Raw genomic sequence first — 55,267 nt, forward strand, 5'->3', positions numbered from 1 at the left:
GCCTCCGGCCCGTCGCGCATTACCACGCCCAACTTCGGCTCGATGCACGGCATCGGGCCGGGAGCGCAAAGCGCGACCGCGCCCAGACCGTCAGCCGCGCACAACGCAACACTGCAGGGCGCGCAAGCCAAGCGCACGCACGTGCGCGCCGGCGCTTGAGGTCAAAAAAGACTCCTACTGATACCCCTGCATCATCGCCCGCACCCGCGGGTAGATCTCGTTCTGCCAGCGCTTGCCGGCGAAGACGCCGTAGTGCCCGACGCCGGTCTGCAGATGGTGGCTGCGCATCGTGGTCGGCAGGCCCGAACACAGATCGAGCGCCGCCATGGTCTGGCCGATGCCGCAGATGTCGTCCTTCTCGCCTTCCACCGTCATCAGTCCCATCCGCCGGATTGCGCGCGGCTGCACCGGGCGGCCGCGCCAAGTCAGCGCGCCGGTCGGCAGGTCGTGGGTCTGGAACACGCGCTCCACCGTCTCGAGGTAGAATTCCGCCGGCAGGTCCATCACCGCGAAATACTCGTCGTAGAAGCGGCGATGCGCCTCGGCGGCATCGAAGTCGCCGGTGGCGAGGTTGCGCCAATAGGCCTCATGGGCGGCGATGTGGCGCGCGATGTTGAGCGACATGAACGCCGTCAGCTGCGTGACGCCAGGATAGACGCGCCGCCCGGCACCGCGGCTGCCCATCGGCACGGTCGAGATCATGTGCCGCTCGAACCAGGCGATCGGCTTGCCTGCGGCAAGGCGGTTCACCCGCGTCGGGTTCTGCCGCGTGTCGATCGGCCCGGCCATCAGCGTCAGGGAACGCGGGCGGAGCGGGTCGCGGTCCTCATGCATCAGCGCCGCGGCCGCCAGCACCGCGACCGAGGGCTGGCAGACGGCGAGGACATGCACGCCCTGGCCCATGGCGCGGATGAAGGTCATCACATGCTCGACGAAGTCGTCGAAGCCGAAGTTTCCGGCCGAACGCGGCACGTCGCGGCCATTGTGCCAGTCGGTCACGTGCAGGTCGAAATCGGGCAGCAGCGTCTCGGCGGTGTTGCGCAGCAACGTCGCGAAATGGCCGGACATCGGCGCGACCAGCAGCAACGGCGGCTGGCGGACGGGCGTGTCCTTGCGGAAGCGCAGCAGCGTGCCGAAGGGGGTGGTCAGCACCGCCTCCTCCTCTACCGCCACCTCCCGGTTGCCCATGATCGTGCGGTCGAACCCGAATGCCGGGCGCGCATGCGTCGTCCGCACGCTGGAGAACAGGTCGAGGCTGGCCATCATGCGCCGCAGTGTCGGCGATCCATCGCCACCCACGCCGCGCATCATGCCCGCGAACCATTCCGCCTGGCCGCGGAACGGTGCGAGCGCCCGCGCGTGGCTGTCGTAGAACGCGTAGATCATTGTTCGAAGCCGCCCTGATGCCGAATGGCTGGCCCGCCCTTCGTGCATGGTATTAATGTTGCACCGCGAATTCGCATCGCAGCAACACCCGGTGCACGGAGCGCGGCATGGCCCAGGCGACCCTTCTGATCACCAGCCGCAACTATTCCTCCTGGTCGTTGCGCGGCTTCCTGCTGGCGCGCCTGTCGGGGTTGGATTTCGTGGCGGAGACCATCTCGCCCGATGATCCCGTGGCGCGGGAGGAGCTGCTGCTGCGTTCCTCCTCCATCCGATACCCGTGTTTGGTGCATGACGGGGTGCGGATCTGGGACGTGCTGGCGATCGCCGAGTACCTGAACGAGATTCGCCCCGGTGCTGGCATGCTGCCGGCGGAGCGTCACGCCCGCGCGCTGTGCCGCTCGATCTCGGGGGAGATGCATTCGGGCTTCGCCGCGCTGCGGTCCTCCTTGCCGATGAACCTCAAGGCGCAGCGGCCGGGCTTCGCCATCTGGTCCGGGCCGCGCGCGGACATCGAGGCGATCGAAGCCATCTGGGACGATTGCCTCGCCCGCAGTGGCGGCCCCTGGCTGTTCGGCGCGGCGCCGACCATCGCGGATGCGATGTACGCGCCGGTTGCGACGCGCTTCCGCACCTATGACGTCACGCTCGGCGCGCGGGCGGCGGCCTATGCGCGCCATGTGCTGGCCTGGCCGGACCTCGTCGAATGGACGCGCGAGGCGCTGGCCGAGCCGGAGGAGATCGCCGAACTCGAGGTCGAGTTCTGAGCAGCCACGCCCGGTCTGCCGCCGGCCCACCGCGCGCGTTCAGCCCGGCTTCGTGCCCGGTGGCCAGGGAACCGGGGAGGGGACCGCGCAGGGGCCCTCGGCGTCCTGCGTGCCGAAGTCGGCCGGTCCGACGACCTCCAGGTACTCCATGTCGGGCGAGTAGTCGTAGAGGTAGTGCACGATGCCCGGGCGCTGATGCACGCAGTCGCCCGCTTCCACCAGCGTGACCTTGTCCTCGTACATGAACTTCGCCCAGCCCTTGAGCATGAGCACGATGTGGAACTCGGCCTGGTGGGTGTGCCAGCCGGTGCCGGCTTCCGGCGCTTCGTTGGCGCGCACCAGATGGGCGATCACCCGCCCGCCTGTCGCGGCGGCGATGCCAAGGTCGCGATAGGCGAAGAAGGCCCGCAACCCATCGGTCCGCCAGGGCGTGTCGCCTTCCTTGACGTGAGAGAACAGATTCACCTGCGGTGCATCGAGCATGCCGTGGCCCTCCTGCTGGGCGCCGGGCCGGTGTGGCCTGGCGCGGTGGTGGATGCCGCCGATTGGCTCTTCCTCGATGCCGCAGTGTCGCGCCGCGTGGCTGCGGCCCGCAAGCATTTTGCGGCGTTGCACAACAAGATGGCAGGCGGCCCCGGTGCGTGACCTGCCGCACGGAAGGCAGGCCGCCGAGGGGCCATCGTCCATGGCACCGAGGCCCGCTTGGACGGACAGCCGCCATGACCGAGTTCCTGCTGATGCTTGCAACCCTGGCGGCGATCCTGCTGCGCGCGACGCACCGCCCGGCCGAGGCCCGCGCAGCGGATCCGGCCGCACCGTCGCGCCGCCGGCGGCGCTGAGCCCCCCGGCTTCTCCCAGCCCTCGGGAGACCCCATAGTCCGCTCCTGAATCCACGGGAGCGTCCGGACATGAATGTGCAGGGAAAAGCCGAGCGGTCGCCGACGCCGGACGCGGCGCGCCGCGTCGAGATCCTGCACGCCATCGAACGCAAGCTGCTGTGGCTTTCGGCCTGGATGATCCACCACGCCAACCACATCCGCCCGAACCGGGATGGGCTGAAGGTCGGCGGGCACCAGGCATCCTGCGCGTCGTCGGTGTCGATCCTCGCCGCGCTGTATTTCTCGATCCTGCGCCCGGCCGACCGTGTCGCGGTGAAGCCCCATGCCGGGCCGGTCTTCCATGCCATCAACTACCTGTTCGGCCGGCAGGAGCGGGAGAAGCTGGCCACGCTGCGCCAGTTCCACGGCATCCAGCCCTATCCGTCGCGGGTGAAGGATGGCGGGGAGGTGGATTTCTCCACCGGCTCGGTCGGGTTGGGCGTGGCGCTCGCCTCCTTCGGCTCATTGGTGCAGGACTACGTCCACCTGCACAACCTGGCGCCGGAGGGCGTCCCGCCGGGGCGCCATGTCGCCGTGGTGGGCGATGCCGAACTGGATGAGGGCAATATCTACGAGGCCCTGCTCGAAGGCTGGAAGCACGACATCCGCAATGTCTGGTGGGTGGTGGACTACAACCGCCAGTCGCTCGATTCCGTGGTGCCGGACCGGCTGTTCGGCCGCATCGAGGGCCTGTTCCGCGACATGGGCTGGAACGTCGTCACCATCAAATACGGCCGCAAGCTGGAAGCCGCCTTCGCGCGGCCGGATGGCGAGCATCTGCGCCGCTGGATCGATGATTGCCCAAACAGCCTCTACGCCGCGCTGACCTTCCAGGGCGGTGCCGCCTGGCGCTCCGCGCTGCTCGCCGAACTCGGCCGTGTCGAAGGCATCCGCGCCATCATCGACCCGCTGACCGATGATGAGCTCGCCGCGCTGATGAACAACCTCGGCGGCCACGACATCGAGACGCTGACCGAGGCCTTCCGCACCCAGGATGCCGAGGGCGACCAGCCGACCTGCTTCATCGCCTATACCGTCAAGGGCATGGGCCTGCCCTTTGCCGGTCACAAGGACAACCATTCCGGCCTGATGACCAAGGAGCAGATGGGCAGCTTCCGGGAATCGATGGCGATCCGCCCCGGCCATGAGTGGGACCTGTTCGAGGGCCTTGGGATTCCCGAAGCGGAATTGCGCGCCTTCCTCGCCTCGGTGCCCTTCGCGGAACCGTTGACGCCGACCGGCCGCAGCCTGACCTCGCCGGCGATCCATGTTCCCGCCGTCTTCGCGCCGCCGCGCGTGGGGGAGGGGCGCAAGCAATCCACCCAGGCCGCCTTCGGCGATATCCTCGCCGAGATCGGGCGTGGGCAGGGCGAATTCGCCGATCTCGCGAAGCGCATCGTCACCACCAGCCCGGATGTGACGGTGTCCACCAATCTCGGCCCCTGGGTGAACCGGCGCGGTATCTTCGACCGGCACAAGAAGAACGACGTGTTTCGCGACGCGAAGCTCGCCTCCGCGCAACGTTGGGGCATGTCGCCGGAGGGCCAGCATGTCGAACTCGGTATCGCCGAGCAGAACCTGTTCCTGGTGCTGGCGGGGCTGGGGTTGGCGGATCGGCTCTATGGCGCGCGGTTGCTGCCGATCGGCACGGTCTATGACCCCTTCGTCAATCGCGGCCTCGATGCGCTGATCTACGCCTGCTACCAGGATGCGCGGTTTCTGCTGGTTTCCACGCCATCGGGCCTGACGCTGGCGCCGGAAGGCGGGCAGCACCAATCGGTCAACACGCCGTTGATCGGCATGGCCGCCGACCGGCTCGCGAGCTTCGAGCCGGCGCATGCCGATGAACTCGCCATCCTGCTGCGCCATGCATTCGACCACATGCAGAAGCCGGATGGGTCCGCCGTGTGGTTGCGGCTGTCCACGCGCGGGCTGGAACAGCCGGCGCGCGCGCTGGACCCGGCGGCGGTGATCGCCGGGGCGCATTGGGTGGTGCCGCCGGCGGAGGGCGCGCGCATCGCCATCGCCTATCAGGGTTCGATCGCGCCCGAGGCGGCGGCCGCATTCGAGGAATTGCGGTCCGAGGAACCCGGCGCCGGGCTGCTCGCGATCACCAGCCCGGACCGGCTGCATGCGGAATGGCTCGCGGCGCGGCGCGGGGTGCGCGGCGGCGTTCGGCAGGTCTCGCATATTGAACGCATCCTGGCGCCGCTCGCGCCCGGGGCGGCGCTGGTCAGCGTGCTGGACGGGCATCCGGCCGCCCATGCCTGGATGGGCGCGGTGAAGGGCAACCGGGTGGTACCGCTCGGCGTGGACCGCTTCGGGCAGGCCGGCGACATCCCGGATCTCTACCGGGAATACGGGCTCGACAGCGACGCGATCCTTGATGCCTGCGCGGAGGCGCTGCTGGGCTGACGCCCGCCCTACCGCTCCTCTGGCGGCTTCATCCGGCCGAAGGCGCGCAGCAGGGCCAGGTCGTAAGCGATCTTCAGCACGCCGCAGAGGATGAACGGCGCCGTCGGATAGCCCATGGCAATGATGGCCCCGGCGATCGCCGGCCCGGCCGCGGAAGCGAGGCTGCGCGGCACCGCCGTGACACTGGCCGCCGCGGTGCGCTCGGCCGGGGTGACCACGGCCATGACGTAGGACGTCCGCGTCGGCACATCCATCTGCGACAGCCCCGCGCGCAGCAGCAACAGCCCCAGCGCCCACCACAGGTCCGGGGCCAGCATCGCGGCAATCAGGCAGAGGCTGGAGGGGATATGCGTGAACACCATGGTGTTCACGAGCCCGATGCGCCGCGAGAGCCAGGCCGCGACCGGGAAGGAGAAAGCGGAGAGCACGCCCGTCCAGAAGAAGAACAGCCCGGCCTGCGCCAGGGACAGGTCGAAGCGCTCGAACAGCCACAGCGCCAGCAGCGACTGCACGGCGAGCCCGCCGGCGAAGGCATCGACGCTGAACAGTGCCGCGAGGCGCAATACGATCCGGCGCGACGGCCCGAGTGGTGCGTGGGCCGCGCCAGCCACACTCGCTTCCTGCCGCGGCATGGCCCGATAGGCCGCCCAACAGGCGAGGCCGAGCGCGGCGTAGAGGAAGAAGGGCGAGCGCAGGGCCAGCGTCTCCGGCAGGCCCATCGCGCCCAGCACATCGGTCAGCCCTGCCGTCAGCGCGCCGGCAGCGGCGGCCAGTGCACCGACCAGGCTGTAGCGCGCGAAGATCGCGGTGCGGTCGGCGTCAGGTGTCGCATGGGTCAGCGCCGACTGCTCCAGCGGCGCGAAAACGCTCACGCTGCCGGCCGAGGGGTTGATCGTGCCGAACAGGGCCAGAGCGAGGATCGCCGCAAGGCCGGCCGCCATGGCGAAGCCCAGCCCCGTCGCGGCCATCAGCAGGGCGGCCGCCAGCAGCAGCCTTCGCACATCCACCCGCCCGCCCAGCATCCCGACACCGAGCGTCATCAGCGCCGAGCCGAGCAGCGCGACCGTCGCCACCGCGCCGATCTCCGCCGCACCGAAGCCGAGCGCCAGCAGAAAGGCCGGTAGCAGCACCGCGATCAGGCCGTCGCCGAAATCCCGCAGGCCGCGCGCGAGCATGATGCTGCGCATGGAACGCCGGGCGGCATTGGCGATGTCCGGCAGGGTGGCGGCCTGTCCGAAGGCTGGGGCGGATTGGTCGCTGGCGGAACTGGGCATGAGCGTCCCCCGACGGCGCGCGGCGCCGCTGCGTGACGCGATGCTCGGGCCGAAGCCTCACGGGGCGATCGCGAATGGCCCCTTGCAGACAAGGGTGGGCAGCCGGCCCGGCCAGGTCAAGCACGGCGCGCATGGCGGACGGGCATCCGGCCGCCGCAACTTTTTTCACCCACTCCTGTCGATTCAGCCCGCCCCCGTTCGTCGTAGGGTCAGGACGGCCGCTGGGGCGTCCCGCAAGCATGGAGACGGAACGATGCGCGTGATGGTGATGGTGAAGGCGACGGTGGACAGCGAGGCCGGGGCACCGCCGACGGTCGAGTTGTTCGAGGCGATGAGCAAGTTCAACGACGAGTTGGCCAAGGCCGGCGTGATGCTGGCGGGGGAGGGGCTGCAACCATCCTCCAAGGGCAAGCGCGTGGGCTTCGATGGACCGAACCGCAGCGTCATGGACGGCCCCTTCGCCGAGACGCGGGAACTCGTCGCCGGCTTCTGGCTGTGGGAGGTGCGCGACATGGCCGAGGCGGTCGAATGGGTGAAGCGCTGCCCCAACCCGATGCCCGGCCCGAGCGAGATCGAGATCCGTCCGGTCTATGAAGCCAGCGACTTCGAGGCGGCTATCGAGAAGGGCATGGCGGAGCAGTTGGATCGCCTTCGCCGCCAGACCGGCGGGAACTGACCCGTGCCGCCGCCGGGGCAGCGGGACGCCGCGGCGGCGGCGGCAGTCGAGGCGGTCTTCCGCATCGAGCGTGCGGCGCTGATCGGCGGCCTGCTGCGCCTGGTGCGGAACCTCGATGTCGCTGAGGACCTGGCGCAGGACGCGATGGCGGCGGCGCTGGCCGATTGGCCGCGCAGCGGCGTGCCGGAACGGCCTGGCGCCTGGCTGATGGAAGCGGCGAAGCGCCGCGCCATCGACCGCTTCCGCCGTGATCGCATGCTCGACCGCCGCCATGCGGAGATCGGGCGGGAGAGCGAGGCGGCGCAGGACGGGATTGTTGAGGCGCTCGACGCTGCACTGGACGACGGGATCGGCGATGAGGTGCTGACGTTGATCTTCACCGCCTGCCACCCGGTGCTGGCGCCGGATGCCCGCGCCGCGCTGACGCTGCGCCTGGTGGGCGGGCTGACAGTCGGAGAGATCGCCCGCGCCTTCCTGTCGAACGAGCCGGCGATCGCGCAGCGCATCACCCGCGCCAAGCGCAGCATCGCCGAGGCCGGTGTCACCTATGAGGTGCCGCGCGGGGCTGCGCGGACAGCGCGCCTCGCCTCGGTGCTCGAGGTGCTCTACCTGATCTTCAACGAGGGCTATGCCGCGACGGCCGGCGAGGCGCTGACGCGGCCGGACCTGTGCGCGGAAGCGTGCCGGCTCGGTCGCATCCTGGCCGCTGCGATGCCGGAGGAGCCGGAGGTCCACGGGCTTCTGGCGCTGATGGAATTGCAGGCCTCCCGCCTCGCGGCCCGGATCGGTGCCGATGGCGCGCTGGTGCCTCTGCCGGCGCAGGATCGCCGCCGTTGGGACCGCACGCGCATCCGCCACGGCCTGGTGGCAATGGCGCGGGCGGAGGCCCTGGGCGGTTCGGACGAACCCTATGCGTTACAGGCCGCGCTCGCCGCCTGCCATGCCCGCGCACCGACCGCGGAGGCGACCGACTGGCCGCGCATCGCTGGCCTGTATGACCGGCTGCTGGTGGCGATTCCGTCGCCGGTTGTGGCGCTGAACCGCGCCATTGCCTATGGCATGGCCTTCGGCGCCGCGATGGGCCTGCGGCTGCTGCGGGAGATCGAGGGGGAGGGCGCCCTGAACGGCTACGCGCCGCTGCCGGCGGCGATCGGCGATACCCTGTTCCGCCTTGGCCGCCGCGAGGAGGCGCGGGCGGCATTCATGGCGGCCGCCGGGCTGACGCGGAATGCGCGGGAACGGGATTTCCTGCGGCGCCGCGCTGCGGATTGCGGGAACCCGCCGTAGGGCCGCACGACCGGGATCATCGGCGGGCTTCGCTGCCAGACGCGCGAGCCGCTGCGTGCATCACGGAATTTCGCTCAACCAGGGCTGGCGAAGCTGTGCAACGCTTCCCGTCAGGCCGGGGGCAACCCGGCGTTCCACGCCATTGGAGGAAGTCCATGCCCACCCGCCGTATCCTGCTCGGCCTTGCCCTGGCCGGGCTGGTCGCCAGCCCGCTGGCTGCCCGCATGCCGGAAAACCGCACCGCCGCCGTGGACGCGGCCATGCGCCAATTGGTGGAAGGCAACTCCACCCCGGGGGTCCTCGCCCTCATCCTGCAGGATGGCCAGCCGATCTATCAGCGCGCGCATGGCGTGCGGGAGCCGGGCGGCAGCACGCCGATCGCCATGACGGACATGTTCCGCCTCGCCTCCATGAGCAAGGTCATCACCTCGACCGCGGCGTTGATCCTGGTCGAGGAAGGCCGGCTGAACCTCGACGATCCCGTCGCGCGGCACCTGCCTGCCTTTGCCGACCTCCGCGTCCGTCAGGCGGATGGCAGCCTCGCGGCGCCGGCGCGCGCGCCCACCATCCGCGACCTGATGACCCATACGGCGGGCTTCTCCTACAACTTCATGAACTCGCCGGGCCTGATCGCCGCCTATCGCGATGCGGGCGTGACCGACGGCCTTGGGACCACGCTGTCCTCGGAGGAGGCCGCGCGGCGGCTGGCCTCGGTGCCGCTGCGCCACCAGCCGGGCAGCGAGTTCCACTACTCCCTGGCGACGGACGTGCTGGGCTGGGTGATCGAGCGCGTCACCGGCGGCACCCTCGGCGCCTTCGTGGCCGAGCGCATCGCCCGCCCGCTCAACCTCGCCTCCTTCGGCTTCAGCGTGCCCGCGGCCCAGGCCGAGCGCTTCGTTCCGGTGACCCGGCCGGCCCAGGCGCAGCTCGCCCTGGCCCTGGGCGTGGCGCCCGTGCCGACGGCGATGGAAGTGGCTTTCCCGGCCACGGGCGGCACCGCGCTGCTTGATCCCGCGCGGGCCTGGGGCGCGTCCGGCTACCATTCCGGCGGCGGCGGCATGGTCGGCAACATCGGCGACTATGCCCGCTTCCTGACCATGCTCGCCCGTGGCGGCGAGATCGACGGCGTCCGGATCCTGCGGCCCGAGACGGCGCGCCTCGTTGGGGAGAACGCGACCGGCAACCTGGCGACGCTGCGCGGGCCGGGCTGGGGCCATGGCCTCGGTGCCGGCGTGCTGGTCGATCCGGCAGCGGCACGGTCGCGCCTGCCGGCGGGGTCGTGGGGCTGGGGCGGGATCTACGGCACCCAGTTCTGGGTGGATCCCACCAACCGGATCGTGGGCGTGGTCATGACGCAGACCGCGATCATCGGCTCCGGCCCCATCGCCAATCTGGTGCGCGAAGCCGCCTACGCCGATTGATCCGGCCTTCCGGGGCGGCTTCCGATCAAGCCGCCTTGGAAACCCGGCCGCCTTGCGCTAAACCCCGCGCCTCTCCGCTACGCGGCGCCTCCGTGGGCGGGCGTGGTGGAACTGGTAGACACGCTGGATTTAGGTTCCAGTGGCGCAAGCCGTGGGGGTTCGACTCCCTTCGCCCGCACCAAATGGCGCCGCTGGTTCTCTCTAGCCTTTTGGATGGACGTCCCTCGATGCAGGTCACCGAGCTCGCGAATGACGGGCTGAAGCGCGCCTATTCCGTCACCGTCACCGCCGCGGCCATTGCCGCCTCGCGCGACAAGCGGCTCGCCGAGATCGCCAAGACCGTCACCATGCCCGGCTTCCGGCCCGGCAAGGTGCCGATGTCGGTGGTCAAGCAGCGCTACGGCTCCGCCGTGCTGGGGGAGGTGCTGGAGCAGTCCGTCACCGACACCTCGCGCCAGGTGGTGACCGACCGCGGCCTGAAGCCGGCGATGCAGCCGAAGATCGAGCTGACGAACTTCGCCGAGGGCGCCGACCTCGAATACCGCATGGACCTCGAGGTGCTGCCCGAGGTGCCGATGCCCGATTTCAACGCCATCGAGCTGGAGCGCCTGAAGGCCGAGCCGGCGGATGAGGCGGTGGACAAGGCGCTCGCAAACATCGCCGAGCGCAACGGCGACCTCGCCGATGCCGAGCCCCGCGCGGCCGGCAAGGGCGACATCCTGGTCAGCGACTTCACTGGCCGGCTGCCCGCCGACCTGCTGAAGAACGGCCCGGGCCTCGGCGCCGTGCCGGGCAATCCGGGCAGCCTGCCGACCGGCTGGAACATCGAGAAGGTCGGGCCGCTCGATCACGAGGTCACGGCGATCGGCAGCGAGGCCGGCCGCCCCTATTTCGACCTGAAGATGACCGGCGCGCCGACCGAGAAGGCGATCCTGCGGCTGCAATTCGCCCCCGCCGATGAGCTGTCGGTGAAGGGCGGCGACACGCTGACGCTGCTGACCGCCGTGCGCGTCGCCGAAGGCGCCCTGCCGGCCGGCGCCGAGCCGAAGCTCGGCTTCAACGAGATGTATGGCGGCAACGACATCCACCAGCGCGTCGCCGCGACGATGGGCGCGGATGGCGACCGGATGACGCTGACGCTCGCCAGCGGCGACGCGCCGGTGCAGGCGCTGCCGACCTTCGTCGTCGTGTTCCCCGCCGGTGCGGTGGACGTCACGCTGCGCGTCGGCCCGGCCCGGGTCTTCGCCGGCAGCGAGGAGCCCGAGGCGCGCATCTTCGCCGGCGGCACCGCCTCGGACATGCCGATCGAGGTCGGCGGCCAGGGCTTCATCCCCGGCTTCACCGAGCAGATGGACGGCATGTCGCCGGGCGAATCGCGCGACATCGACGTGGTGTTCCCCGGCGACTACGGCTCAGCCCAGCTCGCCGGCCGGCATGCCCGCTTCACCATCACCGCCAAGGCGCTCAAGACCCGCGTCGCCAAGCCGGTGGATGACGAGCTGGCGAAGGCCGTCGGCATGGCCGACCTCGCCGCGCTGAAGGAAGCGATTCGCGGTTCCCTGCAGCGCGAATACGATGCGCTGTCGCGGCTGAAGCTGAAGCGCGCGCTGCTCGACAAGCTGGCCGACCAGGCGTCCTTCCAGGTGCCCGAGGGCATGGTCGAGGCCGAGTTCGCCCAGATCTGGCAGCGCGTCGAGGCCGACCTCAAGGCCGGGCGCCTGGATGAGGACGACAAGGGCAAGGACGAGGAGACGCTGAAGGCCGAGTATCGCGGCATCGCCGAACGGCGCATCCGCCTTGGCCTGATGCTGTCGGAGATCGGCCGGACCAACAACATCCAGGTCGGCCAGGACGAGATGGGCCGCGCCGTCCAGCAGGAGGCGATGCGCTATCCCGGCCAGGAGCAGCAGGTGCTCGACTTCTTCCGCAAGAACCCGCAGGCCGCCGAGAACCTCCGCGCCCCGCTGTTCGAGGAGAAGGTCGTGGACTTCATGCTGGAACTCGCCAAGGTCACCGAACGCCAGGTGAGCCCCGAGGACCTGAACGCCGCCGCCTGAGTAGGCGATCCCGGGGCCGCCACAGGCGCGCCCCGCCGGGAGATTCGACAGGGGGCAGCCAGCTTGGCTGCCCCTTTTTCATGCATTGCGTCGCCTATTCATCCTCCGCCGGGCGCCTTCCGAAGTAAAAGCATGGGTTTCATCAAGGCCGCCTTGCGCGGCCGGCCGGGCCTCGCCTACATCGGAAGACAGAACACGAGCGGCCGATCGGGCCGTCGATCAAGGGGAGAGTTTGACGGGTGTCTGATGCCATCCTGGAAACGGTGGGACTGACGAAGGAATTTCGCGGCTTCGTGGCCGTGAATGATGTGAGCCTGTCGATCCGCCGCGGCACCATCCACGGCCTGATCGGGCCGAACGGTGCCGGCAAGACCACCTGCTTCAACCTGCTGACCAAGTTCCTGCAGCCGACGCGCGGGACGATCCGCTATGACGGTCGTGACATCACCGGCATGAAGCCGGCCGAGGTGGCGCGGCTGGGCCTGGTGCGGTCGTTCCAGATCTCGGCCGTGTTCCCGCATCTCTCGGTGCTGGAGAATGTGCGCGTGGCGTTGCAGCGCTCGCGCGGCGGGTCCTTCGATTTCTGGCGTTCGGACTCGCTGCTGCGCAGCTACGACGACCGCGCGCGGGAACTGCTCGAGGATGTCGGGCTGTCCTCCTATGCGAACCTGACGGCGGGCGAGCTGCCCTATGGCCGCAAGCGGGCGCTGGAGATCGCGACGACGCTGGCGCTCGATCCGGTGATGATGCTGCTGGACGAGCCGACCGCGGGCATGACGCATGATGATGTCGGGCGCATCGTGCAACTGATCCGCCGCGTCTCGGCGGGACGGACGGTGCTGCTGGTGGAACACAACCTGACGGTCGTTTCCGGCCTGTGCGACTTCATCACCGTGCTGGCGCGCGGCCGTGTCCTGGCCGAGGGCGACTACGCGACGGTCGCGCGCAACCCCGACGTCATCGCTGCCTATCTCGGTACCGAAGCGCCCACGGAGGCCGCCCATGGCTGACACCCTCGCCACCCTGCCGATGGCGGCGCAGGACGGTGGCACCCCGCTGATGGCCGTGCGCGGGCTCGAGGCCTGGTACGGCGAAAGCCATGTCCTGCACGGGGTCAACATCGACATCCGCGAGGGTGAGGTGGTCACGCTGCTCGGGCGCAACGGCGCGGGCAAGACGACCACGCTGCGGTCCATCATGGGCGTGGTGCCGAAGCGTTCGGGTTCGATCCACTATGCGGGGCGGGAACTGGTCGGCGCGCGGTCGGACGTGATCGCCCGCGCGGGCATCGCCTATTGCCCCGAGGAGCGAGGCATCTTCGCCTCGCTCGACGTCACCGAGAACCTGATGTTGCCCCCGGTGGTGCGCCCCGGCGGCCTGCCGGTCGATGAGATCTACGAGCTGTTTCCGAACCTGAAGGAACGCGCGCGCAGCCAGGGCACCAAGCTGTCGGGCGGCGAGCAGCAGATGCTCGCCATCGCGCGCATCCTGCGCACCGGGGCGAAGCTGCTGCTGCTCGATGAACCGTCCGAAGGGCTTGCCCCGGTCATCGTGCAACAGATCGGCCACACCATCCGGGCGCTGAAGCAGCGCGGCTTCACCGTGCTGCTGGTCGAACAGAACTTCCGTTTCGCGCAGACCGTCGCCGACCGCCACTACGTCATGGAACACGGCAAGGTGGTGGACATGGTCCGCAACGAGGACCTCGCCGGGTCCATGTCCCGCCTGCAGGAATATCTCGGCGTCTGACGCCGGACAGGGAAGGGAATGATCACGATGGCGCTTGACCGTCGCACGCTGCTGACCGCCGCCGCCGTGCCGCTCGTCGGCGCCTTGCCTTGGCGGAGCGCCCATGGCCAGGCCGCGAACACCATCAGGATCGGCGTCCTGAACGACATGTCGGGCATGTATCGCGACATCTCGGGCCAGACCTCCGTCGCCTGCGCCCGCGCCGCGGTGCAGGAATTCGCGGGTCGTGGACTGAATGTCGAGGTGCTGTTCGCGGACCACCAGAACCGCCCGGATGTCGGGGTGAACATCGCCCGGCAATGGATCGACCGCGACGGCGTGGACGTCATCCTCGACGTCACGACGTCGTCCGTCGCGCTGGCCGTGAACGACATCTGCCGGGAGAAGAACAAGGTCCACATCAACAGCACGGCGGCGACAAGCGACCTGACCGGTGCGCGCTGCTCGCCCAACACGGTGCACTGGACCTACGACACCTGGATGCTGGCGAAGTCCACCGGCGGCGCGATGGTGCGCGCGGGCGGGGACAGCTGGTTCTTCATCACCGCGGACTACGCCTTCGGCCATGCGCTGGAACGCGACACCGGCAACTTCGTCCGCAATGCGGGCGGCCGGGTGCTGGGGCAGGTCCGCACGCCCTTCCCGGGCACCACGGATTTCTCGTCCTTCCTCGTGCAGGCGCAGGCGTCGCGCGTGAAGGTCATCGGACTGGCCAATGCCGGCACGGACACCACGAATTGCGTCAAGCAGGCGGCGGAATTCGGCATCACGCGGCGCGGCATCAAGCTCGCCTCCCTGCTGATGTTCATCAACGACGTGCATTCTCTCGGGCTGCAGACGGCGCAGGGGCTGGTGCTGACCGAGACCTTCTACTGGGACCTCAACGACGGCACGCGTCGCTTCACGGAAAAGGTGCGTTCCGCCATCGCGCCCAACATGCCGGCGATGACCCATGCCGGCTGCTATGCCGGCGTGGTGCATTATCTCAAGGCGGTTGCCGACATGGGCGTGGCCGCCGCGAAGGCGGATGGCGCCGCGGCGGTCGCCCGGATGAAGGCGATGCCGACGGAAGATGACTGCTTCGGCCGCGGCAGCATCCGCGCCGATGGCCGCAAGATCCACCCCTCCTATCTGTTCGAGGTGAAGGCTCCGGGGGAGAGCCGGGGGGCCTGGGACTACTACAAGTTGCTTGGCACCACGCCGGCCGACGAAGCCTTCCGGCCTGTCGCCGAGGGCGGCTGCACGATGGTGCGTTCCTGATGCCGTTCTACAAGGAGACTACGCCATGACCCCCACCCGTCGCAGCGTGCTTGCCGCCGGCGCCGCCGCCGCCTCCTGGGGCGCCTTGCCCGCCTCGCGCGCCCGCGCCCAGGCCGCGAACACCATCAAGATCGGCGTGCTGAACGACCAGTCCGGGCTGTATCGCGATCTCTCCGGCCCCGGCTCCACCGCCTGCGTGCGCCAGGCGGTACAGGAGCTCGGCGCGCTTGGCTTCAATGTCGAGGTGATCCAGGCCGACCACCAGAACCGGCCTGATGTCGGCTCCAACATCGCGCGCCAATGGGTGGACCGTGACGGTGTCGATCTCGTCATCGACGTGCCGACCTCCTCCGTCGCGCTCGCCGTCGCCGGCATCGTGCGGGAGAAGAACAAGGTCTACATCAACAGCACTGGCGCGTCGTCCGACCTGACGGGCGCGCAGTGCAGCCCGAACACGGTGCACTGGACCTACGACACCTGGATGCTGGCGAACAGCACGGGTGGCGCGATGGTGCGCGCGGGTGGCGACACCTGGTTCTTCATCACCGCCGACTACGCCTTCGGCCATGCGCTGGAACGCGACACTGCGGGCTTCGTGCGCGCGGCCGGCGGGCGGGTGCTGGGACAGGTGCGGACGCCCTTCCCGGGCACGACCGACTTCTCCTCCTTCCTCGTGCAGGCGCAGTCCTCGCGCGCCAAGGTGATCGGCTTGGCCAATGCGGGCGGCGACACCATCAACTGCGTGAAGCAGGCGGCGGAATTCGGCATCACGCGCCGCGGCGTGAAGCTCGCCGGGCTACTGATCTTCATCACCGATGTGCACTCGCTCGGGCTGCAGACGGCGCAGGGGCTGGTGCTGACGGAATCCTTCTACTGGGACCTGAACGACCGCACCCGCGCTTTCACGACGCGTGTGCGGCCATCCATGCCGAACACCGCGCCGCCGACGATGGCGCAGGCCGGCTGCTATGCCGGCGCGCTGCACTACCTCAAGGCGGTGAAGGAGATGGGCGTCGCGGCGGCCAAGGCCGATGGCGCGGCGACCGTCGCGCGCATGAAGGCGATGCCGACCGATGACGATGCCTTCGGCCAGGGCACCATCCGTGTCGATGGCCGCAAGGTGCACCCCGTCTATCTGTTCGAGGTGAAGAAGCCCGAGGAGAGCCGCGGCGCCTGGGACTACTACAAGGTCCTGCAGACCGTGCCTGCCGACCAGGCCTTCCGTCCGCTCGCGGATGGCGGCTGCTCGCTGGTCCGCAGCTGACCGAGACGACCGGGGCGGGCGGGGAACAACCCCGCCCGTTCCACCGATGATGACACCAGGGAGAGAAGAATGACCGAGTTGAACCGCCGCAGCCTTCTTGCCGCGGGCGCCGCCTTCGGCGCGCTGCCGCTGCACCGTGCCCGGGCCCAGGCCGCCAACACCATCAAGATCGGCGTGCTGAACGACCAGTCCGGCCTGTACCGGGATGTGAACGGCCCGGGTTCGGTGTCCTGCGTACGCCAGGCCATTGCCGATCTCGGCGCCGCCAATCGCGGCCTGAATGTCGAGGTGGTGGTGGGCGACCACCAGAACCGCCCCGATGTCGGCGTGAACATCACCCGCCAGTGGATCGACCGCGACGGCGTCGACATGATCATCGATGTGCCGACCTCCTCGGTCGCGCTGGCGGTGAACACCGTCGTGCGGGAGAAGAACAAGGTCTACATCAACTCCTCGGGCGCGACCTCGGACCTCACGGGCTCAGCCTGCTCGCCGAACACCATCCACTGGACCTACGACACCTACATGCTCGCCAAGAGCACGGGTGGCGCGATGGTGCGCGCGGGTGGCGACAGCTGGTTCTTCATCACCGCGGACTACGCCTTCGGCCATGCGCTGGAACGCGACACCTCGAACTTCGTGCGCGCCGCCGGCGGGCGCGTGGTCGGTGCGGTGCGCACGCCGTTTCCGGGCACGACCGACTTCTCGTCCTTCCTGGTGCAGGCGCAGGCGAGCCGCGCGAAGGTGATCGGCCTCGCCAATGCGGGTGGCGACACCATCAACTCGATCAAGCAGGCCGCCGAGTTCGGCCTGACGCGGCGCGGCGTGAAGCTCGCCGCATTGCTGATGTTCATCTCCGACGTGCATTCGCTCGGGCTGGAGACGGCGCAGGGTCTGGTCTGCACCGAGACCTTCTACTGGGACCTCAACGACCGCACCCGCGCCTTCACGCAGCGTGTGCTGCCGTCCATGCCGCAGGGCCTGCGGCCGGGCATGGCGCAGGCAGGCTGCTATTCGGGTGCGATGCATTACCTGAAGGCCGTGCTGGAACTCGGCGTCGCCGCGGCCAAGGCCGACGGCGCGGCGACGGTCGCGCGCATGAAGCAGATGCCGGTGGACGACGACGCCTTCGGCGCCACCTCGATCCGCGCGGACGGGCGCCGGATCATGCCGGCCTATCTGTTCGAGGTGAAAGCGCCGGGCGAAAGCCGTGGCGCGTGGGACTACTACAAGCTGCTGCAGACGACGCCGGCGGACGAGGCCTTCCGCCCGCTCGCCGAAGGCGGCTGCTCGCTCGTGCGCAGCTGATACCCCACTGACGATCCCCGGGCGGGGCAACGACCCCGCCCGGCAATAACGACAAAGACGCAACGTCCTACGGAGGTCTCGCCCGATGTTCCCAACCCGCCGCAGCCTGCTCGCCGCCGGTGCCGCCACGGCCGCCATCGCGCCCCTGTCGCGCGCTCGCGCCCAGGCGAACACCGTGCGCATCGGCGTGCTGACCGACATGTCCGGTACCTATCGCGACAATACCGGCCCGACCTCGGTCGCCGCGACGCGGGAAGCGGTGGCGGAATTCGGCACCAGCCACGGCTTCACGGTCGAGGTGCTGGAGGCCGACCACCAGAACCGCCCCGATGTCGGATCCAACATCGCGCGGCAATGGTACGACCAGGGCGTCGATCTCATCCTTGACGTGCCGACCTCCTCGGTCGGGCTCGCGGTCACGCAGATCGCGAAGGAGAAAAACAAGGCGTACATCAATGTCGGCTCGGCGACGGCCGACCTGACCGGGCCGGCCTGCGCAGCGACGACGCTGCATTGGGCCTACGACACCTACATGCTGGCGAAATCGACCGGCGGGGCGATGGTGCGCGCGGGCGGCGACAGCTGGTTCTTCATTACTGCCGACTACGCCTTCGGCCATGCGCTGGAACGCGACAACGCGAATTTCGTGCGCGCCGCGGGCGGGCGGGTGCTGGGGCAAGTGCGCACGCCCTTCCCGGGGACGACGGATTTCTCCTCCTTCCTGGTGCAGGCTGCGGCCGCGCGGCCGAAGGTGATCGGCCTCGCCAATGCCGGTGCGGACACCGCGAACTGCGTGAAGCAGGCAGCGGAATTCGGCATCTCCCGGCGCGGCATCAAGCTCGCGGCGCTGCTGCTGTTCGTCAACGACGTCAACGGCATCGGGCTGCAGACGGCGCAGGGGCTGGTCTGCACCGAGAGCTTCTACTGGGACACCAACGACAAGACGCGGGCCTGGACGCAGCGCGTGGTGCGCCGCACGCCGACCAACTATCCGAACATGATCCATGCCGGCTGCTATTCGGCGGCGCTGCATTTCCTCAAGACTGTCTCGGCGATGGGCGTGACGGCGGCCAAGGCCTCGGGCCTCGACCTCGTGAACCGCATGAAGGCGACGCCGTCCGAGGATGACTGCTTCGGCACCGGCACCATCCGGGTCGATGGGCGGCGGCTGATCCCCTCCTTCCTGTTCGAGGTGAAGGCGCCGTCCGAGAGCCGCGGCCCGTGGGACTTCTACAAGCTGCTGCAGACCACCCCGGCGGCGGAGGCATTCCGCCCGCTCGCCGATGGAGGCTGCCCGCTGGTCCGCACCTGACGACGGACCCGCCACCGTACATTGCGCGAAAAGACGCAACGGCAACCCAAGGGAGGAAGAACAGTATGACCGATATAAGTCGCCGGACCGTGCTTGCGGCCGGCGCGGGGCTTGGTGCCCTGCCATTGTCGCGGGCGCGTGCGCAGGCGGCGAACACCATCAAGATCGCCCTGCTGTGCGACTTCTCCGGCACCTATCGCGACGTGACCGGACCCAACGAGCTCGCCTGCGTCCGGCAGGCCGCCGCGGAATTCGCCAATCGCGGCTTCAACATCGAAGTCGTCTACGCCGACAACCAGAACCGCGCCGATGTCGGGTCCAACATCACGCGCACCTGGTTCGACCGCGATGGCGTCGATTGCATCGTGGATGGTGGCGCGTCCTCGGTCGCGCTCGCGGTCAACGACGTCGTGCGGGAGAAGAACAAGGTCTATGTCAATTCCTCCTCGGCGACGTCGGACCTGACGGGGCGGGCGTGTTCGCCGAACCTCGTGCACTGGACCTACGACACCTACATGTTGGCGAAGTCCACCGGCGGGGCGACCGTGCGGGCGGGCGGCGACAGCTGGTACTTCATCACCGCCGACTACGCCTTCGGCCATGCGCTGGAACGCGACACGGCGACCTTCGTCCGCGCCGCGGGCGGGCGCGTACTCGGGCAGGCGCGGACGCCCTTCCCGGGGACCTCGGATTTCTCATCCTTCCTGGTGCAGGCGCAGGCCTCCCGCGCCAAGGTGATCGGGCTGGCCAATGCCGGCAGCGACACGATCAACTGCATCAAGCAGGCCTCGGAGTTCGGCATCACGCGACGGGGCATGAAGCTCGCCTCGCTGCTGATGTTCATGCCCGACGTGCATTCCCTCGGCCTGGAGCAGACACAGGGGCTGATCTGCACCGAGACCTTCTACTGGGACCTCAACGACCGCACGCGCGCCTTCACCCGGCGCGTCGCGGCCAACCTGCAGCCGAACGTGCCGCTCTGCATGAACCATGCGGGGGGATATGCCTCGGTGCTGCATTACCTGAAGGCGGTTGCCGACATGGGCGTGGCGCGCGCCAAGGCCAATGGCGCGGAGGTCGTCGCGCGGATGAAGGCGATGCCCTGCGACGACGACTGCTTCGGCCCGGGCCGCATCCGCGAGGACGGGCGGAAACTGCACCCCGCCTATCTTTTCGAGGTGAAGGCGCCTTCGGAGAGCCGCGGCCAGTACGATTACTATAAACTGCTGCAGACGACCGCCGGGGACGAGGCCTTCCGCCCGATGGCCGAAGGCAATTGTTCGCTGGTGCGTGGCTGAACAGGACAGGGTGCCCGGCGGGCAGGGGGCGCAGAATCCCACCCGCCGGACGCCGGCAGGCAACAGGGAGAGAATAGGGTCATGGACATCAACCGTCGCAGCCTTCTCGCCGCGGGTTCCGCCGCCGCGGTGGCACCGGTCTCACGCGCCCGCGCCCAGGGGCAGACCATCCGCATTGGCGTGCTGACCGACATGTCGGGACCGTACCGCGACACCACCGGGCCGGGCAGCGTGGTGATGACGCAGGCCGCCGCCGCCGAGATGGCCAATCGCGGCTTCACCATCGAGGTAATCTCCGCCGACCACCAGAACCGTCCCGATGTCGGGGCGAACCTGGCGCGGCAATGGTACGACCAGGGCGTCGATGCCGTCGTCGATGTGCCGACATCCTCGGTCGCGCTGGCGATCAATCAGATCGCGCGGGAGAAGAACAAGGTCTTCCTCAATTCCGGGGCGGCGACCTCGGATCTGACCGGGGCGCAGTGCAGCCCGAACACGGTGCACTGGACCTACGACACCTGGATGCTCGCCAAGGGCACCGGCGGGGCCATCGTGCGCACCGGGGGTGACAGCTGGTTCTTCATCACCGCTGACTACGCCTTCGGCCACGCGCTGGAACGCGACACGGCGAATTTCGTGCGCGCGGCCGGCGGGCGGGTGCTCGGCCAGGTGCGCTATCCCTTCCCATCGACCACCGATTTCTCGGCCTTCGTGGTGCAGGCGCAATCATCCCGCGCCAAGGTGCTGGGTATGGCGAATGCCTCCACCGACACGGTGAACACCATCAAGGCGGCGCGGGAATTCGGGCTGCACCGGTCCATGAAGCTCGCGGCGCTGCTGATGGGGGTGATGGACATCCACGCGCTTGGGCTTGAATCGGCGCAGGGGCTGCTGCTGACCGAATCGTTCTACTGGGACCTGAACGACAGGACGCGGGCGCTGACGCAGCGCGTGCGGGCGGCCAACCAGAACCGCCCGCCCGCCATGGTGCCGGCCGGCTGCTATGGCGCCACGCTGCACTACCTCAAGGCCGTGGCCGACATCGGCGCCGCGGCCGCCAAGGCCGATGGCCGCGCCGCGGTCGCGCGCATGAAGGCGATGCCGACCGATGATGATGCCTTCGGCCCCGGCCGGATCCGGGAAGATGGTCGCAAGATCCACCCGGTCTTCCTGTTCGAAGTGAAGAGTCCGGGTGAATCCCGCGCACCCTTCGATTACTACAAGGTTGCCGCCACCACCCCGGCGGAGGATGCCTTCCGCCCGGTCAGCGAGGGCGGCTGCTCCCTCGTGCGTTCGTGACAAGGACCTGATCGTCGATGCTCGAATTCCTCGAGACCATTACCGGCGTACCGACGCCGCTGCTGTTCGGGCAATTGTTGCTCGGGCTCATCAACGGCGCCTTCTATGCGATGCTCTCGCTTGGCCTCGCGGTGATCTTCGGGCTGCTCAACATCATCAACTTCACCCATGGCGCCCAGTTCATGATGGGCGCCTTCGTGGCCTGGATGCTGCTCGCCTGGGCAGGGCTCGGCTATTGGTGGGCGCTGGTGCTGGCGCCGCTGATCGTGGGTGCCACCGGCGTCATCATCGAACGTCTGATGATCAGTCGATTGTACAAGCTCGACCATCTCTACGGCCTGTTACTGACCTTCGGCATCGGGCTGATGATCGAAGGCGTCTTCCGCAATGAGTTCGGCTCCTCCGGCCTGCCGTATCGCATCCCGGCGGAACTGGCGGGGGCGTGGGACCTCGGCTTCATGTTCATGCCGATCTATCGCGGCTGGGTGGTGCTGTTCTCCCTGATCATCTGCCTCGCCACCTGGATCGTGATCGAGAAGACGCGCCTTGGCGCCTATCTTCGCGCCGCGACGGAAAACGCGGCGCTGGTGCAGGCCTTCGGCGTGAACGTGCCGCGCATGATCACGCTGACCTACGGGGCGGGCGTCGCACTCGCCGCCCTGGCCGGCGTGCTGGCGGCGCCGATTTACTCAGTCAACCCGCAGATGGGCACCAACCTCATCATCGTGGTCTTCGCCGTGGTCGTGATCGGCGGCATGGGCTCGATCCTCGGTTCCGTGCTGACCGGCTTCGGCCTCGGCGTCGTCGAGGGACTGACCAAGGTCTATTGGCCGGAAGCCTCGGCCACCGTCATCTTCGTCATCATGGCGATCGTGTTGCTGACGCGACCCGCCGGACTTTTCGGGAGGGCCTGAGCCATGGCATCCGAGACCACCGCCGGGCCGATCCCGTCCACCGCCGGAGAGGCGCAGGGCTTCCTGGGCTACAGCCGGGCGCAGTTCGTCGCGCTGATCATCCTGGTCGCGGCGCTGATCGCCGGGCCTTACTTCCTCTATCCCGTCTTCCTGATGAAGCTGCTGTGCTTCGCGCTGTTCGCCTGCGCCTTCAACCTGCTGATCGGCTATGTCGGGCTGCTGTCCTTCGGCCATGCCGCCTATTTCGGCATGGGCGGCTACATCGCCGGCTATACCGCCAAGGCCTGGGGCTTCACGCCGGAGGTCGCGGTCATTGCCGGCGCGGCCGTCGCCGGCATCCAGGGCTGGATCTTCGGGTGGATCGCCATCCGCCGACAGGGCATCTACTTCGCCATGATCACCCTCGCGCTGGCGCAGATGGTCTATTTCGTCTGCGTCCAGGCGCCCTTCACGGGCGGTGAGGACGGCATCCAGGCGATCCCGCGCGGGCGGCTGTTCGGCGTCATCGACCTCGGGCCGGACATGACGATGTACTGGTTCGTCGCGGCGGTGTTCCTCATCGGCTTCCTGATGATCCACCGCATCATCCATTCCCCCTACGGCCAGGTGCTGAAGGCGATCCGCGAGAACGAGCCGCGCGCGACCTCCCTCGGCTACCGCACCGATGACTACAAGCTGGTGGCCTTCATCCTGTCGGCGACGATCGCCGGCGTGGCGGGTGGGGTGAAGTCGCTGGTCTTCGGCATCGCGACGCTGACCGACGTGCATTGGTCCATGTCGGGCGAGGTGGTGCTGATGACGCTGGTCGGCGGCCTCGGCACCGTCTTCGGGCCGATGGTCGGTGCCGCCGTCATCGTGACCATGCAGAACTACCTGGCCGAGATGGGCGCCTGGGTCACGGTGATCCAGGGGGCGATCTTCGTCGCCGTGGTGCTCGCCTTCCGCCGCGGCCTGGTGGGTGAGATCGGCAACCTGCTGCGGGTGAAGCTGTAGGGCAGGGGTCCGGAGGGGCGCCGCCCCTCCGGATTCACCCCCGGCGCGCCAGCAACAGGCCCGCCGCCACGTGGTACAGGATCGCGGGCCACAGCAGTGGTCCGCCCAGCGCGCTGAACAGCGCAATCACCGCCAGCGGCACCGCCACGAGGGGTTGGAACAGCAGGATCGCGCGCCGTGCCGTCGCGTTCGGCCAGCGCCAGCACGCCGCCGCGAAGGCGATCAGCCCCAGACCCGCGACGCGGCCCAACATGACGACGCCTGCCGGCAGGTCATGGCCGAGGATCAGCCACGCCACGAAGGATGGGTTTGCCGCCAGTGCCAGGCCGGTCAGCGCCTCGACCCCAACCGCAATGGCGTAGAACTGCATCGCCGGCAGCCTCACCTCACGGTCCGCTGCCCTGTTGCATGCGCTGCACGAAATCCTCCACGTCCCCGATGATGCCCCCGACCAGCGGAACGTTGCGTGCCGCCAGCAGCCGCTGCAGGTCGTGCAGCGCCTCCGGCGTCACCGTGCTGGCGCCGAGATCGACCGTCAGCTTCACCAGCCGCCCGGTGAAGGCGAAGGGCACCTGGTAGTCGTTGTCATCGACCGACGAGCCGGTGTCGATGCCGATATCGAAAGTCTCGTCCAGCGTCATGATGATGGGGATGGTGCGCGGCATGGACCGCGTCGCCATCTGCTGGCCGTCCACCGACAGGACGCCGGTGCCGCCGCGCCCGAAGGGCAGGGGGAAGCGATCGGCGGTGGAGGGCTGCCAGTCAAAGACGATAGTGTGGCGGCCGGGTGTCGGCGCCGGGCCCTGCCACCGCCCGCGCGCGATGTTGAGGAAGTTGTAGGTGAAGGTCGGCCGCCCCCCGACCAGGTACAGGCCATAGCCGCCGAACCGCCCGCCATGGGTGACGAGCATGCCGTTCGCGCCGCCCTGCGGCACCTCGATCTCGGCGGTGATGCGCCAGGCGCGGTTCAGCAGGTTTGGCGCCGAGGCGTCCTGGAGCGAGGAGACCGGCGAGGTATAGACGAACTGCGTGCGCCCCGCCGCGGGCCCTGGCCGCTCCACCAGGAAGCGGTCGAGCGCCGATGCGTCGAGCGGCAGCACGCGGTTCCACGCCGCTTCCGCCAGGAACAGCCCCTGCATCATGCGAAGACGCTCTGGATACTGGTCCGCGACGCTGCGGAACTGCGTCGGATCGTCAGCCAGGTTGTAGAGTTCCCACTGGAAGCCGTTCAGCACGTCGGTCGGGCGTGGGGCCATGCCGTTCCATGGCGGCGCGACGGGCGTGGTGTTGGCGAACCACCCGTCGTGATAGATGCCGCGATTGCCCATCATCTCGAAGTACTGGGTGCTGCGGCGGGTCGGTGCGTTCGCGTTCGCGCGGTCGAAGGTATAGACCATGCTGACGCCATCGAAGGGGCGCTGCGCGATGCCGTTGATCGAGGTCGGTGCCGGTATGCCGGTGGCTTCGAGGATGGTGGGCACCACATCGATCACGTGATGGAATTGCGTGCGGATACCGCCGCGATCGGTGATGCGCCGTGGCCAATGCACCACCATGCCGTTGCGCGTCCCGCCGAAATGCGAGGCGATCTGCTTGGTCCAGCGGAAGGGCGTATCGAAGGCCCAGGACCAGCCGACGGCGAAATGCGGGTAGGTCTGGTCGCTGCCCCAGCTGTCGAGGTATCGCAGTTGCTGCGCCACCGGGATCTCGACATTGTTGAAGAAGCTCGACTCGTTCGGCGACCCGTTGAGTTGCCCCTCCGCACTCGCCCCATTGTCGCCGGTGACGAAGATGATGAGGGTGTTGTCGAGCTGCCCGAGATCCTCGATCGCTTGGATGACGCGCCCGATCTCGTGGTCCGAATAGGCCATGTAGGCGGCATAGACCTCGGCCTGGCGAGCAAACAGCCGTCGCTCATCGGCCGACAAATCGTCCCAGCGGCGCAACTCGTCCGGCCAGGGCGGTAGTTGCGCATTGGCGGGGATGACGCCGAGCCGCCGCTGGTTCGCGAAGACGCGCTCGCGCATCACGTTCCAGCCTTCGTCGAACTGGCCGCGGAAGCGGGCGATCCATTCGGGCGTGGGGTGATGCGGCGCATGCGTCGCCCCTGGCGCGTAGTGGATGAACCAGGGCCGGTTCGGCGTGATCGCTTGCAGCGTTGATATGTGGCCGATCGCATCGTCGGCCATGGCGGTGATCAGGTTCCAGCCCGGATTGCCATTGAAGGGCTGGATCGGCGTGGTGTTGCGGTAGAGGTTTCCCGGCTGCCATTGGCTCGTGTCGCCACCGGCGAAGCCATAGAATTAATCGTAGCCCTGGCGCACCGGCCAATGCGTGAACGGCCCTGCCGGGCTGGCTTCTGCCGGCGGGATGTTGTGGTTCTTGCCGAACCAGGCCGTGGCGTAGCCATTCAGTTGCAGCGTGGCCGCTCCATGCGCGGTCTCCGGCGAGGTGGTGGCGTTGTAGCCGTCGTAGCCGGTGGCCATTTCCGACACGACGCCGTAGCCCGCCACATGGTGGTTCCGCCCGGTCAGCAGCGCCGAGCGCGAGGGCGAGCACAGCGCCGTGGTGTGGAACTGCGTGTAGGTCAGGCCGTTCCGCGCGAGCCGTTCCAGCGTCGGCGTCGGGATCACCCCGCCGAACACCGAATTCGACGCGAAGCCCGCGTCATCGAGCAGGATCAGCAGCACGTTCGGCGCGTTCGCCGGCGGCGCCACCTGCGGCGCCCAGGCGGGCGTGCTGTCCACCGCGTTCGGCATGATGGCGCCGGTGAACGGCGGTGTCGGCACCGGCAGGAAGCGGCTGTCGGGGAATACCTGGGCGTTTGGCGCGCCGGGCGTGCCGCGAACCTGCTGGGCCGAGCCCGGCAGCGTGGTCCATGCCAGTGTGCAGACGGTGGCCATCAGGCCGCGCGCGAACTTGCCCATCGGTGACATGTGATGCCCTCCATTGAGGAGAGGCGGGGCCGTCCTCCCCACGGCATTTTCTCATAACGGTTCCGTTATGCCATCTGAAACCCTGTCCATTCCCGGCAACCCTGCTGCCGTCTTGCCCAATGCGCCGACCCGCGCGACGCTGCATCGCAGCATCGATCGCGAGGGCAGGCATGGCAAAGGCGTTCCATCTCGGCTGGTTCCTCCAGGGGTCCTCCGTCCAGGCCTGGGGCGAGCCCTGGACCGGGAACATCGGCACCGAATGGATGGTGCCGGAGTTCTTCATCGAGATGACGCGCAACCTCGAACGCGCCTGCTTCGACTACGTGCTGCTCGAGGATTCCTCCTACATCGGCGAATCCTACGGCGGGTCGCGGGAGATCTACCTGCATCACGGCCTGTCCACCCCGCGCCAGGATCCATCCATCGTCGCCGCCCTGCTGGCGCGGGAGACGAAGTCCATCGGCATCGTCACCACACTCGGCACCTTCGCCTATCCGCCCTATCTGCTGGCGCGCCAGATCGCGAGCCTCGACCAGATCTCCTCGGGCCGCATCGGCTGGAACGCAGTGACCGGCTCCTCCGACTTCGCCGCGCGGAACTTCGGTCTCGACGGCATGCCTCCGCACGACGAGCGCTACGACATCGCCGATGAATACATGGAGGTGGTGCGCAAGCTGTGGGGGTCCTGGGAGCCGGGTGCGATCGTTGCCAGCCGTGAGACCGGCGTGCTGGTGGATCACAGCAAGGTCCATGCGATCAATCATGAGGGTCAGCACTTCAAGGTCCGCGGCCCGCTGAATTCGGGCCCTTGCGTGCAGGGCCAGCCCGTCATCGCCCAGGCCGGCGGCAGCCCGCGCGGCCGCGCCTTCGCCTCCCGCCATTCAGACACCATCGTCGCCATGGTGAAGGGCACGGCGGGGATGAAGGCCTATCGCGACGACATCCGCGCCCGCATGGCCGGTCATGGTCGCAATCCCGATGACTGCAAGGTGCTGTTCCTCGTCTCCCCCGTGCTTGGCGACACCGAGGAAGAAGCCCGCGCTCGCCACAAGCGCCGCCTCGCTACCACCGAGGAGCAGATCGCCCGCCGCCTCGCGCATCTGTCCAAGATCACCAATCTCGATTTCGGTTCCCTGCCGCTCGACAAGCCGCTCGGTAGCCTGACCACCAATGGGCACCAGCAATCGCTCGATGAGTTCCTCAAGAAGGCCGGCAACAAGACGCTGCGCGAGGCAGCCGAGATCTATTCCGACGCAGGTTCCATCCCGCTGATCGGCACCCCGGCCCAGGTCGCGGAGCAGATGGGCGCGGCGATGGAGGAGATCGGCGGCGACGGCTTCCTCGTCACCACCAACGAGACGTCCCGCCGCGTCATCGCCGAGATCGCCGACGGGCTGGTGCCGGAACTCCAGCGCCGGGGCCTGGCGCGCCGGTCCTATGACCACGCCATGTTCCGCGACAACCTGCTGGCCTTCTGACCGGCCGGCTGCCCACCCCGCGGGCAGGACGGCGATGCCGCCCGATCGTTCCGCCACGGAGGGGCTTGCGCAATCGGGCTGCGCCGCGCTTCCTCACGCCATGAGGAAGTCCAAATCCGCATGACCTCCGCGCTCGAGGTCGCTGGCCTGACGCTCGACTTCCGCCAGGATGGGCGGAACCTGCGGGTGCTCGACGGCGTCTCCTTCCGCGTCGAGCCGGGCCGGACGCTTGCCATCGTCGGTGAATCCGGCTGCGGGAAATCCGTCACCGCGCTCGCCGTCATGGGCCTGCTGCCGGCCACGGCGCGGGTCGGCGGCGCCATCCGCCTCGCCGGCCGCGACCTGACCGCGCTGCCCGCCGAGGATCGCCGGCGCCTGCGCGGCGGCGAGATGGCGATGATCTTCCAGGAACCCATGACCAGCCTGAACCCCGCCTTCACGGCAGGCGAGCAGGTCGCCGAGGCGCTGCGCCTCCATCAGTCCCTCGACAAATCCGCCGCCTTCGCCGAGGCCGTGCGCATGCTCGACCGCGTGCGCATCCCCGATGCCGCGCGCCGCGCGCGGCAGTATCCGCACCAGCTCTCGGGCGGCATGCGCCAGCGCGTGATGATCGCCATGGCGCTCGCCTGCAGGCCAAAGCTGCTGATCGCGGACGAACCCACCACCGCGCTCGACGTCACCGTGCAAGCGCAGATCCTCTCCCTGCTCGACGAGATGAAGCGCGAGACTGGCACCGCCGTCATCCTCGTCACTCACGATCTCGGCGTCGTCGCCGACCACGCCGACGAGGTCGCGGTGATGTATGCCGGCCGCATCGCTGAGCAGGCCCAGGCTGCGACCCTGTTCGCGCGGCCCGAGCATCCCTACACCGCCGGGCTGCTCGGCGCGGCGCCAGGGGAAGGTCGGCCGGGCGAACGCCTCGCCAGCATCGAGGGCACGGTGCCCGATCTGCGCAGCCCGCCGCGGGGTTGCCGCTTCGCGCCGCGCTGCCCCTTCACCGTGGCGCGCTGCACGACCGAAGCACCGCCGCTCGTGGAAGTCGCCACCGATCACCGCAGCGCGTGCTGGCGCGCGCCGCTTGATGGGGTGCTGGAAGAAAGCGCGGGGGAGGGAACTCCCCTGGACCCCCTCCTTTCTCTGTCTGTCACGCAGGTGCGCCCGGCGCAGCAGCAAGGCCCATCAGGCCCATGACGGGACCGTTGCTCCAGCTTGACGGCATCGCCAAGAAGTTCCCGGTCCGGGATGCGCTGGGGCGGCGCGCGGGCGCGGTGCATGCGGTGGACGGGGTCTCACTTGCCGTCGCCGAAGGCGAAGTCCTTGCCATCGTGGGCGAATCAGGTTGCGGCAAGTCCACCCTCGGGCGGCTGATGCTGAACCTGATCGCCCCGGACGCTGGCACGGTGCGCTTCGCCGGCGAGGATCTGACGAAGCTCTCTGCATCCGCGCTGCGCGCCCGCCGGCGCGACATGCAACTGATCTTCCAGGACCCCTTCGCCAGCCTCGATCCGCGCATGACGGTCGAACAGGCCGTCGCCGAACCACTGCGCCTGCACCGCATCGTCCCGCGCAACCAGGAACGCGCCCGCGTCGCCGACCTGCTCTCCCGCGTCGGGCTGCGGCCGGAACTCGCGCGCCGCTGGCCGCATGAATTCTCCGGCGGCCAGCGGCAGCGCATCGCCATCGCCCGGGCGCTCGCCTCCCGGCCGAAACTCATCATCGGCGACGAACCCGTCAGCGCACTCGATGTCAGCGTCCAGGCGCAGGTGGTGAACCTTCTGTCCGACCTGATCCGCGACCTCGGTCTGACCTTCGTGCTGATCAGCCACGACCTCGGCGTGGTGCGCCACATCGCCGACCGCGTCGCGGTCATGTATCTCGGCCGCATTGTCGAACAGGGGCCGGCGGACCAGGTGCTGACCGCGCCGAAGCACCCCTACACCCGCGCCCTGCTGGCCGCCGTCCCCGGTCATGGCGCCAAGGCCCCACCCATCGAGGGCGACGTGCCATCGCCCATCTCTCCCCCTCCGGGCTGCCGCCTCCACACCCGCTGCCCCTTCGCCGAGGATCGCTGTCGCATGGTGGTGCCGGAACTGACCGGCGCGCCGCACGCCGTCGCCTGCCACCTGGATGGCCGCCTGCCGACGCCCGAACCGCGCCCGGATCGCCTGGCCGGTGGCGAAAGGCTGCGCCGCCTGCAATCCTTCTTCCGGGCCCCAGGCCCGCAACCGGGAGTGCCGCAATGAAGAACACGATCCGCGTCGCGCTGGCTGCCGCCGCGCTGCTTCTTCCCGCCATCGCGCCCATGGGGTCTGCGAGCGCGCAGAACCTGCGTATCGGCCTGCGCGAGGACCCCGACATCCTCGACCCGACCCTGTCGCGGACCTATGTCGGGCGCATCGTCTATATGGCGCTGTGCGACAAGCTGTTCGACATCAACGAGCGGCTGGAGATTGTGCCCCAGCTTGCCACCGGCTTCCGCTGGGAGAACCCGACGAACCTGATCGTCACGTTGCGTGAGGGCGTCCGCTTCCACGATGGCGAGATGATGGACGCCGAGGCCGTCCGCTATTCCATCGACCGTCACCTGACCATGCAGGGTTCCTTCCGCCGTTCCGAGATCTCGGAGGTGGAGCGCGTCGAGGTGGTCGATCCGCGCACCGTGCGCATCGTGCTGAAGACGCCATCTGCTTCCTTCCTCGCGGCGCTGACCGACCGCGCCGGCATGATCGTCAGCCCCAAGGCGGCGGAGGCACTGGGCCGCAACTTCGGCACCCGCCCGGTCTGCGCCGGGCCCTTCCGCTTCGTCGAGCGCGTCGCGCAGGAACGCATCGTCGTCGAGCGTTTCCGCGAGTACTGGGACGCGGCCAACATCCACTTCGACCGCGTCACCTACCTGCCGATCCCCGACAACACGGTGCGCCTGGCCAACCTGCAATCGGGCGCCGTCGAATTCGTCGAGCGGATGGAACCCGACGACATGAAGACCATCCAGCGCGCGCGCAACCTGCGCGCCATCCCCGTGGATGAGCTCGGCTACCAGGGCATCACCATCAATGTCGGCAACGGGGAACGCGCGAACACGCCGCTCGGCCGCGATGCGCGCGTGCGCCGCGCCTTCGAACTGGCGATCGACCGCGCCGCCGTGAACCAGGTGGTCTATGAGGGGATGTACACGCCGACGCGGCAACCTTTCCCGCCGGCCAACCCCTTCCACGTCCGCGACTTCCAGCCCGAGCCGCGCAATGTCGAGCGCGCCCGCGCACTGCTGCGGGAGGCCGGCGTCACCACCCCGCTCGCCATCGAGATGACGGTGCCGAACAACCCCGACCTGCGCCAGGTGGGGGAGGTGATCCAGTCCATGGTCGCCGAGGCCGGCTTCACCCTGACCCTGCGCGCGATGGAATTCGCGTCCTCGCTGCAGGCGGCGACGCGCGGCGAGTTCCAGACCTACCTGGTCGGCTGGTCGGGCCGCACCGACCCGGACGGCAACATCTTCACCTTCTCCCGCACCGGGGGCGGGCAGAATGATGGCCGCTACTCGAATGCCGAGGTGGACCGGCTGCTCGACGCCGCGCGGGTGGAACTCGACTTCGAAAAGCGGCGCGACCTCTACGCGCAGGTGCTGCGCATCTCGCTCGGCCAGGATGCGAACCGCGTCTATCTCTGGCACCGCAAGAACATCATGGCGCATCAGGCGCGGCTGACCGGCTACCGGCCGATCGCCGACGGCATGATCCGCCTCCAGGGCATGCGGTTCCAATAAGTGGGCATCTGGCTGCTGCGCCGGGTGGGGCAGGTGATCCCCACCCTGTTGATCCTGTCCATCCTGATCTTCGGGCTGCAGCAGCTCATGCCCGGGGATCCGGCGCTGATCCTGGCCGGGGAGGAACGCGGCGACCCCGCGGTGCTCGCGGCCATCCGCGCCGAGCTCGGCCTCGACCGCTCCATCCCCGAGCAATACCTGCGTTGGATGGGCAAGGTGCTGACCGGGGATTTCGGCTTCTCCTGGCGCATCCGCGTGCCAGTCAGCGAACTGATCCTGACCAAGCTGCCGGTGACATTCCAACTCGCCTCCATGGCCTTCATCATCGCCATCCTGATCGGCGTGCCGCTCGGCATCGTCTCCGCCGTCAGAAAGGACACGCCGTCCGACTGGGCGGCGAATGGCGCGGCGCTGTTCGGCATCTCGACGCCGAATTTCTGGCTCGGGATTATGATGATCCTGCTCTTCAGCGTGGAACTGGGCTGGCTGCCGCCCTCCGGCTACGTGTCGCCGACCGAGGATCTGGTGCAGTCGCTCGCCACCACCATCATGCCGGCCTTCGTGCTGGGGACGGGTGTGGCCTCGGTGCTGATGCGCCATACCCGCGCCGCTATGCTCACGGCGCTGTCGCAGGATTATGTCCGCACCGCCCGCGCCAAGGGGCTGCGTGAACGCGTCGTCGTCTGGAAGCACGCGCTGCGCAACGCGCTGATCCCCGTCGTCACGCTCGGTGCCATCGAGTTCGGCCGGCTGCTGGCCGGTGCGGTGCTGACCGAGCAGATCTTCACCATTCCCGGCTTCGGCAAGCTGATCGTCGATGCGGTGTTCAACCGCGACTACCCGGTGGTGCAGGGGGTGGTGCTGGCAACGGCACTGATCTTCGTCGTCCTCTCGCTGATCGCTGACCTGCTCTACATGGCCATCAACCCAAGGCTACGGCAGGCATGAGCGCCACCGTCCCCGCCGCCATCCCGGCCGGCGAAAGCCCGACGCGTCGCGCCATCAAGCGCTTCCTGCGCCATCGCCTCGCGGTGTTCGGGCTGGTCATCGTGCTGGCCTTCATCCTGGTCGCCATCCTCGCGCCGGTCATCGCGCCCTATGACCCGCTCCAGACCTCTTGGTCGCGCATCCGCAAGCCGCCCTCCTGGGATTTCTGGATGGGCACGGATGAGAACGGGCGCGACGTGCTCTCCCGCGTCATCTGGGGCGCGCGGGCCTCGATGATGGCGGGCGTCGTCTCGGTGATGGGGGCGCTGATTCTCGGCGTGCCACTCGGGTTGCTGGCTGGGCTCGCAGGCGGCTGGGTGGATGCGATCATCTCCCGCATCGCGGATGCGATGCTCTCCGTGCCCTTCCTGATCCTCGCCATCGCGCTTGCCGCCTTCCTCGGTCCGGCGCTCGAGAACGCGATGCTCGCCATCGCCATCACCGCATCGCCGGTCTTCGTGCGGCTGTCGCGCGGCATGGCGCTGGACGCCAAGGCGACCGACTGGATCGAAGCCGCGCGCGCCCTCGGCAATCCCGCCTGGCGCACCGCCTTCGTCCATGTGCTGCCCAACATCATCCCGCCGCTGCTGGTGCAGGCGACGCTTGCCATTGCCGAGGCCATCATCGCCGAGGCCGCGCTGTCCTTCCTCGGCCTCGGCATGCAGCCGCCCAATCCGTCCTGGGGGTCGATGCTGAACTCGTCCCAGCGCTTCCTGACCCAGGCGCCCTGGCTGTCCATCTTCCCCGGCGTTACCATCATGGTCGTGGTCCTGGCCTTCAACCTGATGGGCGACGGGTTGCGCGACGCGCTCGACCCCCGCGCCGACAAATCATGATCGAACTCCGGCAAGCTCCCGCCGCGCTGCCGCGCGGGCGGCGCGTCTATGTCATCGGCGACATCCACGGCTCCATCGCCAAGCTGCGCGACCTGCATCGCCAGATCGCCGCCGACCTGAACGCACGCCCGGTCGCCTCGGCGCTCCTGCTGCATCTCGGCGACTACGTGGACAAGGGCGGCGACAGTCGCGCGGTGCTGGACTACCTGATCGAGGAGGATGCCGTCCCCGGCGCCGACGTCCTGAACCTCACCGGCAACCACGAGGAAACGATGCTGGCCGCGCTGGATGGCGACGGCGCGGCGGCTGCGGACTGGCTGTGGGGCGGCGGGCGCGCGACGCTGGAATCCTGGGGCATCGACCCGGAATCACCGCGCGAGGCCTGGCCCGAGCATTTCTCGCCCAAGCATCTGCGCTTCCTGCGCCGGCTGCACCTGCACCATCAGGAAGGGGGCTACCTGTTCGTCCATGCCGGCATCCGCCCCGGCATCGCGCTGGAGGACCAGTCGCGCGAGGACCTGATCCGCATCCGCCACGACTTCCTCGGTTCCGAGCGCGACCACGGCGTCGTCGTGGTGCATGGCCACACGGCGGGCTTCCAGCCGGTGGTGCGCGACAACCGCATCTGCCTCGACACCGCCGCCTGGTCAGGCGGTCCGCTCACCTGCGGGGTGTTCGAGGGGGATCGCCTCGGCTTCCTGCAGGCCTGATCAGCCGCGCCGCACCGGCCCCACAGGTGCTGCCGCCTGCGGACCCGGCGCGACCAGGAAGGACAGGTCCATCGCATACGTGCCGTTCGGGTCGCCGGGATTGAAGGTGACCGGCACGGCCGACATGCTCCGCATCTGCGGCACCGGGTCGAAGGGAATGGGCGGGCTTTCGAACAGCCGCTGCACGCCGCTGCGCGGGTCGGACCACCGCGCCTGCACGATCCAGCGCATCCCCTCCGGACCCTGGTCCCGCCGCAGCCCGGCGAGCGGCACCTGGAAGGTGACGGTATTGGCCGGCGGGGCAACCGGCGGCGTGCCCGGCAATGCCGCCAGGCCCGTCGACCGCCCCGTGAGGCCCGTCACCGCCAAGCCGACCAGCGTGAACACCGCCCCCATGCCGCCGAGCATCGTCGCGACGAACCAGCTCTCCATGAAGCCGGTCATCTGCGCACGCTCCGGCGCCTCGGGGCGGTAGCGGACGCGGATCGTCTCGCCCACCGTGCAGCAGGGCGGGTTGGAGGCGACGCCGCCTTCGACCCGCCGCTTCGTCCCGTCCGGCAGGGTGAAGATGAAGACCGGCGTGTAGGTGCGTGAGGTTCGCCCGTCGCGGTCGCGGCTCGAACGCGAGAGCATCTCGACCACCTGGCCATTGGTCTCGATCGCGCCGCGGCGGAACTCGAACTCCCGCCAGGCGGCGTAGCCGGACCCAGCCAGCAGCCCCACCCCGAGCAGCAGGATCAGCGCGGGAATGATGCGCCGCATCGCTCAGCCCACCCCGCAGGCGCGTTTCGCGCGGTCGATGATCATTATGATTCCTCTCCGCTTCCGGGCTGTCAGCATTGCTCAGCCGCCGGCGGCTGATCCAGCCCGCTTCGACGTGTCGCACCGCGCAGCACCCAGGCGCCAGCGCGTCACGTCACATGGCGCGCCGGCTCGTCAGCCGCGCGGCTGCCCCTTCTTATGCGCCGCCAGCGCCATCAGCCGCCGGTCGCGCCAAGCCGACCGGTCGCCGATCGCGTCCACCGCTAGTGCCGCGCGCCGCGCCTCCGTCACCCGCGTCACCGTCGGGGCGTCGTAGAGGTACGGCGCCTGTTCCTCGGTGATGCCGCCCATCAGCGGGCCGAAGCGCGCGACGTAATCCGCGACGCCGCCCGGCGCGTTCAGGTCGATCGTCTCGAACGGCCCCATGAAGGACCAGCGCAGGCCGAGCCCATCCTTCACGCAGGCATCGACATCCTCGACCGACATCACGCCGTCCCGCACCAGGCGGAAGGCCTCGGCAACGAGCGCCGCCTGCAGCCGGTTCAGCACGAAGCCGCGTGTCTCCTTCATCGCGGTGACCGGCACCTGGCCGACCTTGCCCATCAGCGCGCGCGTGCGCGCCACCACCGCCCGATCGGTCCACGGCGCGCCCACCAGCTCGACCAGCGGCACGAGGTAGGGCGGGTTCACCGGATGCGCGACCAGGCAGCGCGCCCGGCCGGCCAGCGGCTCGGTGAAGGCGCTCGCCGGAATCCCCGAGGTAGAGGAGGCCAGCACCACATCCGGCCCGCACAGCGCATCGAGCCGCGCGAAGGTCTCGCGCTTCACCTCGACCCGCTCCGGCCCGTTCTCCTGCACATGATCGGCACCGGCGAGGCATTCCTCCAGCGTCGCCGCCACGGCGACGCGCGCGGCGACGGCTTCCGGGGCCTCGGTGATCAGCCCTGCCGCGTGCAGGTCGGACAGCCGCGCCCGCACCACGCCCATCGCCGCTTCGGATGCGCCGGGGGCGGGGTCCCAGACGCGCACGGCGTGTCCCGCGCGCGAGAACACCATCGCCCAGGCGCTGCCGATCAGCCCCGCGCCAACCACCGCAATCCGTTCCATGCGAGCGTCCTTACCCCCGTCGGCGCCTTGAACGCGCCGCCCCCTTGGGCGATCTAAGTCCGCGTGAGCGAACATCGCAACGCACCCTTCGTCGCCCCGCCCACCGCGCCGCCGCCGTTCGGCACGCGCATGCTGGGCTTCTTCCTGCTTGGCGGAACCATGTGGATCGCCGGGCTGCTGGCGCTGTTCCGCGCCATCTTCGCGTTGGTGCCGACATGATCTCCGCCTTCTGGCGGCGCTGGCTGCTGCCCTTCACGGTGCTGCCGCTGCTGCCCGCGACGCTCGTGAACCTGTTCGCCGGCCGCGAATGGGCGTTGCTCGGCTGCGTGCTCGGCATCGCGCTGCCGATGGCCGCGACCTGGCTGATGCGGCGCGGCCGGGCAGGGGATGCGCAACTCGCGGCGGGTGCGATGGGTGCGGCGGCGGCCCTCGTCGCCTTCCTTAGTGCCGAGGCCGGGCCCGTCGCCGCGCTGCTGCTCGGCGCCGGCGCCTGGGGCGGCACGCAGCTGCTCTACACCGGCATTGTCGAAGCGCCTGCGCCGCCGCCGCTGGCAGAACCGCCGCCACCCGGCCCGCTCGACGACGCCCGCGCCCGGCTGCTGGCGATCATCGAGACCGCGCGCCGTGTGTCCGAACCGCGCCTCGTGCCCGTTGCGGTCGCCATCGGCGCCGTGCTCGACGAATTCGAACACCGGCCCGAACGCCTTGCCGAGGCGCGGCGCTTCCTCGGCGTGAACCTGGACGGGCTGGAGCGCATCGCCGGGCGGCTCGCGGCCGGCGCTGAATCCCCGCCGGGCCTGCCGGTCCTGCTGCGCGACATGGAGGCCGCCGCCCGCGACCTGCGCACGCGCCTGCGCGAACAGGAAAGCGCGGCGCTGGCCGTTCAAGTGAAGGTGCTTGGCGATCGGCTGCGGCAGGAAGGGTACGGTTGACGCAGCGCGGGCCGGTTCGCCGCCAGCGTGCTAGTGTTGCAGAACGTTAACCCGCCAACGGGAGAACACGTCCATGCTTCGCCGCTCCGCAGTCCTGCTGACCCTGCTCGCCGCCGCCTGCACCCCCCAGGGTCCGCCGCCCACCCTGCCCGGCGCTTCCGAGGCCATGGTCGGGCGCGACCCCGTCGTCGCGGTCGGGCAGGAAGTCGTCGGCTTCTTCCGTGCCCCCCAGGCGAACCAACCGGCGGCCGCGGCCCGCGCCATCGCTGAACTCGAATGGCTGGCGGACACCATGCCGCGCAACCCGCGCTGGCAGACGGCGAGCGCCACCGGCCTCAATGACCTCGCGCAGGCGCGCAATGAAGCCCGCCGCGCGCTTGGCATTCCCAACAACGCGCCGACCCAGGGGGTGATCAACGGCCTGTCCGCTGCCTCCACCGCCATCACGGCGAACAACCAGACCGCCCTCGCTGCCGCCCTGCCGCGCGCCATCTTCCCGCTTGGCCCGGCGGCGACGGTGCAGCGCCTGTCCCAGCCGCCCTCCGTGCCGAGCGTGATGCAGGCCGCCTGGGCGCTGCAGGGCGGTCCTGGGGGTGCTGCCCGCATTCGTTGAGCGTCTGCTTGAAAATACGCCGGACGGCACATTCTCAGGCGGTCTTCTCAGGCCGAAGCCGTTGGGCCGGCCACGCGCCATGCCTCCATTGGGCGGTTGCGCTGGACCTGGGCAATGCTCCCCGGGGAACAGAATCACCGCCGCCACGGACGGCGCTGTTGCGCGTGAGGCGCGCCACGGTGGGTCAGCCAGCCATGTGTTGCGCGTTGCGTTGCGCTGTCCGATTGTTTCGCTGCTTGATCCTCGGAGGGGAAGCCATGGTTCACCGTTCCGCCCTGCTGCTGGCCTTTGCCGTCGCCGCATGCGCGCCCCAGGGCCCGCCGCCGACCTTGCCGCAGAGCCTTGGCGGCTCGACAGCCGCCGTCGGCCGCGACCCGATCGTCGTGGTGGGGCAGGAGGTCGTGGCCTTCTTCCGTGACCCACAGCCGAACCAACCCGCCGCGGCTGCCCGTGCCATCGCCGAACTCGAATGGCTTGCGGATACGCTGCCCAACAACCCCCGCTGGATGACCGCAAGCGATGTGGGCATCAACAGCCTCATTGAATCGCGCTGGACGGCACGCAGGGCACTCGGCATTCCGCAGCAGGCATCAGGCCAGGCGGTGGTCAATGGCCTCGCCGCTGCGGCGCGGGCGATCGATGCCAACGACCAGGCCGCGCTGGCACGTGCCCTGCCGCGCAACGTCTTCACGCTTGGACCGCAGACGACGGTGCAGCGGCTGTCCGCGCCGCCCGCGATCCCGGACGTGATGCAGGCCTATTGGGCACTCGCCGCCGGGGCGTCGCCGGGACGCTTGCGCTAGAGCCGTTCCCGTTCGCGGTGGCTCACGGCAACGACGCTAGCCCTGTGCCGGCGCGAGCGCCGTCACCCGATCGGGATCGGCCCTAGCCCGGTGGCCTTGGTCCGGCCCGAATAGCCGGGCAGGGTGGGCGGCATGATCCGGCTGCTCCTTCTGATTCCGCTTGCTGGCTGCGTCGTCGTGCAGCCGGTTGCCGTGCCGCTGCCGGCGACCCCGGTCTGCGAGGACCCGGCCGCGGGCGCTGCCTATGGCGCGGCGATCGGTGCCGGGATTGGCGCGGCGGCGGGATCCTTCAGCGCCGATGCCGGGCGTGGGGCTGCGATCGGCGCCGGGGTTGGCGCGCTAGCGGGTCTTGCGGCCGGATCGCAGTCCTGCCAGCCGTGAGGCGATGCGGCGCATGCTGACCACGCTGGCCTTGGCGACGGCACTGCCGATCCTGCTGGGCTGCGCGTTGTGGTTTGGCCAGGAGAGACTGATCTTCCTGCCGGACGCCCGCGTGATCGCGGCGCCGCCGGGATGGGAGCGGGTCGTGCTGCGGGGCGCCGATGGGCTCGATCTGGCCAGCCTGGTCACGCGGGCGCCGCCCGACCGGCCGGTCGTGCTGCACTTCCACGGCAATGGAGGCAACGCCGAGGATCGTATCGAGCTCGGCAATATTCTGAAGAATGCCAGATATAGCGTTGTTCTTGCGGAATACCGCGGTTATGGCGGCAATCCCGGCCGGCCCGGGGAAGCGGGGTTCGTCGCCGATGCGGCGTCAGTCCTCGCCTGGGCACGACAGGCCTTTCCCCGCGCGCCATTGGTGCTCTGGGGCGAGAGCCTCGGTACCGCCGTCGTCACCCGCCTTGCCGAAGGGCGTGACGACATTGCTGGCGTGATTCTGGAGAGCCCCTTCACCTCGGTCGCCGATCTTGCCGCCGCGACTTATCCCTGGCTGCCAACCGGCCTGCTGCTTCGCCACCGCTTCGACAGCCTGACCAGCATGCCGGGTATCGCCGCGCCCGTCCTGGTGGTGGCCAGCGCGGGCGATCGGCTGACGCCGCCCGACCACGCACGACGCATGGCGGAAGCGGCGCGACAGGCGCGGGTCGTGGTGCTGCCCGGGACAGCGCATCCCGCGGTGCTCAACGACCCGTCCGGGCAGGCGATGCGCGCCGCGATGATATTTCTTGGAAGTCTGCATTGATTTCGGAGTCATTAGGACTCGCGCACGCCCGACGCATGATACCGTCCGCCTTCGGCAGTCCCGCTGCCCCAGATGCCCGATCGGAGGAACCCATGCGCCATCGCCCCGCCCTTGCGCTGCTTCTGCTCGTCGCCGCCTGTGCGCCGCAGGCGCCGTCGCCGACCCTACCGGCAGGCGTCGCCGCGCCCGGCGCCACGAATCAACCGGTGCTCGGCGTCGGGCGGGAGGTCGCTGGCTTCTTCCGCAACCCGCAGCCCAATCAACCCGCCGCGGCGGCCCGTGCCATCGCCGAACTCGAATGGCTGGCCGACAGCCTGCCCAACAACCCGCGCTGGCAGCGGGCGAGCAGCGTCGGCCTGAACGGCATCCAGCAATCCCGCTGGGAGGCCCGCCGTGCATTGGGCATCCCCGAGCGCGCGCCCGGCCAGGCGGTGATCAACGGCCTCGCCGGGGCAGCACGCGCCATCGATGGGAACGACCAGGCCGCTCTGGCGCGCGCCCTGCCGCGCAACACCTTCCCTCTGGGGCCGCAGGAGACGGTACGCCGCCTGTCCGCGCCGCCGCAGGTGCGCGACGTGATGGGCGCTTGGGAATCACTCGTGACCGACCCGGTGCAGGGGGCGGTGCACTGAGCGCCTAGGGACCCCATCCAGGGGCGTTGCGCCCTTGGATCCTGCCAGCAAGGAAGCTCGCGTCCTGGACGTTCCGGTTCCTGGGGAACAGCCGGGCCTGTGCGCGGTGTGGAACGCGCACCGCCGGCGAGGTTCGAACAGCGCCTGCTGGTGACAACCCTCAGCGCAGCGGGCGCGGCTTCTGCGGGAGCGGGCCGCCACCGCTACCGAGATTCGATTTGTCGAGCGGGCCCGTTCCGCCCATGCCCGGCTTGCCCGATGGCTCTGGGGCATCGTCGCCGCCGGCAAGCCCGCCGAGCAGCGCCCCGAGCCCGCCCGCCGATCCGCCGCCACCGCCCATCAGCGCGCCGAGCATTCCGGCGAGGCCACCACCACCGCCACCACTGGCCGGCGCTTGCCCGGCGCCGCCCATCATCTGCGACAGCAGGCCGCCCATGCCGCCTGCGCCATACTCGGCATCGGATTGTGGCACGCGCCCCTGTGGCGTCAGCCCATTGATCAGTTGCGGCAGCAACTGGGCGAGGATCCCCGCCATCGCCCCACCGCCGCCCTGCCCACCGCCCAGGCCGAGGCGCTGCGCGAGCCCGGCCATCTCATCCTGCCCGAGCGCGCCCGCCAGGCGATCCGGCGAGACATCCTGGTTCGCGCCAGGGCCGATCCAGCTGTCCACTTCCTCCTGCAGGCCGCCTTGCCGCAGGCGCCCCACCAGGTCGCCGAGGCCATCCACCCCGCCGCGCCCGCCGGTCAGCGCGCCGAGCAGCGCGCCGATCCCACCTTCGTCGAACTTGTCCGTCATGGTCGTTCTCCCGTGATGGCAGCGGCGGCGACAATAGCGGTTTGCTGCGCGCCGGGCGCGCTGCTTGCGTGGGCTCCCCTTCACTTGACCACCGGGGCGCCGCTTGGTCGGATGCCCGCCTGTGCCTGACCAAACGGAGGAATCGCCATGCGCGCCTGGGCAGTGATCGAAACCGGCAAGCCGCTCAAGGAAATCGAGCTGCCGACACCCGAGCCCAGCGGCAAGCAGGTGCTGCTCGAGATCACGCATGCCGGCGTCTGCCATTCCGACCTGCATATCTGGGAAGGCGAGTATGACCTCGGCAGCCGCGGCAAGATGCGCCTGACCGATCGCGGCGTGGTGCTGCCGCTGGCGATGGGCCATGAGATCGTCGGCAAGGTGCTGAAATGGGGGCCGGAGGCCAACGGCGCCGGCCTCAAGGTCGGCGACCACATGATCGTCTTCCCCTGGGTCGGCTGCGGCAAATGCGCCGAATGCCTGGCGGATGAGGACAACATGTGCCGGGTCAAGCCGGCCTCCCTCGGCGTCTATCAGAACGGCGGCTATGCGACGCATGTGGTCGCACCCGAACCGCGCCATCTGGTGCCGCTCGGCAACCTCGACCCGTCGCTGGCCGCGACCTATGCGTGCTCTGGCATCACGGTGTTCAGCGCCATCAACAAGGTGATGCCGATGCCGCCCGACGAGCCGATCGTGCTGGTCGGCGCCGGCGGGCTCGGACTCAACGCCATCGCCGTGCTGAGGGCCAAGGGCCACAAGCGCATCGTCGTGGTCGACGTGGCGCAGGGCAAGCTGGACGCGGCGAAGAAGGAAGGGGCGACCGACACGGTGCTTGCCGATGGCCCCGATACCGCCAAGCGCATCGTCGAAGCTGCCGGCGGTCAGGTCGGTGCGATTGTCGACCTGGTGAACGGCACCGACACGGCGCGCTTCGCCTTCGATGCGCTGCGCAAGGGCGGCAAGCTCGTGCAGGTCGGGCTGTTCGGCGGTGAGATGAACATCCCCCTGCCGCTGATGCCGATCCGCGCGCTGACGATCCAGGGTAGCTATGTCGGCAATGTGAAGGAGCTGCGCGAACTGGTGTCGATCGCGCAATCCGGGGCGCTGCCGGCGATCCCGATCACCAACATGCCGCTGAACCAGGCCGATGCCGCGTTGAACCGGCTAAAGGACGGCAAGGTGGTCGGCCGGATCGTGCTGACGGCGAGCGCGGCGTAGCATCGGCGTGTGGCTTCGGAGAGGGGCGCCGTCCCTCTCCGAGCCTCTCCCCGCCAGGGGGCAGTGCCCCCTGGACCGCCGGCATTTGGTGCAGGGCAGGGGACTCCGACTCTGCACAAGGACGTGCGCGGCAAGCACGACGTTCGGAGCGAATTCTCGGCGCCGTGCGCAACGCGCCTTTCGTCCTCACGAAGCGCGCTTTGCCCAATACCAAGTGATGGTTTCCAAAGGCCTCTCGGCCTTTGGTGGGGTGAGGTGCGGAGAGGGGCGAAGCCCTTCTCCGCCTGCTGCCTTCACGTGGTCGGATACCCCGCACCCGTAACCGGATCCCGCGCCGGGTCCGCCGTCGCCGCGATGGCATGCCGTGCGCGTTCGCCTTCCTCCGGCGCACCGTGCAACTGGTCCGGGGGCGCGGAGCCCTGCGGGTAGGCGCCGACTACGAGCAGCGCGCCATCCGTACCGAGGTTCCGATGCCCGGTCCCCGCCGGCAGCACGACCACGTCTCCGGCGACCAGGTCCAACTGCACGCCAGCCTCGCCGCCGAGTTGCACGCGCACGGCGCCATCGACGATCGCGAGCGCCTCATGTGCGTTGGAGTGGTAGTGGTGCCAATCGTAGATGCCGTTCCGCCAGGCGGGGCGCCAGCCATGGGTCCGGAACAGGGCCTCGGCCGCGGCGGGGTCGCCGGCGGGGACGGCACCGCGATGCAGCAGCACGGGCAGGCGCGGGTTGTTCGGGATGGCGCCCCCGTCCTGGAGGAAGATTAACTGCGCGCCGTCGTTGCGGTGCTCATGCATACTGCGGCGCCCTTGTTGGTTGGAAAGCCCTTGCCCATCATGGCGCACCGGGACGAAGGGCTCCAGCACATGACCGATATCACCCCGTTGCGCGATTTCATCCGCGACATGACGCGACTGGCCAATGAGGGCGCGGGCGAAACCCGCTGGCTGACCGAGGGTGCCGCGCTGCTGCGCCGCCTGGTCGCGACCGATGGCTGGCTGCCTGAGGATTGCGCCGAGGCTGGGCCGCGCTATCGCCAGTACCTGCTGCATTGTGATCCGCTGGAACGCTTCTGCGTCGTCTCCTTCGTCTGGGGGCCGGGGCAGAAGACGCCGATCCACAACCACACCGTCTGGGGCCTGGTCGGCATGCTGCGCGGGGAGGAAGTCTCGACCGAGATGCGCGCCGGCAGCCCGATGCAGCCCGGCCAGGTGGACCGGCTGCGGCAGGGGGAGGTGGTGGCCGTCAGCGCCGACACCTACGACATCCACGTGGTGGAGAACGCGCTGCCAGATCGCGCCAGCATCAGCATCCATGTCTATGGCGGCAACATCGGCGCCATCGCGCGATCGGTGTTCGATGGGCAGACGGGGGCAACGAAGCGCTTCGTCTCCGGCTACGACAATGCCGCCGTGCCGAACCTGTGGGACCGCAGCAAGGAAATGGTGGCGGCCTGAACAGCGAAAGGGCCGCCCGATCGGGGCGGCCCTTCGTCATCCCTGCGGTATCGCCTGGCCTCAGCGGCGGTAGCCGCGCCCCGACGGTGCCTGGGCCACTTCCTCGAGGCCGAGGGCGGCGGCCTGGGCCGCGCCGCCGCGCAGGCCGGTGCCAGCGAACATCGCGCCGCCGCTGGTATCCGGACGGTTATGGATGAAGCCGGAGACCGGATAGGTGCGGCCGTAATTCTCGTTGCTGTAGCCGACCTGGACCCGAACCTGGGACCAGTCGTTGTTCGGGGAGGCGTCGACCACCGACACGCCGCGCATGATGGAGCCGCGGCGGATGCCCGGCCCGCCCCAATTGGCGTGGTGGACCAGGACCTCGCGAGAGGAGACGACGCGCTCGACCACCGCGACATGGCCGGCCCGCATGCCGCCATAGCCCGGAAAGGCCATGATGGAACCAGCCTCGGGACGGTTGCTGCGCGCGTAAAGACCGGCGGCGTTGTACCACCATTGCCCGCCATTGCCGCTGATCGCCATGCCGGTCGCCTGCCGTGCATAGGGCACGCAGGAGATGCCGCCGCCGCCGCCATAGCCGCCCGCGTAGGAACGACCGCCACCGCGCCGGGCGCTGCCGCCGCGCGAGGCGACCGCCGTGCGGTTCGCCACCGCGCCATGGCGCTGGTTGGCGCCGCGCTGTGTGGCGTTGGCGGTATTCTGGCGAACCGGGGCTGCCGTTGTGCGTGCCGTGGCGTTTGCAGGTGCCGCGGCGCGTGCCGTCGGCTTCGCGTTGCGAGTGTCGGGCGTTCGGGCCGCCGCGTCTTGCGCTGGAAACCCGAGACCACCCAACAGGATCGCCAAGGCGATCGCAGCCCCCGTCGACTTCATGTGCCCCAGTGCCCCCTGTTCTGGCGCACAGGCCTTACGGCCCGCGCTGAAATCTGGGGTAACAATGGGATTCAGGTGCCGCAACCCGCTCGAGGCGTGACGAGCATTACATTGCGTGATTAGCCAATGATCGTGCCATGCCCAGGGGTAGAAGCGGACAACAGTCCTGTGAATACGGCAGGATTTGGACAGAGCCACAGTGTGGCGGCCGGAAAACAACAACGCCCGGCACAGGATGCCGGGCGTCGCAGACAGAGTCGATGAAACATTTCCTGCCTGGCACCGGGCCAGGCAGCATGGATCAGCGGCAGGCGGTGACCATGATCTCAACCAGGTGGCGAGGGTCGGCCATGTTCGCCTCGACGCAGGCGCGCGCTGGCGCCTGGCCCTCGGCCAGCCACGGGGTCCACAGCTCGTTCATCGCGGCGCGGTCGGCGATGTGCTTGACCCAGATCGTCGCCGTCAGCAGCCGCGTCTTGTCGGTGCCGTTGGCTTCGAGCGCGGCGTCGATCTTGGCGAGGACCTCGGCCGTCTGGCCCTTGATGTCCTTGGACAGATCGTCGGCGGTGATGCCCGCGAGGTAGACGAAGTTGTGGTACTCGACCGAGGTCGAGAGGATCTTGTTGGTGCCCTGGCGGGTGATCTTGCTCATGCCGGCCGCTCCTTGAGGTTCTGCGCCCCTGCCGCGGGCGCGATGACGCGCGAAAGGCGCGGGCCGGTTCTAGAACAGGATTCGCAGACCGGGAATGACCCCCGCAGCGGGATCGGCGGGTCAGTCGGGCTGTTTGAAGGCGGCGGCAGCGAAGCCGCGACGGGTGGGGTTCATGGCGTCACCCTTCGTCATGACGGTGCAGGCGGAAAAGGAAGCGCTTCAGGGCCCGGCGGCGCCGCGATGTATGCCGCCGCAGAGCGGGCAGCGCGCCCCGGCATTGGCGAGCGGCAGCATGTCCTGAAGTGCCTCGCAGGCGATGAAGCTGCCGCCGGGATCGCCGCAATTCCGGCCCGCCGGCCGCGGCACCACCACCGGCGTCGCGTGACCCGCGCCGCGGGGCACGGCCAGCAGCGGCAGGGCGGCGAGTGGAAGGAGGCGGCGCGTGACCATTCGACGTCTCCTCAATGACGCACCAAGTCTACTGCACCGCTCGCCTTATCGGAATGAGTCGATTCGAAGATTCGCCTCAGGCGACACGATAGGTGCTGCCGGAGGCGGTCGCGCCGATCATCGCTTCATAGACCGCGACGCCATGGATCGCGTCGGCCAACGGAAGCGGGTAGGGCGCGCCACCGGATGCGGCCACGGCGAAGGCGGTCAGCTCGGCGGCCTCGATGTCGGTGACGGGGAAGACCTGCTCCTGCGGCGTCCCGTCGCGGCGGCAGGTGACGAGGGATTCGTGGCCATGCAGCACGGCCCAGGCGTCGGTGCCGAACAGCCCGACGCGCCAGAAGCGCGGCGCAAGGGCAAGGGTCGCGAAATTCGCCGTCGCGCCGCTTTCGAAGCGGAACAGCCCGGCGGTGGTGTCGTCGAGCCCGTTGTCGATCACCCGGGCGTGCGACTGCACAGTCACCTCGGCGACGCGCCCGGCGAGGTTGATGAACATGTCCACCATGTGGATGCCCATGCCGCCCATGCCGCCGAGCGGACTCTCGGCGCGGTTCGCCCGCCACATGCCGGGCTTGTAGGCCGCAGCCCCCGGACCGCTGAACTGGCCCTCGACATGCAGCAGCGTGCCGAGCCGCCCATCGGCGAGCATCGCCTTCATCTCCGCGACCGCGGGCAGGAAGCGGCGGTTGTGGCCGAGTGCCATCACCACGCCGGCGGCGCGGCAGGCGGCGACGGCGGCCTCGGCACTCGCTTTGGTCATCGTGAAGGGCTTCTCGACGAAGACATGCTTGCCCGCACGCGCCGCCGCGACGACCTGTTCGGCATGCATCTGATGCGGGGATGCGATGGCGACCGCCTTCACCGCCGGGTCGGCGAGCACGGCGGCGAAGTCCGGCAGGATGCGGATGCCCTGGCGCGCGGCCCAGTCGGCGGCGCGTTCGGGCCTGCCGGTGCAGCCGGCGACGAAGCGGATGCCCGTGTCGTTTTTCCCCTGCACGCTGTCGACCAGCGTCTGGCCCCAGCGGCCCATGCCAATGATGGCTGCGTCGAGCATGCTCACTCCTATGGAATCAACGATTGGCGTGGTCGGGCGGGGGGCCTTCGAGCACCGCGGCGATGCGGTCGAGTTTCGTCCAGCTCCAGGCGACGACCAGCAGCGACGCCGCCACGGCGACCAGTGTCGGCCAGCGCAGCCCGAACATCTCCCCCATCGCGCCGAGCAGCAGCGCACCAAGGGCCGGGCAGGCGCGGGTGATCAGCCCCCACAGGGACAGCACGCGTCCACGCATCGCTGGGTCCGACGCGCTTTGCGCCAGGGTCTGCACGCTGATGCCGTGCACCGATCCAGCCGCGCCCATCAGCGCGGCGCAGAGCACGCCGATCGGAAACCAGCCTGTCGCGACGAAACCGGCGGTGGACACCGCCAGCGCGCCGACGCCGAGCACCGCGAGCCGCGTCGTTCCGCCGAGCTTGCCGCGCGCCGCGACCGACAGGCCCGAGATCAGCGCACCCACCCCGAATGCCGCGGTCAGAAGCGCGAGTGATTCCGCGCCGCGCCCGAATTCGCGCTCGACATAGGGGGGCAGGATTTCCTGCACGCCGCGCAGCAGCACGGCGGACACGGCCGCGAAGCCGAGGATCGGCCCGAGGCCCGGATGGCGCGCGGCATAGCGCACGCCGTCCACCATCTCCCCGAACAGGGACGAGGTCGCGGCATGGCCGCGCCGGGCGGCGGCCTCGACCCGCAGCATCGGCGTCGTCGCCGTCGCGAACAAGTAGGCGAGGGCATTGAGCGCGATCGCCGGCCACACGCCCGCCACGGCGATGATCGGTGCCGCGATCGCGGGCCCGATGAAGCGCGCCACGTTGAAGGTCAGCGAATTGAGCGCCACCGCGGCGGGCAGGTCGGAGGCCGGCACCAGCCCGGGCATCAGCGATTGCCGCGCCGGCTGCGCGAAGGAGGAGCAGATGCCGCCCACCACCTCAAGCGCCAGCAGCACGCCGATCGTCATCATGTCTGCCGCGACCAGGCTGGCGATCAGCGCGGCATTGGCGCCGATCGCCGCCTGGCTCCACATCGTCATGCGCAGCCGGTCCGCGCGGTCCGCCACCGCGCCGGCGAAGGGGCTGACGACCACTGCCGGCGCCAGGTCGCAGAAGGCCACCACGCCGACCCACAACGCGCTGCCCGTCAGTTCCCAGGCGAGCCAGGACACCGCGATGCGATGCACCCACAGCCCCGTCCAGGCGGTCAGCGAGGCGCCGAAGAAGATCTTCGCGTTGCGGTGCGACAGCGCGCGGGTAAGCGTGGAGAGGGAGGCCATGGCGCGGCGGGCCGCGCCGTCAGTTCCTGCGGCCGCGCGCGGTGGTCGGTGCGGAGGGATCGACCGGCTGCGGGCCGGCCTGGGCGGCGCGGATGCATTCGCGGGTCAGTTCCTCGCGCCGCGATCGCTGGTTGTAGCGGTCGGATTCCACGCGCAGCGTGGGGATGTTGTTGGTCGCATCCGTCATGAACATCGCGTCGTCGTTGCGCGCGGCCTGGCCACGGTCACGGAACAGCACGATGCGTTCGGCCTCCGCCTCGCAACGCTGACGCAGGTTGCTGTCCTGGCCGGCGCCGGCCGTCGCGGCGCGCAGCGAGCTCGGCGCATCCGCATTGGCGCAGGCCCCGAGCAGAAGTGCGGCGAGAATGGTCAGCCTGGGGGCCATGCGGATCATGGGGACGCTCCGGAGGGAATCGGGCGCGACAATAGGCGCCTCAGCCCGGTTTCGTCGAACCGTGCCGCGGCGTCCAGCGGCATCGCCGCGGCTGCGCGCAGCAGTTCCGGATGCAGTTCGATCCCCTGTGGCGTCATGGCGTAGAGGCCCATCAGCCAGCGCGCCCGTGACATGATCTCGACCAGGGCCAGCAGGCGCAGGCACAGCGACAGGCCGCCGAGGGTGCCGAGGTCGTAGATGGCGTCCACCGCCTCGGCCCAGCAGGCCGCGTCGGCATCGGCCAGCAGCATCTCCTGCGGGGTTCCGTCCTCGCGGCGGAACAGCAGGCGACGCGGCGGCCCCCAGCGTTCCGCCGTGGCCGCGTCGCGAGCACGGTCCCAAGCGGATTCAAGGTCGCGCGGGGCGACCGGGGGCAGGGTCTCGGGCGGCAAGGGGACGGCGTAGGCGATCACGCCTTCCGGGCTGCGCGCGACCTGGATGGGTTGAGGCATCGGCGCAAGATGGGGGGGCAGGCGACTGGTTGCCAGCCCGCTCGGTCCCGCCATCGCCGCGGGCGGGCGCTCAGCCCTGGCTGGAACATCCATCAACGGGCGGGCGGCGGCGCGCGACCCGCTGGGGGTTGAGCGCGATGGGCATTTCCCAGGGTCTCGCGGGCACTGCCACGGAGCTCAGGGGCTGAAAACGACGACGGCGCCCGAAGGCGCCGCCGAAGTGTCAGATCTTCCGACACTGCCCCCCAGGGCTGAACGTCAGGCCTGCTGGCGGCGCCGCCGCGACACCAGGCCGAGGCCCGCGAGGCCGAGGCCGAACAGGGCGAGCGTCGCCGGCTCGGGGATGCGCACCGGCGGGCCGGACGGCGGGGTCTGGACGTCGTTCCCGGCCAGCAACAGGTGCGAGATCCCAGGCTGCTGCCCGCCATTGTTGAGGAAGTTGATGTCAAAAGTCCCCGTGCCGGTGTTCGGCGAAACCGTCAGCAGCACGTCATTGAACTTGTAGGCAGAGCCGTTGTTGCCGCCGAACAGCGCTACTGCGAGGTCGATGGTGATCGGCAGGTTCGGCGTCCCTGGCTGTTCGAACCAGGAGACGCTCCAGGTGCCGCTATTGCCAGCGCTCGCAGTGACGACGAAGGAGACGCCGCCGATCCCGGCCGGCGTCCCGGCGTCGTCCGACTTGTCGAGGTATACCAGCCCCGCCATGCCCAGGACCCCGCCCATGGACGCGGTTTCGGCGGCCGGCCCGCCGCCTTGCGCCACGTTGTCCCCGCAACTCACGGGCGCATAAACCGTCCCCCCAATCGTCAGCGACACGTCTGACGTCAGGCAGGCGGCGGCGCTCGCGTCGCTGGGAGCAAGAAGCGGGGCCAATGCGATCGCGCCTGCCGCCAACACTGCCACATGCTTCAGCATGATCACTTCTCTCCTAAAGGTCGGTGCGCGGGGGGCACCAGCGCGCCAAAAAACCAATCCCAATCGGTCGAATGCATTCGCTGTGCCAGGGTGCAACCATCAGAAAACAAAGGAGAGAAGCGAAATCAGATACCCCCGCTCACGGACGTGTAAATTCATCCGACGGGGGGCATATGCCGCAAGCGGCGAGGCTCCCGTCGCCGGCATTTGCGCCGCCAGCGGCTGCCGTGGCTCGTCCTGCTCTTTTCGTCGGGCCGCCATTCCAACATGACCGACACCGGCAACCTCTCCAGCCCGCCCTTTTTTGGCGGTGAGAGGCGGAGATGCCGCACCGGCATGAGCCGTCCGATACCCTGACCGCCTTCAGGCGTCCCGCCACCGGCAAAGGACCATACCCAGGCCGAGCAAGCCGGGCGCGGTACACGGGCAGCAGCGATTGCCGACGCATGGTCAAAGGTCGTTGCCGTCTGCATGGTTTTGGTTTGCGCGTGACAGCGCCACCCGCACCGCGCGCGGATGCGTCCTGTAATGACACCGGGCGTACAGGCAGGGTGCGCGCGGCCACGCCGGGGCAGGAAGGTCACCATCAAAAAAGTGTGGGAAACCCCACCCGAGGCGCTCTGCCGAACGGGTCTGTCGGTATTCTTTACGCTCCATAAGATATTGAAAAATCGATATTTTTGCTCAAAAATCCCCTTCCACGGCGGCCATGCGGCGGTCTCGATCTTGCATAGGTGACATCGCGCCCAATCCTGGGCGCCAGGTGATCGGGAGGCGCGTATGAACCGCCTTTCCAAATTGACCCCGGCAGCGACCGCGGTCCCCAGCAGCTTTGAGTTTCCGCGCTTGGTGGCGCTCGGCGCAGTGGTCGCCCTGGGTGCGTTTGTGAGTCCGCACGCCGCACAGGCATCCCTGGTTCTGGTTCAGGCCAATGGGACTGCCGCGGCTACGGTGGCGCAGAGCTTCGTTGACCTCGGTGCTCAAGGCTTCGGCAATGCGCCAAGGTTGTTGACCCTGCAAACCAACGGCGTCGAGACCGGAAGCGTAACGCCGGTCAACGTCGTGAATGGCGATGCCATCAGTGGCGCGAACAAGTCCAACACCCCGACACTCGCGTTCCTGGGCTGGACCACCGGCAGCCAAGTCGGCATTGGCTTCAACAGCGATCAGACTGGCGGCAACGGCATCACCATGCAGAGCCTGACGCTGACGATTTTCAACGGCACCACGCCGCTCGGCAGCTTCAATCTGGCGGCATCGTTGACGCCACTGACATTCACGCAAGCGGATTTGGCGTTGCAGCAAGGCAACGGCAATGCGGTCTTCAATTTTGGTCTCACCGCGGCCGAACAGGCGCAGTTCAATACTATCAGGGCCATGGCCGGCTCGAACGGCTTCTTCGCAGGGCTGGGCGCCCAGCTCGGCTGTCCGGCCGGCGCTCCTGCGGGGTGCCTGCAGTCGGACGATGGGCCGGACTCCTTCGTCGCCTTCGTGCAGTCGAGCAATGGTCCGAGTCCGAGTCCGGGTCCGATTCCGGAGCCCGCCACGCTGGCGATTTTTGGCGCGGCCCTTCTTGCCCTGGGTGGCGTTGGCCTCTGGCGGCGTCGCACACGCGACGCGATGTAAAGGAAGCCGACACGTCAACGGAAGCGGCGCTGGCACGAGTGCCGCTTCTGTTTCAGGAGCGGTACGCCGGCGGGGGTCGCCTTTGTCAATCCCGCCGATGATACCGGCTTGCTGCGCTGCATCGCGAGGACGATCGCTAAGCAGGCGGGCGGCTACGCGCGATGTGACGGCCCCTTAAGATTCGGCATAGAGCGCGCCGGTCAGGTCGGCGACCGCGCAGACCGAGGCGATCAACCGCTCACCCGCCACGCCGAGTGGCTGATCGAGAAGAACGGCTTTCGCAGCCCGCTCGACGCCCCCGGCACACCCGTCAGGCGCGCCGCATAATGCAAGCCCGTGTCCAGGGAACCGAGCGCGGACAAGCATGATTGGCTCTCCTACGGCTCGGCCCGAGGGATGGAAAAACCATCGCGCCCATTTGCAATTCGCGATGTCCAAAAGAATCTACTATGCAATGGCGTAATGCGCTGAAAGGAAAGAAAACATGGGTGCTGCGACATGCCCTGAGCCATTAGTAAAGATCGACTGACACGGAAGCGTAAGCGGCAACCGTTTGTCCTCACTCATCGGCAGGCTTGGGGTGGGCGGCTTGACTTGGCGATTCCGTCGGGCCGTCATTCCAACGTGACCGACACCGCCGACCTCACCGCCACCCAGGCCCTGGCCGCGATCCGCGCCGGGCGTCTGACCGCCGCCGCCTATCGCGACGCCTGCCTCGACCGCATCGCGGCGCGGGAGGGCACGATCCGCGCCTTCGCTTGGTTCGACCCGGCCCTGGCGAGGCGGGCGGTGCCCGCCGAGGGGCCGCTCGCCGGCATGCCGGTTGGGGTGAAGGACGTGATCGACACGGCCGACATGCCATCCCAGTACGGATCGCCGATCTGGACGGGGCATCGGCCGCGATCCGATGCCGCCTGCGTGGCCGCCGCCCGCGCCGCCGGGGCCGCGGTGATCGGCAAGACCGTGACCACGGAATTCGCCACCCGGCACCCAGGGCCGACCGCGAACCCGGCCAACCCGAAGCACACGCCGGGTGGCTCCTCCTCCGGCTCCGCCGCCGGGGTGGGGGCCGGCTTCTTCCCGATCGCCTTCGGTACCCAGACGGCGGGTAGCATCATCCGCCCCGCCGCCTTCTGCGGCGTCGTCGGCTTCAAGCCGTCCTACGGCACCCTGCACCGGGCGGGGATGAAGGTGATGAGCGAGAGCCTCGACACGATTGGCGTCATGGCCCGTTCGGTTGCCGATTGCGCGCTGGCGATGACGGCGATGACCGGGTTCGATTTAGGCACGCCGGACGCGAAGGCGCCGCGCGCGCCGCGCCTGGCGCTGGTCATGGGCCCGGCCGCAGACCAGGCGGCGCCGGAGACGCTGGCGCTGATGGAACGCGCCGCCGAGGCCTGCCGCCGCGCCGGCGCGACCGTCACGCCGGTGGTCCTGCCGCCGGTCTTCGAGGCCGCCTACGCGGCCCATGCCCATGTCATGAACATGGAATCGGCCGAGGCGCTGGGCTGGGAGATGGCCCATGCCCGCGCGCAGGTCTCCCCGGTGCTGCGGGAAAGGATGGAATGGGGCGCAGCGCAGCCACGGGCCAAGCTGGCGGAAGGCCGCGCTGCCTTCGCCGCCGCCCGCGCCGCCTTCCCCACGGCGATCGAGGGCTTCGATGCGGTGCTGACGCCCGCCGCGCCGGGGGAGGCTCCCGAAGGCCTCGGCTGGACCGGCGACCCGGCCTTCAACAGCCTGTGGACGCTGCTGCACGGCCCCTGCGTGACGGTGCCGGCCGGCACCGGGCCGAAGGGGCTGCCGCTCGGCGTGCAACTGGCGGGGCGCATCGGCGAGGATGCGGCCCTGCTCGGCTGGGCGCAGTGGGTGCGGGCGGCGCTGTAGGCGTCAGCCCGCCTTGGCGGTCCCCGGCAGGCCTTTCAACGCATCGGTGGTGTCGAAGTCCCGCAGCACCGCATCGTCGGCCATCTCGACCTCCACCATCCGGTCGGCGTGGCGGCCGATCAGGTGGCGGGCGCCGACATCGCCGCTGATGGTCATGATCTCGTCCAGGAACTCGCGGCTCCAGAGCATCGGATTGCCCTGCTTGCCGCGAAAGGTTGGCATGACGATCGCGCGGCCTTCCTCCGGGTCGAAGGCAGCGATCAGCCGGTCGAGCATCGGCCCGGCCACCAGCGGCATGTCGCCGAGGCATACCAGGAAACCCTCGGCATCCGTCGGCAGGGCGGCGAGCCCGGATTTGAGCGAGGCCGACAGCCCCTCGGCGTAATCCTCGGCATGGGCGATCAGCACCGGGCGATTGGCCAGCGCCTCCTCGACCCGGTCGCGCTCATGCCCGGTCACCACCACGACGGGGCGGGCGTGGCTCGCGAGCACGTTGTCCACCACCCGTGCGACCATCGCGACACCCTGGGTGTCGGCCACCAGCAGCTTGTTGAGCGGGGCCATCCGCCGAGACCGCCCGGCGGCGAGCACCACCGCGGCGACCCGGCGCGCGCGGCGCGGCGCAAGGGCGGGCGGGGGTGTGCGCGGCGCCTGCTCACGCGGCAGCGGGCGGACCTCGATCTCCTTCAGCAACCCGCCGACGCCCATGGCCATGATGTCGCGCGCGGTGACGGCGAGGCCGGCGAAGATCCGCTGCAGCACCCAGTCGAAGCCATTCAGCTTCGGGCTGCGCGCGCAGCCGGGCAGCACCATCGCCGGGATGTCGCCGATGCGGCCGAGGCAGAGCAGGTTGCCCGGATCGACCGGCATGCCGAAATGCTCGATGACGCCGCCGGCGCGCACGATCGCCGCCGGGCCGACATCGCGCCGGTCCACCACGGCCGATGCGCCGGCGATCAGCAGCAGTTCCGCCCCGGCGCGGCGCAGCCGGCCGAGCGCTTCGGCGACCGGGCCTTCCTCGTGGCGGGCGCGCTCGGCGGGCAGCATGCTGCCGCACAGGGCCTCGACGCGGGTGGCGGTTGCCTCCACCGCGCCTTCCATCACGCTTTCCTTGTCCTTGATGCCCGGGATCTCCGTCAGCACCAGCCCGACCTTCAGCGGGCGGAACGGATGGATCGCCAGGGGCGACCCGGCACGGCGGGCGACCGCCTCGGTGACGGACAGCACCGGGCCGGGGACGGCGAAGGGGATGATCTTGATCGTCGCCACCATCTCCTTCGCCGAGACCATGGTGTGGTTCGGCAGGGTGGCGACGGTGACGCTTTCATCCACCGCGTTGATCGCATCAATCCGCTTGGCGTCCAGCACCAGCAGTCCCGCCGTCTCGGCGAGCAGGTTGACGCGGCCGGTGGCGGCGCGCGACTTGGCGAGATGCGGCGCGAGCAGCAACTGCGCCAAGCGATCGGCGGCCTCGTCCTCGGGCACGTCGCCGGCCTCGAGCCGGGCGGTGATCACCTCCCGCTTGCCGGCTTCCCGGATCAGGGCGATCGCCTCGTCGTCCAGCACCGAGCCCTTCTTCAGGACCTTGCCGGTGAGCCGCAGCGAATGGGCGAGGATCGCGCCCTTGGCTTCCTCGATCGGCGTCGGGCCGAAGATCATGCGGTGGCTCCGCCCGTCCGATGACGGGAACAGGGTTCAGGGTCGCGGACCATAGCCGTTCGGCGCATCCTGCATCAGGGCGAGGTCAGGCAATGGTCGCACGGGGGCAGGATGATGCGGCCGATCGGACCGGGCCGCAGCTTCACGCCGTCACGCCGATGCTGACCCGGCCGTCGGCCGGGGCGGACAGGGGGCGCGGGTCGCCGAGGGTCGCGCCGCGCCGCGCGGCGA

Annotated in this window: 54 protein-coding genes, 1 tRNA gene and 3 pseudogenes (2 of these 58 running past the window's edge); 39 read left to right on the forward strand and 19 right to left on the reverse strand. The window is 69.3% G+C overall.

Going from position 1 to position 55,267, the window contains the following annotated elements; genetic code table 11:
• Position 1, forward strand: partial view of a malonyl-CoA decarboxylase gene (locus AC2YHJ_RS13125; protein ID WP_487396511.1) — a 1-nt sliver only. The gene continues 1,415 nt to the left of window position 1, outside the view; a 1-nt sliver of its 1,416-nt coding sequence is all that appears in the window; the start codon falls outside the window, past its left edge; only part of the stop codon is in view: it crosses the left edge, with 1 base visible at position 1.
• 173 nt (positions 2-174) lie between these two features.
• Here AC2YHJ_RS13125 and AC2YHJ_RS13130 read toward each other — a convergent pair whose 3' ends face one another.
• Positions 175-1,386 carry a polyhydroxyalkanoate depolymerase gene (locus AC2YHJ_RS13130; protein WP_487396512.1) on the reverse strand — a complete coding sequence of 404 codons (1,212 nt, stop codon included), beginning with the start codon at positions 1,384-1,386 and terminating at the stop codon, positions 175-177.
• A 107-nt stretch (positions 1,387-1,493) separates the two neighbouring features.
• Here AC2YHJ_RS13130 and AC2YHJ_RS13135 point away from each other — a divergent pair, with 107 nt between their 5' ends.
• A complete protein-coding gene (locus AC2YHJ_RS13135) occupies positions 1,494-2,150 on the forward strand; it encodes a glutathione S-transferase (RefSeq protein WP_487396513.1) in 657 nt (218 codons plus the stop codon).
• Between the two features lie 39 nt (positions 2,151-2,189).
• Here AC2YHJ_RS13135 and AC2YHJ_RS13140 read toward each other — a convergent pair whose 3' ends face one another.
• Complete coding sequence (locus AC2YHJ_RS13140) at positions 2,190-2,633, reverse strand: cupin domain-containing protein (RefSeq protein ID WP_487396514.1); 444 nt, start codon at positions 2,631-2,633, stop codon at positions 2,190-2,192.
• A 3-nt stretch (positions 2,634-2,636) separates the two neighbouring features.
• On the opposite strand from AC2YHJ_RS13140, the gene AC2YHJ_RS13145 reads away from it, so the two are divergent.
• Positions 2,637-2,795: a hypothetical protein gene (locus AC2YHJ_RS13145; protein WP_487396515.1), complete on the forward strand. Its 159-nt coding sequence runs from the start codon at positions 2,637-2,639 to the stop codon at positions 2,793-2,795.
• A 263-nt stretch (positions 2,796-3,058) separates the two neighbouring features.
• Positions 3,059-5,443: a 1-deoxy-D-xylulose-5-phosphate synthase N-terminal domain-containing protein gene (locus AC2YHJ_RS13150; protein WP_487396516.1), complete on the forward strand. Its 2,385-nt coding sequence runs from the start codon at positions 3,059-3,061 to the stop codon at positions 5,441-5,443.
• A gap of 8 nt (positions 5,444-5,451) precedes the next feature.
• Here the strand turns inward: AC2YHJ_RS13150 and AC2YHJ_RS13155 are convergent, their stop codons facing one another.
• A complete protein-coding gene (locus tag AC2YHJ_RS13155; protein WP_487396517.1) occupies positions 5,452-6,717 on the reverse strand; it encodes an MFS transporter in 1,266 nt (421 codons plus the stop codon).
• A gap of 253 nt (positions 6,718-6,970) precedes the next feature.
• Between AC2YHJ_RS13155 and AC2YHJ_RS13160 the strand changes: the two genes are divergently transcribed.
• The 16 genes and pseudogenes from AC2YHJ_RS13160 (at position 6,971) to AC2YHJ_RS13235 (ending at position 23,555) form a co-directional block, all read left to right on the forward strand.
• A complete protein-coding gene (locus AC2YHJ_RS13160) occupies positions 6,971-7,393 on the forward strand; it encodes a YciI family protein (RefSeq protein ID WP_487396518.1) in 423 nt (140 codons plus the stop codon).
• 3 nt (positions 7,394-7,396) lie between these two features.
• Complete coding sequence (locus tag AC2YHJ_RS13165; RefSeq protein ID WP_487396519.1) at positions 7,397-8,680, forward strand: RNA polymerase sigma factor; 1,284 nt, start codon at positions 7,397-7,399, stop codon at positions 8,678-8,680.
• 155 nt (positions 8,681-8,835) lie between these two features.
• Positions 8,836-10,101, forward strand: coding sequence for a serine hydrolase domain-containing protein (locus AC2YHJ_RS13170; protein WP_487396520.1), 1,266 nt, complete (start codon positions 8,836-8,838; stop codon positions 10,099-10,101).
• A 96-nt stretch (positions 10,102-10,197) separates the two neighbouring features.
• Positions 10,198-10,282 (forward strand) — tRNA-Leu (locus AC2YHJ_RS13175).
• A 46-nt stretch (positions 10,283-10,328) separates the two neighbouring features.
• Positions 10,329-10,748: pseudogene (locus AC2YHJ_RS13180) on the forward strand (trigger factor); the annotation flags it as partial.
• A 627-nt stretch (positions 10,749-11,375) separates the two neighbouring features.
• Positions 11,376-12,158 (forward strand): annotated as a pseudogene (gene tig / locus AC2YHJ_RS13185) (trigger factor); the annotation flags it as partial.
• Positions 12,159-12,397: 239 nt separating this feature from the next.
• Positions 12,398-13,168 carry an ABC transporter ATP-binding protein gene (locus AC2YHJ_RS13190; RefSeq protein WP_487396521.1) on the forward strand — a complete coding sequence of 257 codons (771 nt, stop codon included), beginning with the start codon at positions 12,398-12,400 and terminating at the stop codon, positions 13,166-13,168.
• On the forward strand, positions 13,161-13,907 hold the full coding sequence (locus AC2YHJ_RS13195; RefSeq protein ID WP_487396522.1) for an ABC transporter ATP-binding protein: 747 nt from the start codon (positions 13,161-13,163) through the stop codon (positions 13,905-13,907). Before AC2YHJ_RS13190 ends, AC2YHJ_RS13195 begins: the two co-directional genes overlap by 8 nt.
• A 27-nt stretch (positions 13,908-13,934) precedes the next feature.
• Complete coding sequence (locus AC2YHJ_RS13200; protein WP_487396523.1) at positions 13,935-15,167, forward strand: ABC transporter substrate-binding protein; 1,233 nt, start codon at positions 13,935-13,937, stop codon at positions 15,165-15,167.
• 25 nt (positions 15,168-15,192) lie between these two features.
• Positions 15,193-16,431, forward strand: coding sequence for an ABC transporter substrate-binding protein (locus AC2YHJ_RS13205; protein ID WP_487396524.1), 1,239 nt, complete (start codon positions 15,193-15,195; stop codon positions 16,429-16,431).
• Between the two features lie 69 nt (positions 16,432-16,500).
• Positions 16,501-17,739: an ABC transporter substrate-binding protein gene (locus AC2YHJ_RS13210; RefSeq protein WP_487396525.1), complete on the forward strand. Its 1,239-nt coding sequence runs from the start codon at positions 16,501-16,503 to the stop codon at positions 17,737-17,739.
• Positions 17,740-17,824: 85 nt separating this feature from the next.
• Entirely contained in the window at positions 17,825-19,051 is a 1,227-nt protein-coding gene (locus AC2YHJ_RS13215) for an ABC transporter substrate-binding protein (RefSeq protein WP_487396526.1), read from the forward strand.
• 65 nt (positions 19,052-19,116) lie between these two features.
• Positions 19,117-20,349, forward strand: a complete 1,233-nt coding sequence (locus AC2YHJ_RS13220; protein ID WP_487396527.1) for an ABC transporter substrate-binding protein — start codon at positions 19,117-19,119, stop codon at positions 20,347-20,349.
• Positions 20,350-20,430: 81 nt separating this feature from the next.
• Entirely contained in the window at positions 20,431-21,648 is a 1,218-nt protein-coding gene (locus tag AC2YHJ_RS13225; protein ID WP_487396528.1) for an ABC transporter substrate-binding protein, read from the forward strand.
• Positions 21,649-21,665: 17 nt separating this feature from the next.
• Positions 21,666-22,562: a branched-chain amino acid ABC transporter permease gene (locus AC2YHJ_RS13230; protein ID WP_487396529.1), complete on the forward strand. Its 897-nt coding sequence runs from the start codon at positions 21,666-21,668 to the stop codon at positions 22,560-22,562.
• A 3-nt stretch (positions 22,563-22,565) separates the two neighbouring features.
• Positions 22,566-23,555 (forward strand): branched-chain amino acid ABC transporter permease, encoded by a 990-nt coding sequence (locus AC2YHJ_RS13235; RefSeq protein WP_487396530.1) that lies wholly within the window; start codon positions 22,566-22,568, stop codon positions 23,553-23,555.
• A 34-nt stretch (positions 23,556-23,589) separates the two neighbouring features.
• Here AC2YHJ_RS13235 and AC2YHJ_RS13240 read toward each other — a convergent pair whose 3' ends face one another.
• Positions 23,590-23,940 carry a hypothetical protein gene (locus tag AC2YHJ_RS13240; protein ID WP_487396531.1) on the reverse strand — a complete coding sequence of 117 codons (351 nt, stop codon included), beginning with the start codon at positions 23,938-23,940 and terminating at the stop codon, positions 23,590-23,592.
• Position 23,941: 1 nt separating this feature from the next.
• Positions 23,942-26,491 (reverse strand): annotated as a pseudogene (locus tag AC2YHJ_RS13245) (arylsulfatase).
• Between the two features lie 170 nt (positions 26,492-26,661).
• On the opposite strand from AC2YHJ_RS13245, the gene AC2YHJ_RS13250 reads away from it, so the two are divergent.
• The 7 genes from AC2YHJ_RS13250 (at position 26,662) to AC2YHJ_RS13280 (ending at position 34,265) form a co-directional block, all read left to right on the forward strand.
• The gene (locus AC2YHJ_RS13250) at positions 26,662-27,969 is read left to right on the forward strand and encodes an NtaA/DmoA family FMN-dependent monooxygenase (RefSeq protein ID WP_487396532.1); all 1,308 of its coding nucleotides are present in this window, start codon (positions 26,662-26,664) and stop codon (positions 27,967-27,969) included.
• Positions 27,970-28,089: 120 nt separating this feature from the next.
• Positions 28,090-29,160, forward strand: coding sequence for an ABC transporter ATP-binding protein (locus AC2YHJ_RS13255; RefSeq protein WP_487396533.1), 1,071 nt, complete (start codon positions 28,090-28,092; stop codon positions 29,158-29,160).
• Positions 29,157-30,212, forward strand: a complete 1,056-nt coding sequence (locus AC2YHJ_RS13260) for an ABC transporter ATP-binding protein (RefSeq protein ID WP_487396534.1) — start codon at positions 29,157-29,159, stop codon at positions 30,210-30,212. Before AC2YHJ_RS13255 ends, AC2YHJ_RS13260 begins: the two co-directional genes overlap by 4 nt.
• Positions 30,209-31,732: an ABC transporter substrate-binding protein gene (locus tag AC2YHJ_RS13265; protein ID WP_487396535.1), complete on the forward strand. Its 1,524-nt coding sequence runs from the start codon at positions 30,209-30,211 to the stop codon at positions 31,730-31,732. Before AC2YHJ_RS13260 ends, AC2YHJ_RS13265 begins: the two co-directional genes overlap by 4 nt.
• On the forward strand, positions 31,733-32,680 hold the full coding sequence (locus tag AC2YHJ_RS13270; protein ID WP_487396536.1) for an ABC transporter permease: 948 nt from the start codon (positions 31,733-31,735) through the stop codon (positions 32,678-32,680). It abuts the gene before it with no gap.
• Positions 32,677-33,555: an ABC transporter permease gene (locus tag AC2YHJ_RS13275; RefSeq protein WP_487396537.1), complete on the forward strand. Its 879-nt coding sequence runs from the start codon at positions 32,677-32,679 to the stop codon at positions 33,553-33,555. The genes AC2YHJ_RS13270 and AC2YHJ_RS13275 overlap by 4 nt, the downstream gene beginning before the upstream one ends.
• A complete protein-coding gene (locus AC2YHJ_RS13280; RefSeq protein WP_487396538.1) occupies positions 33,552-34,265 on the forward strand; it encodes a metallophosphoesterase in 714 nt (237 codons plus the stop codon). Before AC2YHJ_RS13275 ends, AC2YHJ_RS13280 begins: the two co-directional genes overlap by 4 nt.
• Here the strand turns inward: AC2YHJ_RS13280 and AC2YHJ_RS13285 are convergent, their stop codons facing one another.
• Both AC2YHJ_RS13285 and AC2YHJ_RS13290 read right to left on the reverse strand, forming a co-directional pair.
• Entirely contained in the window at positions 34,266-35,027 is a 762-nt protein-coding gene (locus AC2YHJ_RS13285; RefSeq protein WP_487396539.1) for a DUF3592 domain-containing protein, read from the reverse strand.
• Between the two features lie 174 nt (positions 35,028-35,201).
• Positions 35,202-36,134, reverse strand: a complete 933-nt coding sequence (locus tag AC2YHJ_RS13290; RefSeq protein ID WP_487396540.1) for a 3-hydroxyacyl-CoA dehydrogenase — start codon at positions 36,132-36,134, stop codon at positions 35,202-35,204.
• A gap of 63 nt (positions 36,135-36,197) precedes the next feature.
• Between AC2YHJ_RS13290 and AC2YHJ_RS13295 the strand changes: the two genes are divergently transcribed.
• The 7 genes from AC2YHJ_RS13295 to AC2YHJ_RS13325 all read left to right on the forward strand — a co-directional run bounded on the left by AC2YHJ_RS13295 (position 36,198) and on the right by AC2YHJ_RS13325 (position 40,297).
• On the forward strand, positions 36,198-36,353 hold the full coding sequence (locus AC2YHJ_RS13295) for a hypothetical protein (protein ID WP_487396541.1): 156 nt from the start codon (positions 36,198-36,200) through the stop codon (positions 36,351-36,353).
• Entirely contained in the window at positions 36,350-37,066 is a 717-nt protein-coding gene (locus tag AC2YHJ_RS13300; protein WP_487396542.1) for a hypothetical protein, read from the forward strand. Before AC2YHJ_RS13295 ends, AC2YHJ_RS13300 begins: the two co-directional genes overlap by 4 nt.
• Positions 37,067-37,139: 73 nt before the next feature.
• A complete protein-coding gene (locus AC2YHJ_RS13305; RefSeq protein WP_487396543.1) occupies positions 37,140-37,679 on the forward strand; it encodes a hypothetical protein in 540 nt (179 codons plus the stop codon).
• Positions 37,680-37,936: 257 nt separating this feature from the next.
• Complete coding sequence (locus tag AC2YHJ_RS13310; RefSeq protein WP_487396544.1) at positions 37,937-38,482, forward strand: hypothetical protein; 546 nt, start codon at positions 37,937-37,939, stop codon at positions 38,480-38,482.
• Positions 38,483-38,614: 132 nt separating this feature from the next.
• Entirely contained in the window at positions 38,615-38,863 is a 249-nt protein-coding gene (locus AC2YHJ_RS13315) for a YMGG-like glycine zipper-containing protein (protein ID WP_487396545.1), read from the forward strand.
• Positions 38,864-38,876: 13 nt separating this feature from the next.
• Positions 38,877-39,665, forward strand: coding sequence for an alpha/beta hydrolase (locus AC2YHJ_RS13320; protein WP_487396546.1), 789 nt, complete (start codon positions 38,877-38,879; stop codon positions 39,663-39,665).
• Positions 39,666-39,757: 92 nt separating this feature from the next.
• Positions 39,758-40,297 carry a hypothetical protein gene (locus AC2YHJ_RS13325; RefSeq protein WP_487396547.1) on the forward strand — a complete coding sequence of 180 codons (540 nt, stop codon included), beginning with the start codon at positions 39,758-39,760 and terminating at the stop codon, positions 40,295-40,297.
• A 160-nt stretch (positions 40,298-40,457) separates the two neighbouring features.
• On the opposite strand, the gene AC2YHJ_RS13330 is transcribed toward AC2YHJ_RS13325, so the two are convergent.
• Positions 40,458-41,093 (reverse strand): YidB family protein, encoded by a 636-nt coding sequence (locus tag AC2YHJ_RS13330; protein WP_487396548.1) that lies wholly within the window; start codon positions 41,091-41,093, stop codon positions 40,458-40,460.
• A 147-nt stretch (positions 41,094-41,240) separates the two neighbouring features.
• On the opposite strand from AC2YHJ_RS13330, the gene AC2YHJ_RS13335 reads away from it, so the two are divergent.
• Entirely contained in the window at positions 41,241-42,311 is a 1,071-nt protein-coding gene (locus tag AC2YHJ_RS13335; RefSeq protein ID WP_487396549.1) for an alcohol dehydrogenase, read from the forward strand.
• A 293-nt stretch (positions 42,312-42,604) separates the two neighbouring features.
• Here AC2YHJ_RS13335 and AC2YHJ_RS13340 read toward each other — a convergent pair whose 3' ends face one another.
• Complete coding sequence (locus tag AC2YHJ_RS13340; protein WP_487396550.1) at positions 42,605-43,108, reverse strand: cupin domain-containing protein; 504 nt, start codon at positions 43,106-43,108, stop codon at positions 42,605-42,607.
• Between the two features lie 69 nt (positions 43,109-43,177).
• Here AC2YHJ_RS13340 and AC2YHJ_RS13345 point away from each other — a divergent pair, with 69 nt between their 5' ends.
• Entirely contained in the window at positions 43,178-43,768 is a 591-nt protein-coding gene (locus tag AC2YHJ_RS13345) for a cysteine dioxygenase family protein (RefSeq protein ID WP_487396551.1), read from the forward strand.
• A 60-nt stretch (positions 43,769-43,828) separates the two neighbouring features.
• Here the strand turns inward: AC2YHJ_RS13345 and AC2YHJ_RS13350 are convergent, their stop codons facing one another.
• From AC2YHJ_RS13350 to AC2YHJ_RS13385, 8 genes are all read right to left on the reverse strand, one after another.
• Positions 43,829-44,422 (reverse strand): CHAP domain-containing protein, encoded by a 594-nt coding sequence (locus AC2YHJ_RS13350; RefSeq protein ID WP_487396552.1) that lies wholly within the window; start codon positions 44,420-44,422, stop codon positions 43,829-43,831.
• A gap of 520 nt (positions 44,423-44,942) precedes the next feature.
• On the reverse strand, positions 44,943-45,293 hold the full coding sequence (locus AC2YHJ_RS13355) for a RidA family protein (RefSeq protein WP_230165632.1): 351 nt from the start codon (positions 45,291-45,293) through the stop codon (positions 44,943-44,945).
• Between the two features lie 219 nt (positions 45,294-45,512).
• Positions 45,513-45,743: a hypothetical protein gene (locus tag AC2YHJ_RS13360; RefSeq protein ID WP_487396553.1), complete on the reverse strand. Its 231-nt coding sequence runs from the start codon at positions 45,741-45,743 to the stop codon at positions 45,513-45,515.
• Positions 45,744-45,819: 76 nt separating this feature from the next.
• Positions 45,820-46,797, reverse strand: a complete 978-nt coding sequence (locus AC2YHJ_RS13365; RefSeq protein ID WP_487396554.1) for a Gfo/Idh/MocA family protein — start codon at positions 46,795-46,797, stop codon at positions 45,820-45,822.
• A gap of 16 nt (positions 46,798-46,813) precedes the next feature.
• Positions 46,814-48,067 (reverse strand): MFS transporter, encoded by a 1,254-nt coding sequence (locus tag AC2YHJ_RS13370; RefSeq protein WP_487396555.1) that lies wholly within the window; start codon positions 48,065-48,067, stop codon positions 46,814-46,816.
• A gap of 19 nt (positions 48,068-48,086) precedes the next feature.
• Positions 48,087-48,461: a hypothetical protein gene (locus tag AC2YHJ_RS13375; protein WP_487396556.1), complete on the reverse strand. Its 375-nt coding sequence runs from the start codon at positions 48,459-48,461 to the stop codon at positions 48,087-48,089.
• Complete coding sequence (locus AC2YHJ_RS13380; RefSeq protein ID WP_487396557.1) at positions 48,458-48,952, reverse strand: hypothetical protein; 495 nt, start codon at positions 48,950-48,952, stop codon at positions 48,458-48,460. Before AC2YHJ_RS13380 ends, AC2YHJ_RS13375 begins: the two co-directional genes overlap by 4 nt.
• A 258-nt stretch (positions 48,953-49,210) precedes the next feature.
• Positions 49,211-49,867 (reverse strand): PEP-CTERM sorting domain-containing protein, encoded by a 657-nt coding sequence (locus AC2YHJ_RS13385; RefSeq protein WP_487396558.1) that lies wholly within the window; start codon positions 49,865-49,867, stop codon positions 49,211-49,213.
• Positions 49,868-50,647: 780 nt separating this feature from the next.
• On the opposite strand from AC2YHJ_RS13385, the gene AC2YHJ_RS13390 reads away from it, so the two are divergent.
• The 3 genes from AC2YHJ_RS13390 to AC2YHJ_RS13400 all read left to right on the forward strand — a co-directional run bounded on the left by AC2YHJ_RS13390 (position 50,648) and on the right by AC2YHJ_RS13400 (position 53,377).
• Positions 50,648-51,493 carry a PEP-CTERM sorting domain-containing protein gene (locus tag AC2YHJ_RS13390; RefSeq protein WP_487396559.1) on the forward strand — a complete coding sequence of 282 codons (846 nt, stop codon included), beginning with the start codon at positions 50,648-50,650 and terminating at the stop codon, positions 51,491-51,493.
• Positions 51,494-51,601: 108 nt separating this feature from the next.
• Positions 51,602-51,820 carry a hypothetical protein gene (locus AC2YHJ_RS13395; protein ID WP_487396560.1) on the forward strand — a complete coding sequence of 73 codons (219 nt, stop codon included), beginning with the start codon at positions 51,602-51,604 and terminating at the stop codon, positions 51,818-51,820.
• Positions 51,821-52,117: 297 nt separating this feature from the next.
• Positions 52,118-53,377: an amidase gene (locus AC2YHJ_RS13400; RefSeq protein ID WP_487396561.1), complete on the forward strand. Its 1,260-nt coding sequence runs from the start codon at positions 52,118-52,120 to the stop codon at positions 53,375-53,377.
• Positions 53,378-53,380: 3 nt separating this feature from the next.
• Here AC2YHJ_RS13400 and AC2YHJ_RS13405 read toward each other — a convergent pair whose 3' ends face one another.
• A complete protein-coding gene (locus AC2YHJ_RS13405) occupies positions 53,381-55,036 on the reverse strand; it encodes an NTP transferase domain-containing protein (protein WP_487396562.1) in 1,656 nt (551 codons plus the stop codon).
• Between the two features lie 142 nt (positions 55,037-55,178).
• On the reverse strand, positions 55,179-55,267 hold the end of the coding sequence (locus AC2YHJ_RS13410; RefSeq protein ID WP_487396563.1) for an XdhC family protein. Its footprint extends 652 nt past the window's final position; the window shows 89 of its 741 coding nt (coding positions 653-741); its start codon lies off the right edge, out of view; its stop codon occupies positions 55,179-55,181.

This window comes from Roseomonas sp. SRI_022, from assembly GCF_057586215.1.

Coding starts and splice junctions, on each gene's coding strand:
- AC2YHJ_RS13130 (WP_487396512.1), bottom strand. CDS start 1,386: ATGATCTACGCGTTCTACGACAGCCACGCGCGGGCGCTCGCACCGTTC.
- AC2YHJ_RS13135 (WP_487396513.1), top strand. CDS start 1,494: ATGGCCCAGGCGACCCTTCTGATCACCAGCCGCAACTATTCCTCCTGG.
- AC2YHJ_RS13140 (WP_487396514.1), bottom strand. CDS start 2,633: ATGCTCGATGCACCGCAGGTGAATCTGTTCTCTCACGTCAAGGAAGGC.
- AC2YHJ_RS13150 (WP_487396516.1), top strand. CDS start 3,059: ATGAATGTGCAGGGAAAAGCCGAGCGGTCGCCGACGCCGGACGCGGCG.
- AC2YHJ_RS13155 (WP_487396517.1), bottom strand. CDS start 6,717: ATGCCCAGTTCCGCCAGCGACCAATCCGCCCCAGCCTTCGGACAGGCC.
- AC2YHJ_RS13160 (WP_487396518.1), top strand. CDS start 6,971: ATGCGCGTGATGGTGATGGTGAAGGCGACGGTGGACAGCGAGGCCGGG.
- AC2YHJ_RS13170 (WP_487396520.1), top strand. CDS start 8,836: ATGCCCACCCGCCGTATCCTGCTCGGCCTTGCCCTGGCCGGGCTGGTC.
- AC2YHJ_RS13195 (WP_487396522.1), top strand. CDS start 13,161: ATGGCTGACACCCTCGCCACCCTGCCGATGGCGGCGCAGGACGGTGGC.
- AC2YHJ_RS13200 (WP_487396523.1), top strand. CDS start 13,935: ATGGCGCTTGACCGTCGCACGCTGCTGACCGCCGCCGCCGTGCCGCTC.
- AC2YHJ_RS13205 (WP_487396524.1), top strand. CDS start 15,193: ATGACCCCCACCCGTCGCAGCGTGCTTGCCGCCGGCGCCGCCGCCGCC.
- AC2YHJ_RS13210 (WP_487396525.1), top strand. CDS start 16,501: ATGACCGAGTTGAACCGCCGCAGCCTTCTTGCCGCGGGCGCCGCCTTC.
- AC2YHJ_RS13215 (WP_487396526.1), top strand. CDS start 17,825: ATGTTCCCAACCCGCCGCAGCCTGCTCGCCGCCGGTGCCGCCACGGCC.
- AC2YHJ_RS13220 (WP_487396527.1), top strand. CDS start 19,117: ATGACCGATATAAGTCGCCGGACCGTGCTTGCGGCCGGCGCGGGGCTT.
- AC2YHJ_RS13225 (WP_487396528.1), top strand. CDS start 20,431: ATGGACATCAACCGTCGCAGCCTTCTCGCCGCGGGTTCCGCCGCCGCG.
- AC2YHJ_RS13230 (WP_487396529.1), top strand. CDS start 21,666: ATGCTCGAATTCCTCGAGACCATTACCGGCGTACCGACGCCGCTGCTG.
- AC2YHJ_RS13235 (WP_487396530.1), top strand. CDS start 22,566: ATGGCATCCGAGACCACCGCCGGGCCGATCCCGTCCACCGCCGGAGAG.
- AC2YHJ_RS13250 (WP_487396532.1), top strand. CDS start 26,662: ATGGCAAAGGCGTTCCATCTCGGCTGGTTCCTCCAGGGGTCCTCCGTC.
- AC2YHJ_RS13255 (WP_487396533.1), top strand. CDS start 28,090: ATGACCTCCGCGCTCGAGGTCGCTGGCCTGACGCTCGACTTCCGCCAG.
- AC2YHJ_RS13260 (WP_487396534.1), top strand. CDS start 29,157: ATGACGGGACCGTTGCTCCAGCTTGACGGCATCGCCAAGAAGTTCCCG.
- AC2YHJ_RS13265 (WP_487396535.1), top strand. CDS start 30,209: ATGAAGAACACGATCCGCGTCGCGCTGGCTGCCGCCGCGCTGCTTCTT.
- AC2YHJ_RS13275 (WP_487396537.1), top strand. CDS start 32,677: ATGAGCGCCACCGTCCCCGCCGCCATCCCGGCCGGCGAAAGCCCGACG.
- AC2YHJ_RS13280 (WP_487396538.1), top strand. CDS start 33,552: ATGATCGAACTCCGGCAAGCTCCCGCCGCGCTGCCGCGCGGGCGGCGC.
- AC2YHJ_RS13285 (WP_487396539.1), bottom strand. CDS start 35,027: ATGCGGCGCATCATTCCCGCGCTGATCCTGCTGCTCGGGGTGGGGCTG.
- AC2YHJ_RS13290 (WP_487396540.1), bottom strand. CDS start 36,134: ATGGAACGGATTGCGGTGGTTGGCGCGGGGCTGATCGGCAGCGCCTGG.
- AC2YHJ_RS13300 (WP_487396542.1), top strand. CDS start 36,350: ATGATCTCCGCCTTCTGGCGGCGCTGGCTGCTGCCCTTCACGGTGCTG.
- AC2YHJ_RS13305 (WP_487396543.1), top strand. CDS start 37,140: ATGCTTCGCCGCTCCGCAGTCCTGCTGACCCTGCTCGCCGCCGCCTGC.
- AC2YHJ_RS13310 (WP_487396544.1), top strand. CDS start 37,937: ATGGTTCACCGTTCCGCCCTGCTGCTGGCCTTTGCCGTCGCCGCATGC.
- AC2YHJ_RS13315 (WP_487396545.1), top strand. CDS start 38,615: ATGATCCGGCTGCTCCTTCTGATTCCGCTTGCTGGCTGCGTCGTCGTG.
- AC2YHJ_RS13320 (WP_487396546.1), top strand. CDS start 38,877: ATGCTGACCACGCTGGCCTTGGCGACGGCACTGCCGATCCTGCTGGGC.
- AC2YHJ_RS13325 (WP_487396547.1), top strand. CDS start 39,758: ATGCGCCATCGCCCCGCCCTTGCGCTGCTTCTGCTCGTCGCCGCCTGT.
- AC2YHJ_RS13330 (WP_487396548.1), bottom strand. CDS start 41,093: ATGACGGACAAGTTCGACGAAGGTGGGATCGGCGCGCTGCTCGGCGCG.
- AC2YHJ_RS13335 (WP_487396549.1), top strand. CDS start 41,241: ATGCGCGCCTGGGCAGTGATCGAAACCGGCAAGCCGCTCAAGGAAATC.
- AC2YHJ_RS13340 (WP_487396550.1), bottom strand. CDS start 43,108: ATGCATGAGCACCGCAACGACGGCGCGCAGTTAATCTTCCTCCAGGAC.
- AC2YHJ_RS13345 (WP_487396551.1), top strand. CDS start 43,178: ATGACCGATATCACCCCGTTGCGCGATTTCATCCGCGACATGACGCGA.
- AC2YHJ_RS13355 (WP_230165632.1), bottom strand. CDS start 45,293: ATGAGCAAGATCACCCGCCAGGGCACCAACAAGATCCTCTCGACCTCG.
- AC2YHJ_RS13360 (WP_487396553.1), bottom strand. CDS start 45,743: ATGGTCACGCGCCGCCTCCTTCCACTCGCCGCCCTGCCGCTGCTGGCC.
- AC2YHJ_RS13365 (WP_487396554.1), bottom strand. CDS start 46,797: ATGCTCGACGCAGCCATCATTGGCATGGGCCGCTGGGGCCAGACGCTG.
- AC2YHJ_RS13370 (WP_487396555.1), bottom strand. CDS start 48,067: ATGGCCTCCCTCTCCACGCTTACCCGCGCGCTGTCGCACCGCAACGCG.
- AC2YHJ_RS13375 (WP_487396556.1), bottom strand. CDS start 48,461: ATGATCCGCATGGCCCCCAGGCTGACCATTCTCGCCGCACTTCTGCTC.
- AC2YHJ_RS13380 (WP_487396557.1), bottom strand. CDS start 48,952: ATGCCTCAACCCATCCAGGTCGCGCGCAGCCCGGAAGGCGTGATCGCC.
- AC2YHJ_RS13385 (WP_487396558.1), bottom strand. CDS start 49,867: ATGCTGAAGCATGTGGCAGTGTTGGCGGCAGGCGCGATCGCATTGGCC.
- AC2YHJ_RS13390 (WP_487396559.1), top strand. CDS start 50,648: ATGAACCGCCTTTCCAAATTGACCCCGGCAGCGACCGCGGTCCCCAGC.
- AC2YHJ_RS13405 (WP_487396562.1), bottom strand. CDS start 55,036: ATGATCTTCGGCCCGACGCCGATCGAGGAAGCCAAGGGCGCGATCCTC.